At 71.1% G+C, this 57,359-nt stretch carries 46 protein-coding genes and 5 pseudogenes (1 of these 51 running past the window's edge); 15 read left to right on the top strand and 36 right to left on the bottom strand.

The features are described 5' to 3' along the window. The 3 genes from ABZ154_RS10085 to ABZ154_RS10075 form a co-directional block, all read left to right on the top strand. Positions 1-508, top strand: the 3' portion of a protein-coding gene (locus ABZ154_RS10085; RefSeq protein WP_015609174.1) for a GPP34 family phosphoprotein. The gene continues 212 nt to the left of window position 1, outside the view; 508 of the gene's 720 nt are visible here — the last part of the coding sequence; its start codon lies off the left edge, out of view; it ends in the stop codon at positions 506-508. 306 nt (positions 509-814) lie between these two features. Then, positions 815-1,672: a helix-turn-helix transcriptional regulator gene (locus ABZ154_RS10080; protein ID WP_161267557.1), complete on the top strand. Its 858-nt coding sequence runs from the start codon at positions 815-817 to the stop codon at positions 1,670-1,672. A 221-nt stretch (positions 1,673-1,893) separates the two neighbouring features. Further along, positions 1,894-2,100 (top strand): DUF397 domain-containing protein, encoded by a 207-nt coding sequence (locus ABZ154_RS10075; RefSeq protein WP_026242170.1) that lies wholly within the window; start codon positions 1,894-1,896, stop codon positions 2,098-2,100. 115 nt (positions 2,101-2,215) lie between these two features. On the opposite strand, the gene ABZ154_RS10070 is transcribed toward ABZ154_RS10075, so the two are convergent. Continuing rightward, on the bottom strand, positions 2,216-3,061 hold the full coding sequence (locus ABZ154_RS10070; protein ID WP_356830839.1) for a hypothetical protein: 846 nt from the start codon (positions 3,059-3,061) through the stop codon (positions 2,216-2,218). Positions 3,062-3,163: 102 nt separating this feature from the next. Between ABZ154_RS10070 and ABZ154_RS10065 the strand changes: the two genes are divergently transcribed. Next, a complete protein-coding gene (locus tag ABZ154_RS10065; protein WP_356830837.1) occupies positions 3,164-3,946 on the top strand; it encodes an SDR family oxidoreductase in 783 nt (260 codons plus the stop codon). Positions 3,947-3,971: 25 nt separating this feature from the next. Here the strand turns inward: ABZ154_RS10065 and ABZ154_RS10060 are convergent, their stop codons facing one another. Further along, positions 3,972-5,090, bottom strand: coding sequence for an ADP-ribosylglycohydrolase family protein (locus ABZ154_RS10060; RefSeq protein WP_356830835.1), 1,119 nt, complete (start codon positions 5,088-5,090; stop codon positions 3,972-3,974). 260 nt (positions 5,091-5,350) lie between these two features. Next, on the bottom strand, positions 5,351-6,148 hold the full coding sequence (locus ABZ154_RS10055; protein WP_356830833.1) for an SDR family oxidoreductase: 798 nt from the start codon (positions 6,146-6,148) through the stop codon (positions 5,351-5,353). Between the two features lie 58 nt (positions 6,149-6,206). Here ABZ154_RS10055 and ABZ154_RS10050 point away from each other — a divergent pair, with 58 nt between their 5' ends. After that, on the top strand, positions 6,207-6,581 hold the full coding sequence (locus ABZ154_RS10050) for a MerR family transcriptional regulator (protein WP_356830831.1): 375 nt from the start codon (positions 6,207-6,209) through the stop codon (positions 6,579-6,581). A gap of 1 nt (position 6,582) precedes the next feature. On the opposite strand, the gene ABZ154_RS10045 is transcribed toward ABZ154_RS10050, so the two are convergent. Next, positions 6,583-7,131 (bottom strand): MFS transporter, encoded by a 549-nt coding sequence (locus ABZ154_RS10045; protein ID WP_356830829.1) that lies wholly within the window; start codon positions 7,129-7,131, stop codon positions 6,583-6,585. Between ABZ154_RS10045 and ABZ154_RS10040 the strand changes: the two are divergent. Next, positions 7,070-7,973, top strand: a pseudogene (locus ABZ154_RS10040) (helix-turn-helix domain-containing protein). The gene ABZ154_RS10045 and the pseudogene ABZ154_RS10040 sit on opposite strands and share 62 nt — an antisense overlap. 15 nt (positions 7,974-7,988) lie before the next feature. On the opposite strand, the gene ABZ154_RS10035 reads toward ABZ154_RS10040, so the two are convergent. After that, positions 7,989-8,846: an NPP1 family protein gene (locus ABZ154_RS10035; protein WP_356830827.1), complete on the bottom strand. Its 858-nt coding sequence runs from the start codon at positions 8,844-8,846 to the stop codon at positions 7,989-7,991. A 279-nt stretch (positions 8,847-9,125) separates the two neighbouring features. On the opposite strand from ABZ154_RS10035, the gene ABZ154_RS10030 reads away from it, so the two are divergent. The 3 genes and pseudogenes from ABZ154_RS10030 (at position 9,126) to ABZ154_RS10020 (ending at position 10,675) form a co-directional block, all read left to right on the top strand. Then, the gene (locus ABZ154_RS10030) at positions 9,126-9,515 is read left to right on the top strand and encodes a hypothetical protein (protein WP_356831004.1); all 390 of its coding nucleotides are present in this window, start codon (positions 9,126-9,128) and stop codon (positions 9,513-9,515) included. 30 nt (positions 9,516-9,545) lie between these two features. Beyond that, positions 9,546-10,133: pseudogene (locus ABZ154_RS10025) on the top strand (hypothetical protein). 8 nt (positions 10,134-10,141) lie between these two features. Continuing rightward, on the top strand, positions 10,142-10,675 hold the full coding sequence (locus ABZ154_RS10020; protein ID WP_356830825.1) for a hypothetical protein: 534 nt from the start codon (positions 10,142-10,144) through the stop codon (positions 10,673-10,675). 72 nt (positions 10,676-10,747) lie between these two features. On the opposite strand, the gene ABZ154_RS10015 is transcribed toward ABZ154_RS10020, so the two are convergent. Further along, the gene (locus ABZ154_RS10015; protein ID WP_356830823.1) at positions 10,748-13,330 is read right to left on the bottom strand and encodes a bifunctional FO biosynthesis protein CofGH; all 2,583 of its coding nucleotides are present in this window, start codon (positions 13,328-13,330) and stop codon (positions 10,748-10,750) included. Positions 13,331-13,498: 168 nt separating this feature from the next. Here ABZ154_RS10015 and ABZ154_RS10010 point away from each other — a divergent pair, with 168 nt between their 5' ends. After that, entirely contained in the window at positions 13,499-14,218 is a 720-nt protein-coding gene (locus ABZ154_RS10010) for an HAD family hydrolase (protein ID WP_356831002.1), read from the top strand. Between the two features lie 67 nt (positions 14,219-14,285). Here the strand turns inward: ABZ154_RS10010 and ABZ154_RS10005 are convergent, their stop codons facing one another. The 3 genes and pseudogenes from ABZ154_RS10005 to ABZ154_RS09995 form a co-directional block, all read right to left on the bottom strand. Beyond that, positions 14,286-15,407, bottom strand: a complete 1,122-nt coding sequence (locus tag ABZ154_RS10005; RefSeq protein ID WP_356830821.1) for a PQQ-dependent sugar dehydrogenase — start codon at positions 15,405-15,407, stop codon at positions 14,286-14,288. Between the two features lie 186 nt (positions 15,408-15,593). Then, positions 15,594-17,078 (bottom strand): penicillin-binding protein 2, encoded by a 1,485-nt coding sequence (locus ABZ154_RS10000; protein ID WP_356830819.1) that lies wholly within the window; start codon positions 17,076-17,078, stop codon positions 15,594-15,596. A 146-nt stretch (positions 17,079-17,224) separates the two neighbouring features. Continuing rightward, positions 17,225-18,069, bottom strand: a pseudogene (locus ABZ154_RS09995) (LLM class F420-dependent oxidoreductase). A gap of 127 nt (positions 18,070-18,196) precedes the next feature. On the opposite strand from ABZ154_RS09995, the gene ABZ154_RS09990 reads away from it, so the two are divergent. Beyond that, the gene (locus ABZ154_RS09990) at positions 18,197-18,652 is read left to right on the top strand and encodes a tetratricopeptide repeat protein (protein WP_356831000.1); all 456 of its coding nucleotides are present in this window, start codon (positions 18,197-18,199) and stop codon (positions 18,650-18,652) included. Between the two features lie 99 nt (positions 18,653-18,751). Here ABZ154_RS09990 and ABZ154_RS09985 read toward each other — a convergent pair whose 3' ends face one another. From ABZ154_RS09985 to ABZ154_RS09975, 3 genes are all read right to left on the bottom strand, one after another. Next, positions 18,752-19,963 carry a hypothetical protein gene (locus tag ABZ154_RS09985; protein WP_356830817.1) on the bottom strand — a complete coding sequence of 404 codons (1,212 nt, stop codon included), beginning with the start codon at positions 19,961-19,963 and terminating at the stop codon, positions 18,752-18,754. Between the two features lie 178 nt (positions 19,964-20,141). Further along, the gene (locus tag ABZ154_RS09980) at positions 20,142-20,402 is read right to left on the bottom strand and encodes a hypothetical protein (RefSeq protein WP_356830815.1); all 261 of its coding nucleotides are present in this window, start codon (positions 20,400-20,402) and stop codon (positions 20,142-20,144) included. A gap of 147 nt (positions 20,403-20,549) precedes the next feature. Then, the gene (locus tag ABZ154_RS09975) at positions 20,550-23,369 is read right to left on the bottom strand and encodes a GNAT family N-acetyltransferase (RefSeq protein ID WP_356830813.1); all 2,820 of its coding nucleotides are present in this window, start codon (positions 23,367-23,369) and stop codon (positions 20,550-20,552) included. 124 nt (positions 23,370-23,493) lie between these two features. Here ABZ154_RS09975 and ABZ154_RS09970 point away from each other — a divergent pair, with 124 nt between their 5' ends. Then, on the top strand, positions 23,494-24,222 hold the full coding sequence (locus tag ABZ154_RS09970) for a siderophore-interacting protein (RefSeq protein ID WP_356830998.1): 729 nt from the start codon (positions 23,494-23,496) through the stop codon (positions 24,220-24,222). Positions 24,223-24,247: 25 nt separating this feature from the next. Here ABZ154_RS09970 and ABZ154_RS09965 read toward each other — a convergent pair whose 3' ends face one another. The 6 genes from ABZ154_RS09965 to ABZ154_RS09940 all read right to left on the bottom strand — a co-directional run bounded on the left by ABZ154_RS09965 (position 24,248) and on the right by ABZ154_RS09940 (position 32,477). Continuing rightward, positions 24,248-25,828 carry an APC family permease gene (locus ABZ154_RS09965; protein WP_356830811.1) on the bottom strand — a complete coding sequence of 527 codons (1,581 nt, stop codon included), beginning with the start codon at positions 25,826-25,828 and terminating at the stop codon, positions 24,248-24,250. Between the two features lie 227 nt (positions 25,829-26,055). After that, complete coding sequence (locus ABZ154_RS09960) at positions 26,056-27,522, bottom strand: aldehyde dehydrogenase family protein (protein ID WP_356830809.1); 1,467 nt, start codon at positions 27,520-27,522, stop codon at positions 26,056-26,058. Continuing rightward, positions 27,519-29,258, bottom strand: a complete 1,740-nt coding sequence (locus ABZ154_RS09955; protein ID WP_356830807.1) for a D-aminoacylase — start codon at positions 29,256-29,258, stop codon at positions 27,519-27,521. Before ABZ154_RS09955 ends, ABZ154_RS09960 begins: the two co-directional genes overlap by 4 nt. A 221-nt stretch (positions 29,259-29,479) precedes the next feature. Further along, the gene (locus ABZ154_RS09950) at positions 29,480-30,604 is read right to left on the bottom strand and encodes an LLM class flavin-dependent oxidoreductase (protein ID WP_356830805.1); all 1,125 of its coding nucleotides are present in this window, start codon (positions 30,602-30,604) and stop codon (positions 29,480-29,482) included. 134 nt (positions 30,605-30,738) lie between these two features. Continuing rightward, positions 30,739-31,524 carry a glucose 1-dehydrogenase gene (locus tag ABZ154_RS09945; protein WP_356830803.1) on the bottom strand — a complete coding sequence of 262 codons (786 nt, stop codon included), beginning with the start codon at positions 31,522-31,524 and terminating at the stop codon, positions 30,739-30,741. 11 nt (positions 31,525-31,535) lie between these two features. Then, complete coding sequence (locus ABZ154_RS09940; protein WP_356830996.1) at positions 31,536-32,477, bottom strand: TIGR03619 family F420-dependent LLM class oxidoreductase; 942 nt, start codon at positions 32,475-32,477, stop codon at positions 31,536-31,538. A gap of 469 nt (positions 32,478-32,946) precedes the next feature. Here ABZ154_RS09940 and ABZ154_RS09935 point away from each other — a divergent pair, with 469 nt between their 5' ends. Both ABZ154_RS09935 and ABZ154_RS09930 read left to right on the top strand, forming a co-directional pair. Further along, positions 32,947-34,251, top strand: a complete 1,305-nt coding sequence (locus ABZ154_RS09935) for a peptidase (protein WP_356830801.1) — start codon at positions 32,947-32,949, stop codon at positions 34,249-34,251. 238 nt (positions 34,252-34,489) lie between these two features. Further along, complete coding sequence (locus tag ABZ154_RS09930; RefSeq protein ID WP_356830799.1) at positions 34,490-36,049, top strand: pectate lyase; 1,560 nt, start codon at positions 34,490-34,492, stop codon at positions 36,047-36,049. A 78-nt stretch (positions 36,050-36,127) separates the two neighbouring features. Here ABZ154_RS09930 and ABZ154_RS09925 read toward each other — a convergent pair whose 3' ends face one another. The 12 genes from ABZ154_RS09925 to ABZ154_RS09870 form a co-directional block, all read right to left on the bottom strand. Then, positions 36,128-37,222, bottom strand: a complete 1,095-nt coding sequence (locus ABZ154_RS09925; protein WP_356830994.1) for a pectinesterase family protein — start codon at positions 37,220-37,222, stop codon at positions 36,128-36,130. Between the two features lie 143 nt (positions 37,223-37,365). Next, entirely contained in the window at positions 37,366-38,742 is a 1,377-nt protein-coding gene (locus tag ABZ154_RS09920; RefSeq protein WP_356830797.1) for a pectate lyase, read from the bottom strand. 74 nt (positions 38,743-38,816) lie between these two features. Continuing rightward, entirely contained in the window at positions 38,817-39,653 is an 837-nt protein-coding gene (locus ABZ154_RS09915) for a rhamnogalacturonan acetylesterase (RefSeq protein WP_356830795.1), read from the bottom strand. Between the two features lie 140 nt (positions 39,654-39,793). Next, positions 39,794-41,131 carry a sugar ABC transporter substrate-binding protein gene (locus ABZ154_RS09910; protein WP_356830793.1) on the bottom strand — a complete coding sequence of 446 codons (1,338 nt, stop codon included), beginning with the start codon at positions 41,129-41,131 and terminating at the stop codon, positions 39,794-39,796. Further along, positions 41,128-42,630, bottom strand: a complete 1,503-nt coding sequence (locus ABZ154_RS09905; protein ID WP_356830992.1) for a family 43 glycosylhydrolase — start codon at positions 42,628-42,630, stop codon at positions 41,128-41,130. Before ABZ154_RS09905 ends, ABZ154_RS09910 begins: the two co-directional genes overlap by 4 nt. 164 nt (positions 42,631-42,794) lie before the next feature. After that, positions 42,795-43,652 (bottom strand): PmoA family protein, encoded by an 858-nt coding sequence (locus ABZ154_RS09900; protein WP_356830791.1) that lies wholly within the window; start codon positions 43,650-43,652, stop codon positions 42,795-42,797. Then, positions 43,649-44,878, bottom strand: coding sequence for a Gfo/Idh/MocA family oxidoreductase (locus tag ABZ154_RS09895; RefSeq protein ID WP_356830789.1), 1,230 nt, complete (start codon positions 44,876-44,878; stop codon positions 43,649-43,651). The genes ABZ154_RS09900 and ABZ154_RS09895 overlap by 4 nt, the downstream gene beginning before the upstream one ends. Positions 44,879-44,889: 11 nt before the next feature. Continuing rightward, positions 44,890-45,765, bottom strand: a complete 876-nt coding sequence (locus tag ABZ154_RS09890; RefSeq protein WP_356830990.1) for a carbohydrate ABC transporter permease — start codon at positions 45,763-45,765, stop codon at positions 44,890-44,892. A 35-nt stretch (positions 45,766-45,800) separates the two neighbouring features. Next, a complete protein-coding gene (locus tag ABZ154_RS09885) occupies positions 45,801-46,754 on the bottom strand; it encodes a sugar ABC transporter permease (RefSeq protein ID WP_356830787.1) in 954 nt (317 codons plus the stop codon). A gap of 176 nt (positions 46,755-46,930) precedes the next feature. After that, positions 46,931-48,673, bottom strand: coding sequence for an L-arabinonate dehydratase (araD, locus tag ABZ154_RS09880; protein WP_356830785.1), 1,743 nt, complete (start codon positions 48,671-48,673; stop codon positions 46,931-46,933). Between the two features lie 32 nt (positions 48,674-48,705). Next, the gene (locus ABZ154_RS09875; RefSeq protein ID WP_356830988.1) at positions 48,706-49,608 is read right to left on the bottom strand and encodes a dihydrodipicolinate synthase family protein; all 903 of its coding nucleotides are present in this window, start codon (positions 49,606-49,608) and stop codon (positions 48,706-48,708) included. 53 nt (positions 49,609-49,661) lie between these two features. Next, positions 49,662-50,318, bottom strand: a complete 657-nt coding sequence (locus tag ABZ154_RS09870) for a GntR family transcriptional regulator (protein ID WP_356830783.1) — start codon at positions 50,316-50,318, stop codon at positions 49,662-49,664. A gap of 347 nt (positions 50,319-50,665) precedes the next feature. Between ABZ154_RS09870 and ABZ154_RS09865 the strand changes: the two genes are divergently transcribed. Further along, on the top strand, positions 50,666-51,475 hold the full coding sequence (locus ABZ154_RS09865) for an NAD(P)-dependent oxidoreductase (protein WP_356830781.1): 810 nt from the start codon (positions 50,666-50,668) through the stop codon (positions 51,473-51,475). A gap of 396 nt (positions 51,476-51,871) precedes the next feature. Here ABZ154_RS09865 and ABZ154_RS09860 read toward each other — a convergent pair whose 3' ends face one another. The 6 genes and pseudogenes from ABZ154_RS09860 to ABZ154_RS09835 all read right to left on the bottom strand — a co-directional run. Beyond that, a complete protein-coding gene (locus tag ABZ154_RS09860) occupies positions 51,872-52,429 on the bottom strand; it encodes a hypothetical protein (RefSeq protein WP_356830780.1) in 558 nt (185 codons plus the stop codon). After that, positions 52,426-53,529 carry an XRE family transcriptional regulator gene (locus ABZ154_RS09855; RefSeq protein ID WP_356830778.1) on the bottom strand — a complete coding sequence of 368 codons (1,104 nt, stop codon included), beginning with the start codon at positions 53,527-53,529 and terminating at the stop codon, positions 52,426-52,428. The genes ABZ154_RS09860 and ABZ154_RS09855 overlap by 4 nt, the downstream gene beginning before the upstream one ends. 345 nt (positions 53,530-53,874) lie before the next feature. Continuing rightward, positions 53,875-54,720 carry a M23 family metallopeptidase gene (locus ABZ154_RS09850; protein ID WP_356830776.1) on the bottom strand — a complete coding sequence of 282 codons (846 nt, stop codon included), beginning with the start codon at positions 54,718-54,720 and terminating at the stop codon, positions 53,875-53,877. Positions 54,721-54,864: 144 nt separating this feature from the next. Next, positions 54,865-55,371: pseudogene (locus ABZ154_RS09845) on the bottom strand (ATP-dependent endonuclease); the annotation flags it as partial. Between the two features lie 473 nt (positions 55,372-55,844). After that, complete coding sequence (locus ABZ154_RS09840) at positions 55,845-56,915, bottom strand: M20 family metallopeptidase (protein WP_356830986.1); 1,071 nt, start codon at positions 56,913-56,915, stop codon at positions 55,845-55,847. Positions 56,916-57,169: 254 nt separating this feature from the next. Next, positions 57,170-57,359: pseudogene (locus tag ABZ154_RS09835) on the bottom strand (MarR family transcriptional regulator); the annotation flags it as partial.

Genomic DNA, 57,359 nt, shown 5'->3' with positions numbered 1-57,359 from the left:
ACTGGAGCTGCTGCGCCGTCGTGGCAGCCCGGTCCGGGCGGTCCACTGGATCGGCGGACCCCGGCTGGGGCTGCGCCAGATCTATCTCGCCCATCTGGAGCGGTGCGGCATGGTTCATGCCGTGGCGGGCCAGATGTGCGGAGTGCTGCCGACGACTCGCTACCAGGCGACGGAGACAGCCATCAGCCGGGACATCAGAGCCCGGCTGGACAGTGCGATCCGCACCGGCGTACCGCCGGACCCGCGGACCGCGGCGCTCGCCGCACTGGCCCACGCGGTCGGACTCGGCAAGCACCTGTACCCCGGGAACGAGGGGCGTTCATCGCGCTCCCGACTCCGGGACCTGATCAGACACGACCCCATGGGCGGCCTCGTGGCGCACGCCGTGATGGACGTCCAGAACGGGGTGGCGGTCCAGCCACGCCGTACGCAGCAGGCAGCGGGCGTTCCGTTGCAGCCGCAAGCACAGGCACGCCGGGACAGCATGGCGCACACCGCCGCGAGCTGACCCGGAGCCGCCTGAGCAGGGCCCGCGCAGAGGACCGCGCGGACAATCGCACACCGCCGCACCGTCGTCATCGGACCCGGTTCGGGAGCCGCACCACGCACGGGGCAGCCGGTTTCGACCGGCTGCCCCGTGCGCTTGCGCGCCGTATCGCACGCCCTCTACCGCGCCGGCGCGTGCTCCGGTGTGCGGTCGGGGGCTATACCGCACGCACCTGCGTGTGGCCGTTTCCCAGCGCGGCCGGGGCAAGGGGTGGCAATCTGCTGAGCAGTAGATACGCACAGCTACATAGCCGGAGGTGCACTTCCCGTGCCGTCCAACGTCAATCCCACAGTCAGGCGACGCAGGTTGGGCCAGGAACTGCGCCGCCTGCGCGAACTCAAAGGCATGACGGCCGAGGAAGTGGCGGAGCGCCTGCTGGTCTCGCAGTCGAAGATCAGCCGCCTGGAGAACGGCCGCCGTTCCATCAGCCAGCGCGACGTGCGTGACCTGTGCGGGGTGTACGAGGTCGAGGACGTCCGCATCGTCGACTCACTCATGCAGATGGCCAAGGACTCGCGCCAGCAGGGCTGGTGGCACGCATTCGGCGACATCCCGTACAGCGTCTACATCGGTCTGGAGACGGACGCGGAGTCCCTGCGGGTGTACGAGCCCCAGATGGTCCCTGGCCTGCTCCAGACCCGGGCCTACGCCGAGGCGCTGATCAGCGGCGCGCTCCCCGAGGCGCCGCCGTCGGACATCGAGAAGCGCGTCAACGTACGGTCCAGGCGCCAGGACCGGGTCAACGCGCCGGACAACCCGCTGCGGCTGTGGGCCGTGATCGACGAATCGGCGCTGCGCCGGCGGGTCGGTGACAACCAGGTGATGATCGACCAGCTGGAGCACCTCGTCGAGCAGTCGCACCTGCCGCATGTGACCGTGCAGGTGCTGCCGTTCGACATGGGGGCGCACCCCGGGATCAACGGGCAGTACGCGATCCTCGAGTTCCCGGACGCGGCGGACTCCAGCGTCGTCTACATCGAGGGCGTCACGAGCGATCTCTACCTGGAGAAGGCGAACGACGTGCAGCGCTACAGCGTGATGTACGAACACCTGCGGGCGCAGGCGCTGAACGTGGAGCAGACGCGGGAGTTCATCAGCAAGATCGCCAAGTCGTACACCAGCTGAATCAGGACACCGCACCGTCCGACTGGTGGACACCGAAGGTCGTCGAGTGAGCGGCGGCGGCACCTTACACCGCCGCCGACTCACAGCGTAAGAGTTCCTAGCACAATGACACCCGGTCGAGTGAACGGCCATCTCATGGTCGGGGCTTGGCGAGTAGCGTCGATCACGCCAACCGGAATCAGGTTGGTGCGACTCACTCAACTCTCTGAACCGGAGTGAACATGGCAATTCTTCAGGGTGCTACGGACATGTGGACGAAGTCGTCGTACTCCGGGGGCAACGGCGCGTGCGTCGAGGTCAAGTCCCCGGTCGCTCTGTCCATCGCCGTGCGTGACTCGAAGGCCCCCGAGGGCCCCTCGCTCACCTTCGTCCCCGGTGCGTGGAACGCGTTCGTGCGCGATGTCGCCACGGGCCCGGTCGACGCCTGACCGCAGCGCAGGCCGCACCACCGCACCACCTGATGGAGCCCTCTCGACCGGTTCGCCGTCCTGGCCGAGGGGGCTCGGCACGCCCCCGACGCACCCCCGCCCCATCCGGCGGCCGTCACCTCAGCCGGTCGACGTACCGATCGGTCCCCGGCACGGTCGGGATGAACGGCGCGACCAGCTCGACCCGCCCCAGCCCCGTCTCCGCGACCGCCGCGTCGAGCCCCGTGAAGTGCGCCTCCCAGCAGGTACGGGGGTCCTCCTGGAGGAACCACAGCAGCGTCAGCCGGGTCCCCACCCCCTCGACCTGCTTCACGTACGTCATCCGGTCGCCGGGCAGGGGTGTCGGCCGGAAGACGGTCACCAGAGCCGCCGGCGACCCGCTCAGCCGCTTCGGCAGGTGCCGGGACCTCAGCCACTCCAGCAACCCGGCTCGCTGCTCGGGCCCTTCGGCATCGACGACCTGGAGGACGAGACCCGCGTACGGGTGGTCGAGCGCGTGGAAGTCCCGGGGCCCGGCGGCCCCGTCGCGGTAGACGGTGGCCTCGTGGTCCTGGAAGGCCGTGAAGACGTGGGTCCGCTCCTGGTAGACCCGGCCGTCCCGGTTGAGCCGCTTGTTGATGGCGACGGTCCACTTCATGTGCTCGTCGTAGCGGCCCTCGGTCACCCAGTACGTCGACAGGTAGCACCCCGCGCCGACGGGCCGGGCGACCGCCGACTCCTGCGGATAGCGCAGCTCCTGGAGGTCCTTGGTGGCCACCCAGCGCCGCCCTGCGAACATCCACGGCATGGCCGTCGCCCCGGCGTAGTAGTGGTCGTCCTCGTACCAGCGGTTGTACGCGTGTTCATGGCCCGGATGCGGCTCGACCATGGTGATCAGGGCGTGCCCCGGGCGCACCCCGTACGGCCCCACCCCCGCCAGCTCGGCATAGCGCCCACTTTGCGTCCCGGCATCGTCCACCATGTCGCCCCTGCCCCTCTCCCTCTCGCCCGCCCCTTCCGTCGGGGCCCGCAGCCACCTACTCTGACGCCCCGTCAGTTGAACTTCCAGGGCCGGGAGGCACCGATGTTGCTCGCGGGGAAGACGGTCATCGTGTCGGGCGTCGGCACGGGGCTCGGACACCGGATCGCGGAGACCGTCGTACGGGACGGAGGGCGCGCGGTGCTCGGGGCGCGCACGGCGGCGAACCTGGCGAAGGCCGCGGCGGAGATCGACCCGGAGGGCCGGCACACCGCCCACCTGCCGACCGACATCACGGACGAGGCGCAGTGCGAGGCACTGGCGGCTCTGGCGGTCGACCGGTTCGGCGGGGTCGACGCGGTGGTCCATGTGGCCGCCTGGGACAGCTACTTCGGTGGTCTCCAGGACGCGGACTTCGCCACCTGGCAGTCGGTCATCGACGTGAACCTGCTCGGTACGCTCCGGATGACGCGGGCCTGCCTGCCCGCCCTCAAGGAGCGCGGCGGCTCGGTGGTGGTGATCGGTACGCAGTCCGCGGTGGCCGCGCCCTCCCAGGTGTGGCAGGCGGCGTACGCGGCGTCCAAGGGGGCGCTCACCTCGGCGATGTACTCCCTGGCGCGGGAGCTGGGGCCGCACCGGATCCGGGTCAACACGGTGCTGCCGGGGTGGATGTGGGGCCCACCGGTGCAGGCGTACGTCCAGTTCACCGCCGGCTCCGAGGGGGTACCGGAGTCCGAGGTGCTGGCCCGGCTCACCGAGCGGATGGCACTGCCGGAGCTGGCCACGGACGGGGATGTGGCGGAGGCCGTCGCCTTCCTCGCCTCCGACCGGGCACGGGCGATCACCGGCCAGTCGCTGCTGGTCAACGCGGGCGAGCTGATGCGCTGACGGACCGCACGTGAACAGCCCCGCTTCACGTCCCGCGCGGGTAGCGGGCCAGCCACCCCGCGGCGGCGGCCGTCGGGCTGTGCAGGGCCGGGCCCTGGGTCATCTCCATCGCGAAGTCGTCGGCCAGTTCGAGGAGCGTGGGGCGCCCCTCCAGCTCGGCGAGCCAGGCCGGCGGCAGCGCGGTCTCGCCGTGCAGCACGCCGAGCAGCGCACCGCAGACGGACCCGGTGGCGCGGGAGGGCCCGCCGTGGTTCACGGCCAGCCGCAGCCCGTGCCGTACGTCCTCGCTGACCAAGGCGCAGTACACGGCGACGGCGAGCACCTCTTCGGCGGCGTCGGTCGGCCCCAGCGCCTCGATGAGGGCCGGGCCGGGGATGCCCTGCCGTACGGACCCGAGGGCCTGCTGCAGGGCCTCGGTCACCGGCTCGTGGCCCGGGCGCTCGTCGAGCAGCGCCATCGTGTGCTGCACGGAGCCGTCCAGGCTCTCCCCGCGCGCCAGCCCGTGCACGAGTACGGCGAAGGCTCCGGCGGCCAGCTGGGCGGCAGGATGCCCGTGGGTCTGGGCCGCGCACTCGACGGCCAGCTGGAGCACGAGCTGCGGCTCCCACCCCACGAGCAGCCCGAACGGTGCGGACCGGGTCAGCGCGCCCGCGTCCCGGGCGGCGGGGTTCTTGGGCCGCTCCAGCGTCCCCATGACGGTGTCGCCGAAGCCGCCCAGGCACTCCCGGCTGGGCCCGCGGCGGGCGTAGAGCCACTCCTCCGCGGCCAGCCACCCGTTGTCCTTGCGCCGCTCGTCGGGCCCCCAGTCGTGCTGGGTGGCGGCCCAGCGCAGGTGGGCCCGGTGCACATCGGTCGGTGGGTGCCAGGCGCCGGTGTCGCGGCGGACCTGGGCGCGGATCAGCCCGTCCACGGTGAAGAGGGTGAGCTGGGTGAGGGCGGTGACGGCCCCGCGTCTGCCGTGCGCGGGGACGTAGTCGGTGACCCCTTCGGCCCCATGGGCCTCCCGGATCTCCTCCAGCGCGAGCCCGCTGACCCCGGCCCCCAGCGCGTCCCCGACGGCCCCGCCGAGCAGCGCCCCGCGCACCCGGCTGCGGAAGTCCTGCTGCTCGGCCCGTCCCCAGACCGCCGTGGTCCCTGTGCTCACCCCGCCCCCTCCCCGTCACCACGTCCTCGCCGGCGCGGCCCTCTGCGGGCGACCGCGCAAGCACTGTAATCGAACGGGAACGGGCGGTAGAGGGGGCGACCGTCCGGACGACCGGGGTACGTACGGGTATGTCGACGGACGTCCCGCAGGTCGCTTTTGGGCCGGTGGGGCGGACGGCCGCACCCCCGGGCGCCTCCCCTGCGCCGAGCCCCGCAGGCGGTACTCGAAGCCGAGCCGGTCCACCTGCCGGCCCGGGGCGGTCAAACGCCGAGCCCCTGGCCGAACCCGCCGTCCACGGGCAGTTCCAGGCCCGTGGTGAAGGTGGCCTCGACGGCCAGGTACAGCGCGGCGGCGGCGACCTCGTCCACGGTGCCACCCCGGCCCATCGGCGTGGAGGCGTTGCCCTGTTCGATGAACTCGGCGCGCTGCTCCTCGGTCAGTTCGGCGACGCCCATCGTCGGGGTGAGGATGAATCCGGGGGCGATCGCGTTGACGCGGATCCCGCGGGGGAGCAGCTCGGCGGCGAGCACCTTCGCGAAGGCCGCGACGGCTTCCTTCGCCGCGGAGTAGGCGCTGAGACCGGGGAAGATCTGGTCGTTGGAGACGGTGGTGAACACGATCGAACCGCCCTCGGACATCAGCGGCGCCAGTCGCTGGACGGTGAAGAAGGCCCCCTTGGCGTTCACGTCGAAGATGCGGTCCCACGATTCCTCCGTGGCCTCTTCGAGCGTCTGGAACTCGGCGATGCCCTGGTTGATGAACAGGTGGTCGATGCCGCCGAGGCGGTCCGCGACCTGGTCGTGGAGGGCGGCGACGGCGTCGGCGTCCGTGGCATCGGAGCGCACCGGGTGCGCCAGCGGGGTGCCGAGCGCCGCCTGGGCCTCGGCGAGCCGCTCGTCGCTGCGCCCGGTGTACATCACTTCGGCGCCGCGTTCGGTCAGCGCTCGGACGATGGCCCGTCCCATGCCGATGGTGCCACCGGTGACGACGGCCTTCTTCCCTGCCAGGGCCTTCGGATCGATGGTCGAGCGGTGCTGGGTGCTGCGGTTCGTTGTCATGTCGGCCAAGCTAAACTTTGACGTCAATGTGAGAGTCAATGCCCGTGACGGGGGTCACATGTTCATCGGTGAGCTGGCCAGCCGGACCGGCGTCAGCACCAGGAGCCTGCGGTACTACGAGGAGCAAGGGCTCCTGCGGCCGCAGCGGCGGGCGAGCGGCTACCGCGAGTTCGCCGAACCCGACGTGGCCGCCGTGCGCAGGATCCGGATCCTGCTCGCGGCCGGGCTGAACACCGACCTGATCCGCGAAGTGCTGCCCTGCATGGCCGACGAGGGAGCCATCCTGGCGCCGACCTGCGAGGAAATGGCCCAGGACCTCAGACACGAACGCGAGCGCATGAGCAGCGCCATCCAAGAACTCCAGGCCGCCCACGCCATGCTCAGCTCGATCATCCACGCGGGCGAAGCGATCACCGGCGGCCGGGCCGCCTGAGTCACCCGTTCCGGAACGGCCCGGAGGCCGCCCGCCGGGCTGGGGCGAAGGCCGACAGGGCGGCGACCAGCGGGAAGAGTGCCACCATGCCCAGGGCGGTGGAGAGCGGCATCGCCTTCGCCAGCGCGCCCGCGGTGGCGCTGCCCACGCCGCCGCCGACGAAGAACGTGAGGTTGAGCAGCCCCATGGCACCGCCGCGCCGGGCCGGTTCGATGTGTCCCGGCATCAGGGCCGTGGTGAAGACCTGGGTGACGGAGAACGCGGCGAAGCCGAGGGAGGCGCCGAGGATCAGCAGCAGGACGTCCGACCCGGTCAGCGCCCCGGCGAGGGCCACCGCGAAGGCGAGGGAGACCACGCCCAGGAGCCGATTGCCGTGGCCGCCCGCGGTGAGCCTGCCGGCCAGCCGGGAGAGCACCGCACCGGCGACCGCGCCGGGCAGCAGCCAGAGACCGACGGACAGGACACTCCAGCCGTGGTCGCGGACGAGGGTGTTCGGGAAGCCGCAGCCCGACCTGGCGGAGCCGTGGTACGACCTGCGGCTGTGCGGCACACGCGCGTGGCGACCCGGAGGGGGCGGCGCACGGTGCAGGGCTGCCCCTGCGCACCTGTTACGGGCTCGCCGATCTCGCCGGCGCCGACACGGTCATCGTGCCCTCGGTGCCCGACGCCTGCGTCGACGAGGGCCGGCCGCTGCCGCCGGAGCTGATCACGGCCCTGCGCCTCGCCTACGACTCCGGCGCCCGCATGGTCTCCCTGTGCACGGGCGCCTTCGCCCTCGCCGAGGCGGGCATCCTCGACGGCCGCCGCGCCACCGCCCACTGGATGCACACGACCCAACTGGCCGCGCGTTACCCGAAGGTGGAGGTCGATGACTCGGTGCTGTACGTGGACGACGGCGACGTCCTCACCAGCGCCGGGCTGACCGCCGGGCTCGACCTCTGCCTCCACCTCGTACGCCGCGACCTCGGCGCGCACGTGGCCAACCAGCTGGCCCGCCGCATGGTGGTACCGGCCCACCGCCCGGGCGGGCAGGCGCAGTTCATCGATCAGCCCATGCCCGCCACCGACGACCGGGGCCTGGCGCCCGTACTGGACTGGGCCCGGGAACGCCTCGACGAGCCGCTGACGGTCGAGGACCTGGCCCGGCAGGCCGCGACGAGCCCGCGCACCCTCTACCGGCGGCTCCAGGCCGCCACCGGGGTGACCCCGCTGCAGTGGCTGCTCGACCAGCGGCTGCGGCTCGCCCAGAGCCTGCTGGAATCGACGGACCTGCCGATCTCCAGGATCGGGGAGCTGAGCGGCCTCGGCACCGCGAACAACCTCCGCCACCACTTCCTCAAGCAGATCGGGGTGTCGCCGAGCGACTACCGGCGCGCCTTCCCCCTGGCGTGAAGGCCTGGGAGCCCTTCAGGCCCAGGGGTCGAAGGGGATGCCGGCGGGCTTGGAGTTGTTGAGCAGGTTGCGGAAGCGGTCGTCCTTGTCGGTGACCTTGATGGTCGCGGAGCCGAAGTCGGCGTTCATCAGCCGGTCACGCAGCTCCGTACCGGGGAAGCCGTTCCAGTCGACGATCGGCGGGTAGCGCCAGTTGCCGTAGTGGTTCTCGGGCGGCTCGTCGTTGTTGTTGGCGAGGCGGAAGAAGTGGGTGCTCGGGCCGTCCTTGTGGTAGACGGCCTTGGGGTGCGACCCGTCGAACCGCACCTGGGAGCGGGGGTAGGTCTTGACGGTGCTGTGCTGGGTGGTCGAGACGTAATCCACCTGGTTCGACGCCTGGTTGACCCAGGAGATGACGTGCTCGAAGTCGTGGCGGTGCCCGCCGAGCCCGCTGCCGTGGACGGCCTGGTCCTTCTCGAAGTAGCTCGCGTAGACGATGCCGCACCACCCGTTGTTGCACTTGGAGCGAGCGTAGGTCTGGGAGTTGTCCAGGTCCCACTTGTCCCGGCAGCTCCCGTTGATGGCGCCGGACGTCTTCAGGCCGGGGGCGAGGGTGCCGTCCGGGCCGATGGCGGGGGTGGCGTAGCAGCCGTCACCGTCGTAGTCGTAGGCGGGCGAGAAGGTCTGCTCGTAGCCCCCGGCGTTCTGGGGCAGATGCTGTGGCGGATCGGCGTGGGCGGCCGTCGCGGTGCCGAGCACGAGGAGGCCGGCGGCGGCCAGGACGGCGGCGACGCGGGGGGCGCGACGGTTGCGTATGGAAAGGGAGGTGCCCGGGTCCGAGGGCGCCTCACGGCGGACTTTGCGGGCGGATACCGGCATCAGCGGGGTTCGCATGATTTCTCGCTCCTGACTCACCAGCACGTGACGGAAGGGGTGACTCCCGCAAGAGTTGCCCGGGTCATGACAGAAAGAAACCGAAGGCCATCTCTCAGGCCTCCGCCTCCGCACAGGCCCGGCACCCGTTCAGCAAACGATCAAGGAGCGAAGATAGCGTGGGGGAAGAGACAGCCTCATGGCGGAAGAACAATCGGCTTACGGCTTCACGGAGGACCTATGGCGTGGGACGAGTGGGAGCAGGCGAAGGCCAGGGCGCAGCAGGACGCGTCCACGTAGCTGAACCAGGTCGCACCCGAACGCGGCGGCGGGAGCGGCGACAACGGGGACCTGGTCGTCCACAACGACGTCCTGGGGGCGCTGGGAAACGTGGCGTACGGTCTGCGGCAGCAGTTCTCGACCGCGTCCGACCACGCCAGGCAGAACACCTTCGACGCGTCCATCCAGCTCTTCAACGACGGACTGGACACGGGCTCCGCCCTGACCGAACTGCATGACGCCTGGAACACGAAGTCGGGAACGCTCAAGCAGGCCTGTGCGCACATCTCCAACCATCTCGACTACTCGCGCGCCGAGCACGCGAAGGACGAGGTCAAGATCGTCACGGACATGCGCACCGCCGGCGGGGACGACCTCTCCGTCTCGCGTATTCGCGACTACTACACGTAACCAGTCCGGCGAACCACGGGGGCGAATTTCATGGTCACCTTCCAAGAGCTCAACGATCTGCGCCTGGGCAAGCTCCAGGCGCCGGTGACGGACTGGCAGGCGATGATCGACAAGTTGGTCAAGGTGGCCGACGGCGGTGGCGGCGCGGTCAGCGCGGCGGACATGGACCGCAAGGCCAAAGCGGCTGACTGGAAGGGGAAGGACCCAAAGGAGACGCCGCTGCGAGGGGGCGCCACCGTCGGCTCCCTGGAACAGGCCCGCTACCAGGCCCTGGTGACCGACAAGGACGATCCCACTTGGGATGCGAAGTGGCTTAACCACGGATTCGGCAGCATCGCGAGCGAACTTCGTACCGGGGGTCGGCGACATCGCCCAGCGCGGGATCGACGCGGTGGCCTACGAATGGCAGACGCAGGAACAGAAGCGGATCGACACCATTCACGTGCAGGACAACAAGGATGTCTTCAAGGGCAGGGAGCAGCAATTGCAGGCACTCGCCGACGAATGGGCCAAGGCGAACCCCAGCCACTCCAACACTCGCTACACCATCACGACCGAAATCAACGGTGCGGCGTACGCGGGAACAACCGCGCCAGCGGGTTGGCGGGCGGAGGGTGATGAGGTCTATGAGGAAGAACGTCCTGCGGCCGGTGGGCGGCGCTGTGCTGCTCGTCGCGCTGTTCGTCGGGGCCGCCGGCTGCGGCGAACCCGAGGCCTTCAAGGTCTCGGAGGCCTGCGGCACAAAGTTCGACCCCGAACTGGTCGGTCGGCTGCTGCCCAGGGGCGATGACCTGAAGTCCGATGACACTTTCTCGGAACCGAGGCAGTTCCGCTGCGAGTTCGCGGTCGACGGGCAGGAACAGGTCGGCTTGCGAGGTGACGTCGTCGAGCCGTTCGTCAAGCCCTTGGAAGTCAAGAAGTCGGTCATGCTGCGGCTGGGCAATCCGGCACCGGCCGACATCGGCGGCGGTGCCACCATCGCGGACCACGGGGCGATGGCCCTGCAGGCGTGCACGTACAAGGGCGAGAAGATGCAGTACGTACTATCCATCGACGGCGTGGAGGACCCCAAGGACACCGCAGAACGCCGGCGCCTACTCGAAAAGTTTCTGCGCTCCCAACTACCGATCACCATGGAGGCCGAGGGCTGCCGTCCGTAGCCCTCAAGCCGGGGGGCGCGAGGGGGCAGGGACGGCGCGCCCCTGCCCCCCGCTCCCCCCGGCCCCCACCCCTCAGCCCGGCACCACCGGCAGCAGTTCCGGCAGGTGGCCGTCCGAGGCCGTGGCCGCCGCGATGCGTTCCGCCGGGACCTCGCCGTACAGCGTCGTGCGGGGGCGGGACGGGCGGCCGGCCAGGGCGGCGATTTCCTGCAAGCCCTGGATCGAGCGGTACGAGCCGTAACTCGATCCCGCCATACGGGAGATGGTCTCCTCCATCAGCGTGCCGCCCAGGTCGTTCGCGCCCGAGCGGAGCATTTCCGCCGCGCCCTCCGTGCCCAGCTTCACCCAGCTCGTCTGGATGTTGGTGATGTGGGGGTGGAGGAGCAGTCGTGCCATGGCCGTGACCGCGCGGTTGTCGCGGTCCGTGGGGCCCGGGCGGGCGATGCCGGCCAGGTAGACCGGGGCGTTGGTGTGGATGAAGGGGAGGGTGACGAACTCCGTCAAGCCTCCTGTTTCCTGCTGGAGTTGAGCCAACGTGCGGAAGTGGCCCAGCCAGTGGCGGGGCTGGTCCACGTGCCCGTACATCATCGTCGAGGACGAGCGCAGGCCCACCTCGTGCGCCGTCCTGATGACCTCCAGCCAGGTGGCCGTGGGCAGCTTTCCCTTCGTGAGGACCCAGCGGACCTCGTCGTCCAGGATCTCCGCCGCCGTGCCGGGGATCGAGTCGAGCCCGGCCTCCTTGGCGGCCGTCAGCCAGTCGCGGATCGACATGCCCGTGCGGGTCGCGCCGTTGACGACCTCCATGGGCGAGAACGCGTGGACGTGCATGCCGGGGACTCGCTCCTTCACCGCCCGGGCGATGTCGAAGTACGCCGTCCCGGGCAGGTCCGGGTGGATGCCGCCCTGCATGCAGACCTCGACCGCGCCCACGTCCCACGCCTGGGCCGCCCGGTCCGCCACCTGGTCCAGGGAGAGCGTGTACGCGTCGGCGTCCGTGCGGCGCTGGGCAAAGGCGCAGAAGCGGCAGCCGGTGTAGCAGACGTTGGTGAAGTTGATGTTCCGCGTGACGATGTACGTGACCTCGTCGCCGACCACGTCCCGGCGCAGCGCGTCCGCGATCCGGCACAGCTCGTCCAGTGCCGGGCCGTCCGCGTGGAGCAGCGCGAGGGCCTGGTCGTCGGTGAGCTTCGTCGGGTCGTCGGCGGCCTGGCTCAGAGCCTGGCGTACGTCGGCGTCGATGCGGGACGGGACCATGCCGGGGGCCGCCGCCTCCCGGAGCGCCTCCCAGTCCCCGTACACCTCGTCGAAGTCGTTACGGCGGTCGCCGGTGCGGCCCTCGGTGTCGATCGTGGCGTGCAGGTCGGTGCGGCCGGAGGAGGTGAACCCCTCGTCCGGCTCCTGCCAGGGCAGGCCGACGGGCAGCGCGTCCTCGCGGGCCAGGCCCGTCTCCGGGTCGGCCAGGGCGCGGACGTGAGGGAGGAGGCGGGGGTCGAGCCAGGGCTCGCCGCGCTGGATGAACTCCGGGTAGATGGTGAGGCGTTCGCGGAGCCGGAAGCCCGATTCGGCGGTACGCGAAGCCAGTTCGTCGATGTGCGGCCAGGGGCGTTCCGGGTTCACGTGGTCGGGGGTCAGCGGCGAGACCCCGCCCCAGTCGTCGATGCCCGCGCCGATGAGGAGCGCGTACTCGGCGTCCACCAGGTTCGGCGGGGCCTGGATACGGGCCGAGGGGCCGAGGATGTGCCGGGCCACCGCGATGGCGGCGGCCAGCTCCTCCAGCTCCGCGTCGGGCATCCCGCGCATCGCCGTGTCCGGCTTGGCGCGGAAGTTCTGGACGATGACTTCCTGGACGCCGTGGTAGGCGCGGGCCGTCTTGCGCAGCTCGAAGAGGGAGTCGGCGCGCTCCTCGTACGACTCGCCGATGCCGATCAGGATGCCGGTGGTGAAGGGGACGTTGGAGCGGCCCGCGTCCTCAAGGACGCGCAGCCGTACGGCCGGTTCCTTGTCCGGGGAGCCGTGGTGCGGGCCGCCCGGCTCGGACCACAGGCGGGTCGCCGTCGTCTCCAGCATCATCCCCATGGACGGTGCCACGGGCTTGAGGCGCTGGAGGTCGGTCCAGGTCATCACGCCCGGGTTGAGGTGGGGCAGCAGGCCCGTCTCCTCCAGGACCCGGATCGCCATCGCCCGTACGTACGCGAGGGTGTCGTCGTACCCCTCCGCCTCCAGCCACTCCCGCGCCTCGGGCCAGCGGTCCTCCGGGCGGTCGCCGAGGGTGAACAGCGCTTCCTTGCAGCCCATCGCCGCGCCGTCGCGGGCGATCTTCAGCACCTCGTCGGGGGACAGGAACATCCCGTGCCCGGCCCGGCGGAGCTTGCCGGGGACGGTGACGAAGGTGCAGTAGTGGCACTTGTCACGGCAGAGGCGGGTGAGCGGGATGAAGACCTTGCGCGAGTACGTGATCACGCCCGGCCGGCCCGCCGCCGCCAGGCCCGCGTCCCGGACCCGGGCGGCGGACGCCGCGAGGTCCGTCAGATCGTCGCCGCGCGCCTGGAGCAGGACGGCGGCCTCGGTGACGTCGAGGGCGACACCGTCCCGGGCACGTCTGAGCGCGCGCCGCATGGCGTTGGAGGTGGGACGTCCGCTCTGAGGATCGGTCATGAACCGAGCATACGAGCGAGGCATGCGCGCCGGACCAGGGCCTCGGGGTCGGATCGGCGGACCCGGGGCCGGTGGGGGCGTGTGCCCGCTGCTCCCTTCACTCGTGCGGGCCGACTCACGGAATGAGCGCCCTGCCACGGCGTCCTCACGCCTAGTGTCGGCACGGTGATGGAAACGATCGTCCTCGGCATCGGCGAAACCCTCGTACGCGACGACCGCCACTGGGCCTCCTGGGCCAACTGGCTCGGCGTGCCCGCGCACACCCTCAGCGCGCTGGTGGGCGCGGCAGTCGCCCAGGGCCGCGACGCCACGGACGCGCTGCGGGTGCTGCGGCCGGACATGGACGTCGACGAGGCGTACCTCGCCCGGGCCGCCGCCGGGCGCGGGGAGCACCTCGACGAGTCGGACCTCTACCCGGACGTACGGCCGGCGCTCGCGGAGCTGCGGGCGGCGGGGGTGCGGGTGGTCGTGGCGGGGAACGGGACGGTGCGGGCCGGGGAGCTGCTGCGGGCGCTGGACCTGCCCGCGGATCTGGTGGTGACCTCGGCCGAGTGGGGCGTACGGAAGCCGGACCCGGCCTTCTTCGCGCGGGTGGTGGAGGTGGCGGAGGCGGAGCCGTCCGCGACGCTGTACGTGGGCGATCATCCGGCGGACGACCTGTTTCCCGCCGCCGCGGCGGGGCTGCGGACGGCGCATCTGCGGCGGGGGGCGTACGGGCACTGGTGGGCGGAGCACCCGGATGTGGTGGGGGCGGCGGACTTCCGGGTCAACGCGTTGACGGAGCTGGTGGGGGTGGTGGGGGCCGAGGAGGGCCCTCACCCGGAGGGCATGAGCGGGGCGGTGGGGGGCGGGCGCCCTGCGAGGGTCTCGTACCTCAGGGGCCTCTGAGCGCCGGGCCCACCCCAGCAAGGGTTCCGTCCTCAAACGCCGGACGGGCCGGGGTGGGCCCGGGTTCCTACGCCGGGTCCAGGCGCGAAACCGCACCACCTATCGCCAGCACGTACAGCTCCCCGTCACCCGCCTCCACGAACGAGATCACCTCGCCGCCCTGGACCCCCAGGTCGCCCTCGCCCGTCACCTCGCCGTTCTCGATCTTCAGCGTGCGCAGCGTGCCGTCGCAGTAGTCGCTGTAGACGTAGCTCCCCGCCAGGTCCGCGATCGCCTCGCCCCGGTAGACGAAGCCGCCCGTCACCGAGCAGCCCAGGCCGCTGCGGTCGTACTCGTGGACCGGGGGCACATGGTTCGCCGGCTCCGTGCCGCCGCGGAACGGGTGGTTGCCCTCCATCGAGGACCAGCCGTAGTTCTCACCGCCCTTGCTGCTCGCGGGGGCCCGGTCGATCTCCTCCCACTCGCTCTGGCCGACGTCGCCGATGAGGAGGTCGCCCGTGCCCGCGTCGAACGAGAACCGCCACGGGTTGCGGAGCCCGTACGCCCATATCTCGTCCTTCGCGCCTTCCTCCGCCACGAACGGGTTGTCCGCCGGGATCGCGTACGGCTCCCCGCCGGTCGGGTCGATACGGAGGATCTTGCCGAGCAGCGTGTCCAGGTTCTGGCCGTTGCCGTGCGGGTCGCCGCCCGAGCCGCCGTCGCCGAACGCGATGTAGAGGTAGCCGTCGGGGCCGAACTTGATGTCGCCGCCGTTGTGGTTCGGGTACGGCTGATCCTGGGTGAGGACCGTGCGCCGGGTGTCCGGCTGGAGTTCACCGTCCGCCACCGCGAACTCGTCGATGACGCTGGTGCCTTCGAGGTCCGTGTACGAGATGTACAAGTGCGCGAACTCCGGGTCGAACGCCACGCCCAGCAGGCCGCGTTCGCCATCGGTGGTGGTCTCGTCGGTGATGTCGAGGACCGGGTCGCTCAGCCCGTAGTCACCCAGGATCCTCACGGTTCCGGCCCGTTCGGCTATCCAGACCGTGCCGTCCGGCCCGGCCGCGCCGGCCGACGGGCCCTGCGCGCGGGCCACTTCCGTCAGCACGACCTGTGCCGAGGGCTCTTCTGCCGATGCCGTGGTCAGCGTCAGGGTCACTGCGAGGAAGAGTGCGCCGATGATCGCCGAGCTTCTGGTGCGAACTGTCACCGTGGCCTCCTGGAGGCGGCGAGTGGGGGAGTTCACCCTGGCTGCTCGGGGCAGAGTTCGGTGGGGGTGCCCGCGCCAGCATGCAACCGGGGTGGGGGGCGTGTGCCACTGGCTACGGATGAGAGTACGGGGGCCGGTGCGACTTGGCCTAGGCCAATGCACCGGTCAATCCCCCTCGGCCCGGCGCTACTTGCCCAGCGCCGCCTCCATCACCTTCTTCGCGATCGGGGCGCCGAGGCGGCCACCGGAGATGTCGGAGCGGGAGATGTCCATGTCCGTCGGGTCGATGAAGACGGCGACGGCGACCGAACGCCCGTCGTCCGTCTTGCCGTAGCTGACGAACCAGCCGTACGGGACCTCGTCGCGCACGTTCACGCCGCGCTGGGCGGTGCCCGTCTTGCCGCCGACCGTCACGCCGTCGATCAGGGCGCGCTGCGCGCTGCCCTCCTTCGCGGTGTGCTCCATCATCTCCTGGACCTTCTTCGCCGTCTCGGGCGAGACGGCCTGGCTCATCTCCGCCGGTTCGTTCGTCTCCAGCGTGGACAGGTCCGGGCCCTTCAGCTCCTCCACGATGTACGGCTGCATCAGCTTGCCGTCGTTGGCGAGAGCCGCGGTCACCATCGCCATCTGCATCGGGGTGCTCGTCAGGCTGCCCTGCCCCATGCCGGTGAGGGCCGTGCCGGGCTTGTCGAGCTCGGCCGGGTAGAGGCTCTTCGTGGCGAGCATGTCGCCGAACTCCTCCGCGTACACGTCCTCGTTGAAGCCGAACTTCTCCGCGGTCTCCCGCATCCGGTCCTCGCCCAGCTCGGCGGCCGCGTCGAGGAAGACGTTGTTGCAGGAGAACTGCATGGCCGTCTTCATGGACGCCTTGTCGCAGACGGCGTCCCCCGCCTCGCTGCCGATCTTGTTGCGGGAGAGCGGCAGCGGATACGGCGAGACCGCCTTCGTCGGGGCGTCCACGTCCGAGACCACGCCGTGCTCCAGCGCCGCAGCGGCCGTGAGGATCTTGAAGGTCGAGCCGGGCGGGAAGGTCTCGCGCAGCGGGCGGTTGGCCAGCGGCTTGCTCTTGTCGTCGAGGAGGGCCTTGAAGCGGTCGCTCTCCTTGAACGAGATCCCGGCGAAGGCCTCCGGGTCGTACGAGGGCGTCGAGACCAGGGCCAGCACCTTGCCGGTGCGCGGGTCCAGGGCGACGACCGCACCCCGGGCGCCCAGGTCGGTCAGCGCCTTGTAGCCCGCCTTCTGCGCCTTGGGGTCGATCGTGGTGATCACGCTGCCGCCGCGCCTCGGCTGCCCGGTGAGGACGTCCTTGGCGTGCCGGAAGGCGAAGCGGTCGTCCTGGCCGCTGAGGACGCTGTCGTACGTCCGCTCCAGCAGCGTGGTGCCCTGGGCCTGGGAGGCGTAACCGGTGACGGGCGCGTACATCGGGCCTTCCTTCCAGGTGCGCCGGAAGGTGTAGTCCCTGCTCTCCGTCTCCTTCGAGCCGGTGATCGCCTTGCCGCCGACGATGATGTCGCCGCGCGGGGTGGAGAACCGCTCGAACCGGACGCGGGCGTTCCGCTCGTGCTGGGACAGCTCCACGCGGTCGACCTGCTGCAGCCAGTTCGCCCGCAGCATCAGCCCCAGCATCAGGAGCCCGCAGAAGATGGCTATGTGCCGCAACGGCCTGTTCATTCCACTCCCCACCCAGGCGGGCCCACGGCCCGCACGCACGAAAGCGCGTGCGGGCCGCGCCCACGTATGCGATCCCCCAGGGGTAAGGATGCCTTGTCGGCGCCCCCGGTTGCACAGGGCAGGGCGGGCGGCGGCCCCAAGGGGGCTCAGAGGTGTGCCGCGTACCCGTCCAGGGTCCGCAGCACCTCCGGCTCGGCGGCCGGGGGCAGCTGGAGCACGACCTCCTCGATGCCCAGATCCGCGTAGTGCGCGAGCTTCCCCGGGTCGGGGAGGACGGCGTACGGCACCACCTGGAGGTCCTTCGGGTCGCGCCCCGCCTCCTCCCAGGCCGCCCGCAGCTTCGGGACGGACTCCCTCAGGCCCCGGCCGCCGATGGGCAGCCAGCCGTCCGCGTGCTCCGCGATCGCCGCGAACAGCTTCGGGCCCGCCCCGCCGCCGATCAGTGTGCGCGGGCCGACGACCGGCCCGCGCGGCGCCTGCACCGGTTTCGGGAACGCGAAGCTCGCCTGGACCGACCCGAACTCCCCCTTGTACGCCGTCGGTCCGGCCGACCACAGCGCCCGCATCAGCGCCATCCGGTCGCGCGCGAGCTCCCGGCGCGTGGACCACTCGACCCCGTGGTCGGCGGCCTCCTCCACGTTCCAGCCGTAGCCGACACCGAGCGTGAACCGGCCGCCGGAGAGGTGGTCCAGGGTCGCCACCTGCTTGGCCAGGTCGACCGGGTCGTGCTGGGCGACCAGCGTGATCCCGGTGCCGAGCGTGATCCGTCGGTGACGGCCGCCGCCTGGCCGAGCGCCACGAAGGGGTCCAGGGTGCGGCCGTACTCGCGGGGCAGGTCACCGCCGGCCGGGTACGGGGTGCGGCGGCTCACCGGGATGTGGGTGTGCTCGGGCAGATAGAGCCCGGCGAACCCGCGCTGCTCCAGCTCGCGCGCCAGCCGCACGGGTGTCACCGTCTCATCGGTGAGGAAGATGGTTGTGGCGATCCGCATCGAACACCTCCGTCGTCTGTACGGGGGGCCAAGGTATGCCGTGCGCGGGTGAGATCCGAGACCATGTCAGCCATGAGCAGGACCACAGGCAGGGCCGCAGGGCTGCGGGAAAGGACGTGGGATGGGAATGGGACTGGGCTTCTTCCTGCTGCCCGCAGGCGGTGTGCTGAGCCTGACCGGCGTGTTCCTGGGCAGCGGCACGCTGATCGGGCTGAGCTGGATCATGTGGGCGGCCGGGGTCCTGCTGCTGATCGCCCAGCGCTACCGCCGCCCGCCGGACCCGGCGCAGCTGGCCCTCGCCGCTGCCGCCGGGGACGCCCGTGCGGTACGGGGGCTGCGCACGCTCGCCCTGGACGCGCGGAGCCAGGGGCGGCCGGACGCCGCCGAGCGGATGCTGCGGCAGGCGGTGAAGGCCGGGGACGTGGAATCGATGTGGGAGCTGGGCCGGCTGGTCCAGGAGCGCGAAGGGCTGGCGGCGGCGGAACCGTGGTTCCGGATGGCGGCCGGGCGGGGCCACGTCGTCGCCCGGCGGCTGTTCCGGGCGGGCGGCGAGCTGAACCCGGACGGGACGAGCCCCCTGTAGCCGCGCGTGTACGCGGACGGGACGAGCCCCCTTCAGCCGCGTGCGTGTGCGTACGTGCGACGGCAGGGGACTCACTCCCGGGACCAGAGGTTCCGAAGGTCAGAACGTGCCGTAGCGGCCCGTAAGGTCGGCCTCCGTGCACAGGGCCGAGCCGATCAGGCAGGGCAGGCCCACGTACGTGCGGGTGTAGACGTTGGTGACCTTGCCGCCGTTGTAGATGTAGATGTGGTGGTTCGGCATCAGGCGGTGCTTGCCCGAGCGGATGGTCCAGTTGCCGCTCTTGGTCATGTTGATGGTGGCGGCGCCGCTGATGGCCCCCTTGACCCCGCCAAGACCCTTGCAGAACGGGTTGGCGGCGTGCATGACGAACCGGATGTCCACGGAGTTCTTGCCCGACCCCAGTTTCTTGGCGGTCATGTGCTTGTCCGTGGCCGTCTTCGTGGCGACCTTCTTGCCGGTCGACTTCTTGTAGACGTGCGTGGGCTTGACGGACTTGTTGCCCACCACCTTCTTGTTGCTCCAGGTGACGGTGGCGTGCAGGGCCGCGCGGTACTTGTCCGACTTCCAGTCGAACTTGGAGCGGCCGTCGCCGCCATACTGGTAGCCCTTGGTGTAGTCGCAGCCGGCCGGCGGGGCGTCCACCTTCTTGAACGGCAGGAACGCCACCCAGCTGATGGTGGTGGTCTTGGCGGCGGCCGCCGCCTCGGCCTGCTGGACCGCCTCACCGCGCAGCCCGGCGAGGGAGCCGGTGGCGGGGACGAAGACGTTCATGCCCCAGCTCCTGGCCCCGGGGTGGCCGCCCTCGGGAAGGAGCGGGACCACCTGGTAGTCGTACTGGGCGCCCGCCTTGACCGCGGTGTCCCGGAAGGACTGCACGCCCGCCGCCGGCCGGGCGATCTCCTTGCCGTCGCGGGTGATGACGTAGCGGGCGTTCTCGGCGTAGGCCTTCCAGGACAGCTCCACGAAGCCCTGGCCGGCCGCGGAGGTGATGCCCTCGCCGGCCGACGAGGTGTCGACGACCGCGGTCTCGCCGGAGGCGGCCCGCACGACGCCGAGGCCCTGGGCCTCAAGGGTCTTGCCCTGGGCGCTGTCCGCGCTGAAGCCGGTCACGTCCTCCAGCCCGCCGTACGGCTCGGCGGAGAGCTGCGACACGGCGAACGCCGGTGGGGTCCGGTCGGAGGAGGCCGTGGCGGCGGAGGCCGGTCCGGAGGTGGAGCCCGAGGCGAGAGCGGTCGCCTGAAATCCGCCCGCGACGAGCGCGAGCGGCGTCACGGAAAGGGCGGTCACCTTGGCGAAACGCGAGAACTGCATGTATTCCCCTTCATCCCCGTCGACGCCGTGGACGAGCCATGGCATCGGGTGCCCTGATGTCAGGCACCTGACAGAGACCCTAGGGAGGGGGGTGAAAGGCCGCAATTGACCATTGAGGCATTGCCCTTAAGGGCAATGCCTCAATGGAGGAAAGGCCCGAGAACGCTCCGGTCGGAAATCAGAAGCCGCCGGTGTAGACGAAAAGGAAGGAGACCGGAAGGACCACACCCACGACACCGGCGGCGAGGCCGATGCAGCACTGGACCCGGTTGACCTCGACCTTGCTGATCAGGCCGAGGACCCCGAAGGTGATCGCGAGGGCGCCGGCCAGAATGGCGAAGATACCGAGGAAGAACGTGGTGATCAGCGCGATGACGCCCAGCCCGAGCGAGACGGGCGCATAGAGGGTTGCAGGGCTTTCGGTGGTTCCGGTCGCCATGTCGCGTCCCTTGTCGTGAGGTGTCGGTCGGCATCGTCCGAGGTGCGGGGGAAGGGAACACCTTCCCGTCGGTCCCTCCCATGATGGCATTCGCCGTCAGCACGCCCGGAACGGCCCCTGAGCGGTTCGGGACCGAGGGAACACCGCTCAGGCCAGGCCCAGCGCCACCGCCCTGGACAGGAACGCCAGCCGGGCCGTCTTCTCCGGCTTCTCGATCTCCGGGCCCAGCTCGAACCCGATCCGCGCCATCCGGGCGATCGCCTTCTCGTTGCGGGCGTCGGGCTCCACGACGACCCGCAGGTGGGCCGGGTCGCTGAAGATGTAACCGATGAACGCGGTCAGGAGGGCGTCCGTGTACCCCTTCACCGCCCCCTCGGCCTCGGCGGGCGCGACCAGCAGGTGGATACCGAAGTCCCCGGGCCGGACGTCGTAGCACTCGCCCACCGGGTCGGCGTCCGGCTCGTACGTCTGGAACAGCGCGGCCGGGACGCCGTCGCGCAGCGCCAGGTAGGCGTGGTGGGTGGGGAGCGAGTCGACGAACTCGTAGATCTCCTGGACCTGTTCACGGGTGTGGTCGGCCATGCCCCAGAACCGGGCGCGCTCCTCGGTGACCCAGCCGTGCAGCAGCCCGGCATCGGCCGCCGGGTCGACCGGGACCAGGCGGACCACGCCGAAGCCCTCGACCTTCTGCTCGTGGACGGCGGGGCGCAGGGCGGGGACGGTGGTGGCGGTCATGGTGGTGCTCTCCTCGGTGCGGTGCAGCAGGTTCCAGTCGGTGGCCACGGGGGCCAGCCGGCCGCTCGCCCACAGCTCCGTCTGGTCACGGTGGTGGGCGGAGCCCGGCACTCCGGACGCGCCGAAGGGCACCACCCAGAGGCTGTCCTCGCGGCGGGCCAGGTCCCAGACGTAACGGGCGGCGGGGCCGCGGGCGAAGAGGTCGGTGATGCCGGGGACGCTGGAGGTGGAGAGCACGCAGTCGTGGTCGCCCGCGAGTCCCGGCCAGACCTCCTCGGGGGTCGCACCCGGCAGCGCCTGCCAGGGGGCGGCCCGGTGGACCTCGCCCCATGCGCTCGGGCCGGGGCCCTCCGCGTGCGTCGCGGCGACCGCTTCGGCCGAGGCCGCGACGACCGCCAGCCGGTCCTCGTACGGGAGGAGTCCGACGGTGAGCAGGGTCTCCAGGGCGTAACCGATCCGGGGTACGGCGGCGAGCCAGGGGCGGAAGAGCGGCGGGTAGGCGGCGGAGCGCCAGGGGTCGGCGTCGCCCGTGACGGGCCGCAGGGCGGGGTGGGCGGCCAGCCGGTGGACGACGTCCGCGCGCAGCCGGGAGTAGAGGGTGGCGTCGGTGCTGTCCGCGTCCATGTGGCGGTCCCAGCGCAGCAGCCGGTCCCGCAGGCGTTCGGCGTCGGGGCCGAGGCCGGGTGCGCAGGCCAGCAGGGAGAGGAGCTGTCGGGAGGAGGCGAGGCGGGTGTCGGTGTGGACGGCGGCCATGTCGGCGGACGACCAGGGCCGGCCGGCGAGCCCCCTCTCGCCCTCGCCCGGGGGCGTGCCCAGCAGCTCCCGTATGCGGTGGGCCCGGTGCGGCGGTGCGAACTCGATGCCGAGGGGGGCGGCGAGGCCGCGCTCGTTGGCCATCACGGCGGTACCGGTGGCGCGGTCGACCTCGGTACGGGGCAGGGGCTCGCCGCCCTCGCGCCAGGCGTACGCGGGGTCGTGGGCCGGGACGACCCGCAGCCGGTTCTCGTGCGGGCGTACGGGGACGTGTCCGGCGACCCGGTGCAGGGTGGCCCCGGTGGTGTCGGCGGCCAGGACCACGTTGACGGGTTCGGCCCAGCCGTCGAGGGCGATGTCGAGGTCGGCGACCGTACGGGCCCGGAGGAGCGCGGGCAGCACGTCGAAGCCGAGGTCACCGGTGACGCGGGGCGGGTAGCGGAGGCTGATGACGGGCGCGTCCGAAGCATCGCCCCCTGCCGCATCCCCGATGATCACCGGCCCCCTGTCCGTCTCCACGACCTCGACGCTCTCCGGCTCTCCCCCGGCGACCTCGACGGTCTCCGTGTGGGCATGGACCGCGTACCAGCCGTCCGGGCCGAGCGCCTCCACGTCCCCGTCCGCCGTGCGGCGCAGCTGCTCCCGGTAGAGGTCCTGGTAGTCGGCCATCGCGTTGGTGATCGCCCAGGCGACGCCGCCCGTGTGCCCGAAGTGGGCGATGCCCGGGACGCCGGGGACGGCGAGGCCCACCACGTCGTACTCGGGGCAGGCGAGGCGGAGTTGCTGGTAGACGCCGGGGTCCTCGATGAAGCGGTGCGGGTCGCCCGCGATGACCGCGGCTCCGGTGGTGGTGCGGGCGCCGGTGAGCAGCCATCCGTTGGAGCCGGAGGTGCCGGGGCCGTCGGTGGCGAAGAGGGTCGCGCGGTCGTCGCCGAGCCTGCGGGCGACCTCTTCGCGCCAGAGTTTGGCGGGGAACCCGGCAAAGAGGATGTGGGTGGAAAGCCAGACGCCGAGCGGGGTCCAGGGCTCCCAGCGGCCGGGGGCGAGCCCGGCGGCGGCGAACTCCGGTGCGCGGGCGGCTCCTTCGGCCAGCCCCGCGTTGACCCCGTCGACGTACGCGCCCACCCAGGCGGCGGTCTCCGGCGCGAGGCGGCCGAAGCAGCGGCGGGCGGTGTCGGCCAGCCGGGCCCGCCGGGCGAACCGGTCCCAGTCGACGGCCTCCGCTCCGAGGTGCGCGGCCGTCGTGCCGAGGACCCGGTGGCGCTCGGTCTCCAGCTGCCAGGCGCGGTCCAGGGCGGCGTTGTGGCCCTGCGCCCGGGCGAGCGCGAGCGCGCTGCCGGCCTTCAGATGGGGTATGCCCCAGTCGTCCCGGAAGACCTCGAAGCCCTCGAAGCCCTCGAAACGCTCATGGTGTTCGACGCGCTCGAAGTCGCCCTCGGCGCCCTTACCCGGCCTCTCGCTGTCGACGTCAGCCGTCATCGCTCTGCCCATCCCCTGCTCCCGGTGGTTTTCAGCCACTCCCCAGCCCCCGGAATTTAGGCTAGCCTAACCTAAAGTGACCTTGGGCAGTGGGCCGGGGCGCCAGGAGAAGGTGGGAAGCACCGTGGGGCATGGCTGGGAAGGCGTCGTTCTCAAACTGTTCCGGGGGCGGGATTTCACCTTCACCGTGACCGGTGCGGAGCAAGTCACCGACCGGTTCCGCCGGGTGCACGTGACCGACGGAGGGCTGCTCGCGGCGACCGGCGGGGCGCACCCCACGATGTGGGTGCGGCTCTGGTTCGAGAAGGACGGCAAACCGCACCAGCGCGCCTACACCCTGGTCGACCCGGACCCCGAGGCCGGGACCTTCAGTCTGGAATTCGCCCTCCACGAGGGCCCCGCCTGCGACTGGGCGAAAGCGGCCGAGCCCGGCGACACGATCGACGCGACGCTCCAGGGCACCGGCTTCACCCTGCCCGACCCGGCGCCCGCGCGGCTCTTCGTGATCGGTGACCCGGCCGCGCTCCCCGCGATCAACTCCCTGCTGGACGCGGTCCCGGACACGCCGGCGACGATCTGGTTCGAGTCCGCCGACGAGGGCGACCGGAAACTGCCGTTCCGCCTCGACGAGACCCATCACACCCTGCACCACGTGGAGCGCCGCGAGGGCGGTGCGCACCTGGTCGCCGAGGTGAAGGCGGCCCTGCCGGGGCTGCTGGGCGAGGACCACGCGGACGCGTACGTCTGGGTCGCCTGCGACACGTCGACCACCCGGACCCTGTCGGCCTACCTCCGCAAGGAGCTGGGCCTGCCCAAGGACCGGGTGAACGCGCTGGGTTACTGGCGCCCGTAACGGTCGGCCCGCGCTGCCGGAGACCTCAGTCCTCGACCACGAGGGCCGGGGTCTCCTTCGTCAGCACCTGGCCCCGGAAGAACGCCGGGCTGCGGCGCTCCATCGCGACCATCAGCACCACTCCGACGAGCAGCAGCCCCACCCCGATGACGAAGACCGAGCCGACGCCGAACACCGACGAGCCGGAGCCGTACGCCGGGTCCCACATGTCGTAGAGGGTCTTGGCGAAGACGGCGGCGAGCAGCAGTCCGCCGACGGCCGGGAAGAGGCCCTTGAAAACCAGGTCCCGGGCGGAGCGGCCCAGTTCGGCGCGGAAGTACCAGGCACAGGCGAAGGCGGTCAGCGCGTAGTAGAAGCAGATCATGAGGCCGAGCGCGTAGATGGTGTCGATCAGCACGTGCTCGCTGACCAGGGTCATCACGGTGTAGAAGACGCCGGTCCCGATGCCTGCCACGACCGTCGCCCGGCCGGGCGTCTTGAAGCGGGGGTGGACCTTCGCGTACGAGGCCGGCATCGCCTCGTACGCCGACATCGCGAGGACCGTGCGGGCCACCGGGATGAACGTGGTCTGGAGGCTGGCGGCGGCCGAGGCGAGGACGGCGACGAAGAGCAGCACGCCGAGCCCGGAGCCCATGATCGGCCCGGCCAGGACGGCGAAGACGTTCTCGCCGGTGTCCGGGTTGGCGAGGCCGAGCCCGGTGGTGCCGGAGCCGACGGCCATCTGGGCGGCGACGGCGGTGGCCAGGTAGGCGCCGACCAGGACGACCATGGCGATGAGGGCGGCGCGGCCGGGGGTCTTGTCGCTGCCGGTGGTCTCCTCGTTGGTGGTCAGGCAGGCGTCCCAGCCCCAGAACATGAAGATGGAGAGGGAGAGGCCGGCCGTGAAGGCGGCGAAGGACTGGACGGCGAACGGGTTCAGCCAGGACCAGGAGAAGTCGAGCGAGGTGGCGAAGTCCGCGCCGCCGCTGCCCGCCTTGTTCAGGGCCATCGTCACGAAGAGCGCCAGCACGGCGAGCTGCAGGCCGACCAGGGCGTACTGGATGCCCTTGGTGGCAGTCATCCCCCGGTAGCTGATCGCGGTGGCGGCGGCGATGAGGACGAGGCAGGTGCCGATGTGGACCAGCTTGTTGTCGTCCAGGGCGGCGACCGACGGACTGCCCGTGACCTCACCCGCCAGCAGCCAGAAGAACGAGGTGGCGACACCCGCCAGGTTGGACAGGACGATGATCGTCGCGATGACCAGGCCCCAGCCGCACATCCAGCCAACGCGCGGGCCGAACGCCTTCACCGTCCAGGTGAAGGAGGTGCCGCAGTCCGGCATGACCTTGTTGAGCTCGCGGTAGGCGAAGGCGACCAGCAGCATGGGCAGGAACCCGGCCAGGAAGACGGCGGGCATCTGCACGCCGACCTCACCGGCGGTGGAGCCGAGGGTCGAGGTCAGGCAGTAGACGGGGGCGACGGTGGAGACACCGATGACCGCGCTGCCCATCAGCCCGACGGAGTTCCCGCCGAGGCCCTTGCCGCGTACGCCCCCGTCACCGCCGTCGGACGGGGCGCTTCGCCGTACCGTGTCTCCGGCCCGTGGCCGCGCGTCCAGCTGAGTCATGAGGAGGACGCTATGCGCTGCGATATCCACATCCGGAGGGTGAGACTCCAGCGTCTCACCCTTGATTACACCGGCCGCTTACCGATGAACGCTGCACCAATTCAAGGCCACGCGCGCGTGACGCCTTGCAATGCATGCCGGTGACGCGAGGGTGGCCACGTACGGTAATCGCAGCACTGTCCGTTTTGTGCCGTTTCAAAATTTTCCCGCGCTCCCTGGGAACGCGTTCAGCCGGGCCACACGATCGCCTGCGTCTCGCTGTAGGCGTGCAGCGCGTAGGAGCCCACGTCCCGTCCCACACCGCTCTTCTTGAACCCCCCGAACGGGGCCTCCATGTTCCGCCCGACCGTGTTGACGCCCACCCCGCCCGCGCGCAGGCGCCGGGCGATGCGGAAGGCGCGGGCCACATCGCCCGACCAGACGTAGTCGATGAGGCCGTAGTCGCTGTCGTTGGCGAGCGCGACGCCCTCCTCCTCGTCGTCGAAGGGGACGACCACGACGACCGGGCCGAAGATCTCCTCGCGGACGACCCGCATGCCGGAGGTGCAGTCGGCGAGGAGGGTGGGCGCCACGTAGAAGCCCCGGTCCAGGTGGGCGGGCCGGGCGCCGCCGGTGACGACCCGCGCGCCTTCCTTCCGGCCCAGCTCCACGTACGCCTCCACGCGGTCGCGGTGGGCGGCGGAGATGACCGGGCCGACGACGGTGGACCGGTCGGCCGGGTCACCGACGGTGAGCGCGTCGGCGTACGCGGCCAGCATGGCGATCAGCTCGTCCTGGCGGGACCGGTGGACCAGGACGCGGGTCGGAGCCGTACAGATCTGTCCGCTGTAGAAGGAGAAGGCCGTGCCGATGCCCGCGGCCGCGGAGCCGAGATCCGCGTCTTCGAGGACGAGCGCGGCGCCCTTGCCGCCCAGCTCCATCAGCTGCCGCTTCATGCCGCGCCCGCACACCTCCGCGATGCGCTGCCCGACGGCGGTGGAGCCGGTGAAGCTGACCATGTCGACGTCCGGGGAGTCGACGGCGGCCTCACCGGCTGGTGCGCCCGAGCCGGTGACCACGTTCACCACGCCCGGCGGAACGCCTGCCTCCGCGAGGGCGGCGGCCATCCGGTAGACCGAGAGCGGGTCCTGCGGGGCGGGCTTCACGAGGACCGTGTTGCCCATCGCGAGGGCGGGCGCGATCTTGCCCGCCGGGTTGGCCCAGGGGTTGTTGTACGAGGTGATGCAGGTGACCACGCCGACCGGCTGCCGGACGGCCAGCGCCCCGAAGACCCCGGCCCGCCCCATCGGACCGGCCTCGTTGATCTGGGGTGTGATGGCCTCCTCCACGGGCTCCAGGGCACCGCGCGCGTACCGGCGGAAGCGGGCCGCGCCGACGGCGACCTGCATGCCCCGGGCGGTGGAGGCGGTGGCCCCGCTCTCCGCTCGGGCGATGTCGGCGTGGGCGGGGAGATCGCGCTGGATGAGGTCGGCGGCCCGCTCCAGGATCGCGGCGCGCTTCTCCGGGCGGGTGCGCGACCAGGGACCGAAGGCCTCTTTGGCGGCTGCGGCGGCCTCGTACACCTGGGCGCGGCTCGCCTCGGGGGCTAGGCCGACGACCTCCTCGGTGGCGGGGTCGATGACCTCGTAGTGGCCGTCGGCGGGTTCGGTCCACGCGCCGCCGATGAAGAGCTTCTGCGGTCCGGCGGGGCTCACGCCGTACTCACCGTCCGGGTGTCGCGGCCCGAGCGCAGCACCGCCCCCGGCACCGCCCCCGTCACCTTGTCGTCGCGCAGGGTCTCGACCCCGTTGACGCGTACGGACACGATCCCGATGGCCTTGGCGTCCAGGCGCGGGCTGTCCCCGGGCAGGTCGTGGACGAGGGTGGCCGGTCCGGCGTCGATCCGCTCGGGGTCGAAGAGGACGAGGTCGGCGTGGAAGCCCTCCTCGATCCGGCCGCGTTCGCGCAGGCCGAAGAGGCGGGCCGGGTCGTCGGTGAGCATCTTGACGGCGCTGGTCAGCGGGACGAGTTTCCGCCCGCGCAGACAGTCGCCGAGGAAGCGGGTGGTGTACGGGGCCCCGCACATCCGGTCCAGGTGCGCGCCCGCGTCGGAGCCGCCGAGCATGACGTCCTCGTGCTCCCAGGTGCGCCGGCGCAGGGCCCAGGAGTCCGGGTCGTTGTCGGTGGGCATCGGCCACAGGACCGTACGCAGGCCGTCGGCGGCACAGATCTCGACCAGGCAGTGGAAGGGGTCCTGGCCGCGCTCGGCCGCGATGTCGTCGACGACGCGCCCACTGAGCCCTTCGTTGGCGGGACTGTACGTGTCTCCGATGACGTACCGGCCGAAGTCGGCGAGGCGCCGGAAGACCCCGGCCTCCTTGCTGTCGGCGCGGCGCAGCATCTCGGCGCGGGTGCCGGCGTCCCGGAGGCGTTCGATGCGCTCGGGGACGGGGAGGGCGAGGACCTCGCCCCAGCCGGGGATGAGGTTGAGGGCGCAGAAGGTGCCGAGCGACATGTTCATGGGGGTGAGGATCGGCATGGTGAGGGCGACGATCCGGCCGCCGGCCGCGCGGGCGCGTTCGCTGGGGATGAGCTGGCGCGGTACGCGTTCGGGGACGGCGGCGTCGATGGTGAGCACGTTCCAGTTGAGCGGGCGCCCGGCGGCGGCGCTCATGTCGACGAAGAGGTCGATCTCCTCGTCCGAGAACTGGTCCAGGCACCCGGCGACGATCGCCTCCAGCTGCGTCCCCTCGTGCTCCCCGACCGCGCGGGACAGGGCGAGCAGCTCCTCGGGGAGGGCGTGCCGGGAGGCGACGGGCTCGCCGTCGCCGTCGGCGTGGGTGGAGGACTGGGTGGTGGAGAGCCCCCAGGCGCCCGCGTCCATCGCGTCGTGGAAGAGGGCGAGCATGGCGTCCATCTGCGCGGGCGTGGGCTGCCCCCCGACCGCGTCCGCGCCCATGACGTGCCGACGGAGGGCGCAGTGGCCGACCATGAACCCGGCGTTGACGGCGATACGGCCTTCGAGGGCGTCGAGGTATTCGCGGAAGGTGGACCAGGTCCAGTCGACGCCTTCCTCCAGGGCCGCGAGCGCCATGCCCTCGACCCTCGACATCATCCGGCGGGTGTAGTCGGCGTCCTCGGGGCGGTCGGGGTGGAGGGGCGCGAGCGTGAAGCCGCAGTTGCCGCCGGCGACGGTGGTGACGCCGTGGTTCATGGAGGGGGTGGCGTAGGGGTCCCAGAAGAGCTGGGCGTCGTAGTGCGTGTGCGGGTCGACGAAGCCGGGGGCGAGGACGAGGCCGTCGGCGTCCTCGCTGGTGACGGCCTCCTCGGCGACGGTCCCCGGCTCGGCGATGACGGCGATCCTGCCGCCGCGGAGGCCGACGTCGGCGGTGTAGGCGGGGCCGCCGGTGCCGTCCACGACTCTCGCGCGGCGGATGAGGTGGTCGAGCATGACGGTTCCCTTCCGGTGGGTTCCTTGCTTCGGCTCGGGTGGGGCGGCCGGGGTGCGCACGCTTGGGCCGCGGTACGCACCCCGGCTCACAGGGCGACGGTCCGGGAAGACGCCGCCCAGTCCCGGACCCGCCGGCGCTACGGCACCCCAGCCCCGCCGGCGTTCGAGGCGCGGGGCTCGGGGCGGAGCCCCGACGTGGGCCCGAGGCAGCGCGGAGGGCCTCAGCCCGCCGCCGCCCGGAACCGCGAGGTCCGATGCACCGGATCCGTGTCGATCTTCGGAATCACGTGCTCCCCGATCAACCGGATCGTGGTCATCGTGTCCTGCGGACTGATCCCGATCGGCAGCCCGAAGCTCAGCTGGTCCGCCCCCGCCTGATCCCACCGCCGGCACTGCTTCAGCACCTCGTCGGGATCGCCGCAGATCATCAGCTCCTCCGCGATGAGCAGCTCCACGATCTCCTCGGTGTACTCCGGCAGCAGCTGCGGCCACTCCGGAATCCCCTCCGGCCGCGGAAACGTGTCGTGGTAGCGGAACAGCAGCGACTGGAGGTAGTTCAGTCCCCCGCCCACCGCGATCTCCACCGCCTTGGCGTGCGTCTCGGCACAGATCGCCGTGGACGTCACCATCACGTTGTCGTTGACGAACGCCCCCACCGGCTCGGCGTCCCTGACCGCGTTCTTGTAGGACTCGACGACCCACTCCATGTCGGAGACCTTCTGCACGCTGAAGCCCAGCACCCCGAGCCCCTTCTTCCCCGCCATGGCGTACGAGGACGGCGACCCGGCCGCGTACCACATGGCCGGGTGCCCGGCCCCGTACGGCTTGGGCAGGATCTTGCGCGGGGGGAGCGACCAGTGCTTGCCCTGGAAGCCGACGTACTCGTCCTGGAGCCACATCTTGGGGAACTCGGCGATCGTCTCCTCCCACAGCTCCTTGGTGTGGTTCATGTCGGTGATGCCCGGCATGAACCCGAGGATCTCGTGGCTGCCCGCCCCCCGCCCGGTGCCGAACTCGAAGCGCCCCTCGGAGAGATGGTCGAGCATGGCGACCTTCTCCGCGACCTTCACCGGGTGGTTGACGGGCGCGAGCGGGTTGAAGATGCCCGAGCCGAGGTGGATGCGGTCGGTGGCGTGCGCGAGATAGCCGAGGTACACGTCGTTGGCGGAGAGGTGCGAGTACTCCTCCAGGAAGTGGTGCTCGGAGGCCCAGGCGTACTTGAAGCCGGACCTGTCCGCCTGGATGACGTACTCGGTCTCCTCGATCAGTGCCTTGTGCTCTGCCTCGGGGTCCACCTTGGCGCGCGCGGCGGGCACGTACCCCTGAACAAAGAGCCCGAATTCCACGGAGGTTCACCGTCCTCAAGTCCTCCTGACGGTTTTTCTGACACACCGTCAGATTGTGATGCGACCGACTGTTCCACCGCAGCCGCACCCCGTCAATAGCTGACGAATCGTCAGGTCATGCGCCCGGGGCGCGGTCAGAGGAGGCTGACCCCCGCCAGCCACCCCCCGTCGATGACGAACGGCTGCCCGGTGATGTACGAGGAGTCCTCGGCGGTCAGGAAGAGGGCCAGCGCGGCCACCTCCTCGGGCCGGCCGATCCGCCCCATCGGCACGAGCTTGCGGTAGTACGCGTCCAGCGCCGCGTCCGACCGGCTCAGGTCGGCGCCCGGGTCCAGCAGGGCCGGGTTGCTCATCGCCGTGTCGACGGCCCCCGGGCAGATGGCGTTGACCCGGATGCCCTTGCCCGCCAGCTCCACGGCGGCGACCCTCGTGAGGCCGAGGACGGCGTGTTTGGTCGCGGCGTACGCACCCACCAGCGCCATGCCCGTCAGACCGGTGTACGAGGAGGTGTTGACGATCGTCCCGCCGCCCGCCGCCTCGATCTCCGGCGCCACCGCCCGGATCCCGAGGAACGCCCCCGTCAGGTTGACCTGGACCACCTGCTGGAACTCCTCCAGCGGGGTGTCGACCAGCTCGTTGAAGCGGAGGATGCCCGCGTTGTTGATGAGCCCGTCGATCTTCCCGAAGGCGTCCCGGGCCACGGCCACCGCCTCGGTCCACTCCTCCTCCCGCCCCACGTCCAGCCGCACGAACCGGGCGGCCTTCGCCCCCAACTCCTTCGCCAGTGCCTCCCCTTGCTCGACCAGCACGTCGGCGATGACGACCCGCGCCCCCTCCGCCGCGAAGAGCCGCGCCTCCTGCTCGCCCTGCCCGCGCGCCGCTCCGGTGACCAGGACGACCCGCCCGTCCAGCTTGCCCATGACGACTCTCCCTACACGCTGAGACGAGGGGCCACGTCCGCACCGAACGCCGCCATCTGATCGGTCAGTTCGTCGACGCTCCGGCTCCGGAACCGGACCTGGATCTGGTGCACGCCGATCGCCGCGTACTCCCGCAGCGACTCCGCCAGCTCCTCCGGCTTTCCGGCGAGGGTCCGCCGCCCGACGGACCACCCGGGCTCACCGACGTACAGCGGTTCGGTGATCGCACCGATGACGATCGGCGCGCCCACCCCCGCCTCCTCCCGCAGGGCGTGCACCCGGGCGATCTGCGCGGGCAGCCGGTCCCGGGCATCGCCCTGCGGGAGCCAGCCGTCACCTCTGACGGCCGCCCGGCGCACGGCGGCGGGCGAGGAGCCGCCCACCCAGATCGGCACCCTCTCCCGGGCGGGGCGCGGGAGCTGCCCGAGGCCGCCGAAGGAGAACCGTTCCCCCGCGAACTCCGGGTACTCCTCCGGCCCGAGCGCCGCCCGCAGCGCGTCGATGGTCTCGTCCAGCACACCGCCCCGCCCGTCGAAGTCCGCCCCGACCGCCTCGAATTCCTCCCGCACGTGCCCGGCCCCGACGCCCAGGATCAGCCGGCCGCCGCTGAGGTGGTCGAGGGTGGCGTACTGCTTGGCGGTGATGAGGGGGTGGCGCAGCCCGACGACGGCGACATGGCTCATCAGGAGCACGCGCTCGGTGACCCCGGCGAGGAACGCGAGCGTGGCGACGGGGTCGTACCAGACCGTGCTCATCCCCTCCGCGAGCCGGCGCGGGATGGCGATGTGGTCGCAGCTCGCGAGGTAGGCGAAGCCGCCGCGGTCGGCGGCCCGGGCGATGCGGACGAGGTCGGCGGGGGTCGCCGCCGCCTCCCAGGGCTCGGCGTAGATGACGCTCTGCGACTGGACCGGGAGCTGCATCCCGTACGTCAGTGGCCCGTCGGGTGACGGCAACGGCGGCAGCGACGGCAACGGCGGTGGCGGTATCGGCACGGCGGCCTCCTTCCCCTTGCGCCCCGGGGCGCTCCCCGCTCCGGGTGACGGCCGCCATCGTCGTACCTGACGGGTCATCAGACAAGGGGAGGGCGAAGGGGAGAGGACACGGACGCCCCCTGCGCGGACCCCCGGAAAATGTGAATGCAGGACTCCGGTTGAATGGGCGGGAATTGCGGGCGCACCGCCGCCACCGGTCCCCGCGTCCCTTTTCCATGGCGTTGATCACAGGAAAAGCACAGACTCGGAGAGCAACTGCCCCTTTTCGCTCTCTCTGTCTGCCGGGGACAGCACCTTTCGGCCCGCCGCGGCCGGGAAATTCCCCCCGTACGTTCGTACGTCCGCCCTACCATCACCACAGGCCACCCGTGTGATCCCTACCGCGGGACGGCCGCTCCCATTCTGCGTGCCGGACCAAAAAAGGGCTCAAGTGAAGATTCGCCGCATTCTCGCCACGGCCGTCGCCGTCGCCGTGACGACGCCTGCCGTCATGCTCTCCGTAACCCCCGCGTTCGCCGACACCAAGCCCCCCGCACAGACGCCGGCCAAGCCGACCCTCAAGGAGCTCGAAAAGGCGGCGGCCGAGGCGGAGAAGGCGTACGACGCGGCTGTCCTGGCCGAGAGGGCCGCGAACGACGCGGTGGAGGCGGCGGTATCCGACACCGCGCCCCTCACCGTGGCGGCCAAGGCCGCCCGGAAGGCCGCGGACGACGCCGCCGCCGCGAAGACCACCGCCGACAAGGCGGTCACGGACGCGCAGGCCGCGCTCGACGCCCTGACCGAGGACAAGGACGCCACCGACGAGGACAAGGCCGCCGCCGAGAAGGCTCTGGCCGACGCCAAGACGGCCGCCGAGGCGGCGGCGACGGCCAAGACCACCGCCGACACCGAGGCCGCGACCGCCGCCGAGCTCGCGGACGACGCGAAGGTCGAGGCGTTCAGGGCCCTCAGCAAGGCGCGGGACGCCACCAAGAAGGCGCTCGCCGCCAAGGACGCAGCCGACGCGGCCCTGGAGCGCGCCAAGCAGGAGGAAGAGGAGAACCCGGGCGACGGGGAGTGCGTGGACGAGCCCGGCCTCACCACGGTCGTGAAGGGCTTCCCCTCCACGGTCACCGCCGGTACCGCCACCAGCTTCTCGGTCCGGGTGACCAACGGCACCGCCAAGAACATGGAGAAGGTCCTCACCTACGCGAGCGTCCACGCGACCGACAAGAGCGGCGCCAAGGACATCGCCAAGTACCTGAAGCTGAAGTGGTCCACGGCCGAGTCCCCGAAGTGGCAGGCCGTCGACGGCGACCGCTACATCGACGCCATCGGCGCGCTGGAGCCCGGCAAGCAGGCGGACATCAAGCTGCGCCTGGACGTCGACGCCAAGGCTCCGGCCGGGCAGGGCCTCACCTTCATCGCGGGCGACTACTTCAACAAGGACGGCTCCTGCGGCCTGACGCCCGACGCCGCCGTCAACCAGTTCGACATCAAGGCAGCGGCCGGCAGGCCCGTCACCAAGCCGGCCCCCAAGCCCAGCACCAGCACCACCGCCCCGGCCGCGGGCTCCGGGGTCACCCCGCAGGGGTCGGGTTCGAGCGTCCCGGTGAACACCACGAACGGCACCCTCGCCGCGACCGGCTCGTCCGACGCCACCACGCAGCTCGCGCTCGCGAGCGGCGCGGCCGTGGCACTCGGCGCCGGCGCGATGTTCCTCGTGCGCCGCCGCAAGGCGGGCGCCGACGCCTGAGGCGTGCGAGCGTGACCAGGAGGGGCTCCACCGCTCGCCGCGGTGGGGCCCTTCCTCGTGCGCGGTTCAGACGCTGCACGCCCCTTGCCAGAGCGGCTCGCCCCTCTCTATCTTCACCAGTGGTAAGCGCTTTCTATCCTCTTCACGGGAACACCTCCCTCACGCGAAGGCGTTCGGGAGCGCTCCCACCTGTCATGAACGCAACAACCGTCCATCCGAAGACGCATGGGGAGACAACATGAGACGACCAGTCGCACGGCGGCTGCAGGCCGCCGTGGCCACCCTGGCCCTCGCGGCCGCCACCGGCGTGGTGCTGACGTCGGCGCCCGCCGCCTCGGCGGCGACCGGCAGCGCCACCGGGTACGCGACCCAGAACGGCGGGACCACCGGCGGCGCGGGCGGACAGACCGTACGGGCCACCACCGGGACCCAGATCCACGCGGCCCTGTGCGGACGGGCCAGCAGCAGCACCCCGATCGTCATCGAGGTCGAGGGCACCATCAACCACGGCAACACCACCAAGGTCTCCGGCAGCAGCTGCGACACCGCGGCGGGCGTGATCGAGATCAAGCAGGTCAGCAACGTCACGATCGTCGGCGTCGGCAGCGGGGCCGTCTTCGACCAGCTGGGCATCCACCTGCGCGAGGCCCGCAACATCATCATCCAGAACGTGACCGTCCGGAACGTCAAGAAGTCCGGCTCGCCCACCTCCAACGGCGGTGACGCCATCGGCATGGAGAGGGACGTCCGCAACGTCTGGGTGGATCACACGACCCTGGAGGCGTCGGGCGGGGAGTCGCAGGGGTACGACGGCCTCTTCGACATGAAGGACAACACCCAGTACGTGACCCTCTCGTACAGCATCCTGCGCAACTCCGGCCGCGGCGGGCTCGTCGGATCCAGCGAGACCGAACTCTCCAACGGCTTCGTCACCTACCACCACAACCTGTACGAGAACATCGACTCCCGCGCTCCCCTGCTGCGCGGCGGCATCGCCCACATCTACAACAACCACTACGTGCGGCTCAACGACTCAGGCATCAACTCCCGGGCCGGGGCACGCGCCAAGGTGGAGAACAACTACTTCAAGAACTCCAAGGACGTCCTCGGCACCTTCTACACCGACGCGGCCGGCTACTGGCAGGTCAGCGGCAACACGCTCGACAACGTGACCTGGTCCAGCCCCGACAGCAAGACCAACCCCGCCGGGCCCGACATGAAGTCCACCACCACGGTCGCCATCCCCTACACCTACCGTGCCGACGCGGCCAGTTGCGTCCCGGACGTCGTGAGCCGGACGGCGGGCGCCAACAAGGGCAACAGGGTCTCGGACGGCAACTGCTCCCCGCAGACGCCGACCGACCCGACTCCGAAGCCCACCGACCCCACCCCCGGCCCGACCGACCCCACCCCCGGCCCCACCCCGCCCACCGGGACCAACCTCAGCATCGGGGCCGGCTCCGACGGCTCCAGCAAGGCCGCCGGTACGAGCTACGGCGACCTCCGCGACGGGAGCCTGACCACGTACTGGTCGCCCGTCGGCACCACCGGCTCGGCCTCGATCAAGTGGTCCTCCGACACCGCCGTCTCCTCGGTCCACATCCGCGAGGCAGCCGGCGCCACGGGCAGCATCAAGGCCTGGCGGCTCCTGAACGGTGACACCGGCGCCGTCCTGACCTCCGGCAACGGGGCAGGGCCCATCACCTTCCCCCGCACCTCCCTGCGCAAGATCACCTTCGAGATCACCAGCTCGTCCGGCACCCCGAGGATCGCCGAGTACGAGACGTACGCGGGTTAGCGGCGAAGGCCCCGCCCACCCTCCTCGACCCGCATCCCCCACGTACGTATCCGGGAGGTGCGGGTCGAGGCCGTCCGGTCAGCGGGCCTCGGACAGCCAGCGGGCCGGAGTGTGGGCGCGGGCCTCGGCGGCGGTGAGCTGCGGGCGGTTCGCGGGAACCGTGACGCGGGCGCCGGGGCCGGTGTTGCGGTGCTCGGCGAAGCGCTGGTCCTGCCACGGGAAGCCCGCGGACATGGTGGCGTACGGCGTCACGGCGTCGATCCCCGGGCCGAGGTGGCTGTCCCGCACCGTCAGCATCGGGCGTGCGGTGAGGTCCGACGACGGCACCCAGGGGCGGGCCAGCTTGTAGTACGCGTCCGGGGCGGCGCTCGTGACCCGGGAGCGCAGGACCAGGAAGCCGTACGGATTGGCCCCGGCGGTGCTCGGCGCGAAGACGAAGCCGTACGGGGCCGAGGCCAGGTCGGCGCGGGTGAGCGTACGGAAGTGACAGCGGTCGAAGACGGCGCTCGCGCGGCCGAAGACGAAGTCGACGTCCCCCTCCACGTAGCAGTCGCGGTAGTAGTGGCGGGCGAACGAGGTGAGGGCGGGGGAGTCGGCGTACAGGGTGTCCTGGTGGCCGAGGAACCGGCAGCCGTAGAACGCCGAGCGGTCACCCTGGACCTTGATGGCGACGGCCTGCGTGCCGGTGTACTCGGGGTTGTCGGAGCGCAGCCAGTCATTGGCGAAGGTCAGGTCACGGGCGGTGAACCCCGCCGCCTGGACGGTGACGGAGGCCGATCCGCTGGTGCCCAGGCTCCCGGTCCCGTCGGGCTCCGGCGTGCCCGCCGCGTTGCCGTACACGAGCACGGTGTCCCGGGCGTCGCCGCTCGCGCCGATCAGCGTGAGCCCTTCGCGGGCGGCCCCGACGAGGACCGTCGCCCGGTACACCCCGGGGGCGATCACGAGGGTGCGCCCGGTGCCGGTCGCCGCGTCGACGGCGGACTGTACGTCGGTGTGGTCGCCTTGGCCGTACGGGTCGACGTACAGCGTGCGGGGGTCCCGGCGCCGGGCGGGTGAGCCGTGGCGGCCGAAGGGGCGGGGGTGCGCGGCGCGGGCCCGGGCGGCGGGCGCGCCGAGGGTGAGGGCGGCGGTGGTTCCGGCGAACAGCGCGAGAGCGGTGCGCCTGCTGGGCATGGGCATGGGCACGAGGCCTCCTCGGGGTGAGCGGCGAAAGGCCGGAGCGGCGCTCTCCGGGGTGCTGGAAAGCATGCGGTGCCGCTCCGGCCGGTTCAGGGACGTACGGGTTCAGGGACGTACGTGGAGGGTTTAGCGCTCCTTCAGTGGCCGGCCGTCGCCTCGCCCGCCCCGGCCTTGAGCGCCACGAGCACCGGCACGGCCAGCGGGTGGTGGACAGCCGTCCGCAGCTGGGGCGTCCAGCCGGCGCCCTCCGTGAGCTGCTCGCCGGGAACTCCCGCGTTGTGTACGGCGATCAGGTCGGTCTTCCGCCCGTTGACGTAGTTGTTCCCGGCCGTCAGCGAGGACTCCGACCACTTCTTCAGGATCGTCGCCCGGTCGACCTCCCGCGTGAGCGTGAAGGCGTTGTGCTCGGCCACCAGTCGGGACTCGGCGCCGATGCCGTACGTGTAGCCGTAGGCGCTTGTCTTCGTCGCGACGAAGTGGTTGTTGTACGAGTCGACCTGGCCGAACCGCACGCGCGGCGCCCGCTCGTTGACGTCCTTGAAGAGGTTGTGGTGGAGCGTGACGCGGAGCTTGCCCCGGTCGCTGGCGCCCGCACCGTCGCTGTTGCCGATGAGCATGGTCTTGTCGTGGTCCTTGAGGACGTTCCACGAGACGGTGACCAGGTCGGCGCCGCGCACGATGTCGAAGAGCCCGTCGTGCTGCTGGTACACCTGGCCGAAGTAGTGGGGCTGGTCGGCGTCGGGCCGGCCGCCGTCGCTGAAGGTGTTGTGGTCGACCCAGACGTGGCGGGAGCCGTACACGACGAGGTTGTCGTACTCCGCGTTCCAGGCGCCTCCCGCCCCGTCAGTGGGGTCCCACTGGGGGAAGCAGTCGTAGGTGTCCTCGAAGGTGATGTTGCGGATGATGACGTTGGAGACGTCTCTCACCTGGAGCCCGGCCCCGATGACCTTCGGGTTCTTCCCCACGCCGACCAGCGTGGTGTTGGAGGGCACCTTGATGTTGACGGCGGCCGCCTGCTTCTTCGCGGAGGCGACGCGGGCGTCCTCCAGCGGGCCCGAGGGGACCGCGTCCCGGCCCCAGACCTCGGGGTCGTAGGCGGCGAGGTACTTCTCCAGCGTGTAGCCGCCGGTCTGGTACTGCTCGCAGCCGATCGGTGTGCCGGCGGCGTCGGAGTTGCCGTGCACGGTCCCGGAGATCCTCACGATCTTCGGCGCGTCGCCCGCCGCTGCGAAGGCGGCCATGAGTTCGGCCCGGTTGGTCACCGTGTAGACGTGCTCGGGGGCGGCGTTCGCGCCGCCCGTGGTGGAGCCCTCGGCGGCGGCCCAGCCGTCCCCGGCGGGCAGAACGGCGCGCTCGACGCCGGTGCTGTGGTGGGTTGCCTGCTGGTTTCCCCGGTGGAGCGGGTGGGGGGTGGCCTGGGCCGGGGTGCTCATGGCGAGGGCCAGCGAGGCGCAGCCCAGGACCACGGCGATGGCGCGGGTGCGGGTGCGGGTGTGGCGCGTGCGTGCGGGCATGGCGAATCCTTCTCTTGGCGTCGAGGAGAGGAAGCGGAAAGGAAGCGGAGGCGAATGAGGGGGCCGGGCAGCCGTCAGGCCGTCCCGGACCAGCTGATCCACTCCGCCGGGACCGGCTCGTCCAGGCGGCGGAGATCGCGGGCGGCGAGCACGCCCCCCTCCAGCAGGGCGCGGGCCGTCATCCGGGCCACCTCCACGGCTCCCACCGGCCTGAAGTGGGTGTTGTCCTGGGCGCCGTCGGGGTGGTTGGGCGATTCGCCCGGCTCCAGCCACAGGAAGTACGGCTCGGTGCCGTCGGGGCCGAGCTCCTGCCAGCGGGCGAGGGAGAGCGCCTGGAGGTCGAGCAGCGGGACGTCCTCCTCCGCCGCCAGGGCGCGCATCGCCGCAGGGTACGCGCCGAGGCTGGGCCGGGCGGTGCCGTCGGCGGCGAACCGGCGGCGCTCGACCGAGGTGACCAGCACCGGCCGCGCCCGTCGCGCGCGAGCGCCCTTCACGTACTGGCGCAGGTACTCCTGATAGGTGGTGTACGGGTCCGTCCCGCGGGCCGGGTCCTCCGTCTTCTGGTCGTTGTGGCCGAACTGGACGAGGACGAGATCACCGGGGCGGACGTCGGCGAGGAGCGCCACCAGTCGGCCCTCCTCGATGAAGCTCTTCGAACTGCGGCCGTTCACCGCGTGGTTGGCCACCCGGAGACGCGGGGCGAGGAAGAACGGGAGCGCCATGCCCCAGCCCGTCTCGGGTGCGGCGGAAGCGGGTTTCGGGGCGGCCGTGGAGTCGCCGGCGATGTGGACCGTACGGGGGCGGGGCCCGCCTCCCCCTCCCCCGCCGCCCTGGGCGAGCGCGGGGGTGGAGGCGAGGGCGAGGGGCAGGGTGAGCAGGGAGGTGGCGGTCTGTCGGCGGGTGAGTGACACGGGGAGGGCTTCCTCTCTCGGGGAGGTGCACACGTGCTCGGGAGAGGGACCGGCGGCGGAGCGCGACCCGGACCGCCGCCGGTCCCCCGTCATCGGGAGCGCGACCAGCGGGACACGGAGGACGACGGACTGCGGCCGGGTCACCCGTTGCCGATCTCCTTCCACTCCTTGTTGGCGGCGTTCAGCTCCTCGGCCATGTCGTCCAGGAACGCCTTGGCCGTGATCTTGCCGAGCAGCACCTTCTGGAACTCCGGCTCGTTGTCGGCCTTGCTGATGTTGTTCCAGTCGGGCAGGTAGTACGGCAGGTCGACGATCTTCGTGGAGCCGTCGGTCAGGGTCTTCGCGGCCAGCGCGGTCGACTCGGTCTCGTTGATCCACGGGTCCTTCGCCGCTTCGGTGTTGGCCGGGATGGCACCGGCCGACTCGTTCCACTTGCTGTTGGACTCGTGGGAGGCGGCGAACTCGATGAACTTCCAGGCCGCGGTCTTGTTCCGGCTCGACCGGAAGAGGCCGAGGCCGTCGACGGGGTTGGAGACCTGCACGCGGGTGCCGCCGTCCCCGATGGGGGCCGGTATGCCCGCGAACTTGTCCTCGCCGAGGGCCTTGAGGTGGTCCTGGTAGGAGCCGAGGTTGTGGCTGAGCATGCCGATCGTGCCGGTGTCCCACTGGGCCACCATCTTGGTGAAGTCGTTGTTGACGTCTGCCGCGGGCGTGGTCTTCTTGAAGAGACCGGCGTACTTCTCCAACGCGACGACGTTCTTGGGGTCGTTGAGCGTGGTCTTGTCGCCGTCCCAGAACTCGGTGATGCCGGACTGGCCGTAGATCGCGTCCAGCGCCTGGGCGATGGAACCGGCGCCGCCGCGGATCGTGTAGCCGAACTTGTTGTTCCTGGCGTCGGTGAGCTTGTCGGCCGCCGTGTAGAACTTCGCCCAGGTGTCGGGGGCTTCGAGCCCGGCCCGGTCGAACAGGTCGGTGCGGTACCAGAGCACACCGTTGTTCGCGGACGTCGGTACGGAGTAGATGTCGTCACCCCGGCCGGCCGCCGCGCGGACGCTCTCGACCATGGACTCGACGAGCTTGCCCTTGAGCGCCGAGCCCTCCAGCCGCTCGTTGACCGGCTCCAGGGCTTCCTGCGACACGATGTTGGCGAGGTAGGCCGTGCCGACCCCGCCCACGTCGGGCAGCCCGCCGCCCGCGATGGCTGTGTCGTACTTGGACTGGACGTCGGCGATCGGAACCGGGACGTACTTGACCTTGATGTCCGGGTTCTGCTTCTCGAAGTCCTTGATGATCTCGGTCCAGATGGCGGTGCGCGGACCGCCGTTGTTGTCCCAGAAGGTGATCTCGCCCTTTCCGCTGCCTTCCGTGCCGGAACCGCTGCCGCCGTCGCCGCACGCGGTGGCCGTCAGCGCGAGCACTGCGGTGAGGGAGACCGCTGCGGCCGCGCCGCGCCCCCGCTGTGTCTTCGAGATGTTCATCGTCGGCTCTTCTCTGTCTGTAGGTGTCTGGTGCGGAATGAGGTGAAGCGGGCCGTTCCGGCGGGGCCCGTCCCGGCCGGTGCGGTGGCGAACAGGCCGAGGAGGGCCCCGACCCAGCGCCAGGGGGTGGCGGCGAAGACCGGGCCGGAGGGCCGGAACCCGTCGCCGGTGTCGGCGGAGAACCGGCAGCGCGCACCCGCCGTGACCTCGACGCGCAGCAGGGCCCGTCCGCCGGGGGACGCGCGGGGCTCGGCCGCGTCCCGTTCGCGTACGGCGACGCCCTCGGCGAAGCGGTGCACGAGACGGGGCGTCCCGTCCGCCCCGGCCTCCAGACCGATCCAGCTGAAGGCGTCCCCCAGCACGGCGAGTCCGGCCTTGGCGCCCGGCTCGTCGCTGTCCAGCGCGAGGTCCACCTCGACGGCGAACTCCTCGGCGGGCAGCCGCTGGACCAGGACGTTGGGCAGCAGCCGCAGGTCGTGCGCGTACGCCGTCCGTACGCAGGTGAGCCGCAGCCCGTCTTCCATGGGCGCCGCTCCGACCCAGCCGGGGCCGGGGTTGGCCGTCCACTGCCACTGCCTGCCGGGCCGGCCGCCGGGGAAGTCGTCGTCGACGGCGGGTGCCGTCACCGGCTGCTCGGGGGCATCCGGCTTGGTGTGTACGGAGACGGGTTCGCCCGCGTCGCCGATGACGGGCCAGCCCTCGGCGTCCCAGCGCATCGGCTGGAGGTGGACGACCCGCCCGTACGCTCCTCGCGCCTGGAAGTGCAGGAACCAGTCCTCGCCCGTGGCGGTCCGCACCCAGCCGCCCTGGTGGGGGCCGTTGACGTCGGTACGGCCCTGGGCGAGGACGACGCGTTCCTCGTACGGGCCGGAGAACTCGCGCGACCGGAAGGCGCCCTGCCAGCCGGTCTCCACTCCCCCGGCCGGGGCGAGGATCCAGAAGTAGCCGTCGTGGCGGTAGAGCTTGGGGCCTTCGAGGGTGAACCAGCCGGGGAGCTGGTCACCGTCCACCAACGTGGTCCCCCCGTCGAGGAGTTCGCGGCCGTCCGGGCTCATCCGGTGGCCGGTGAGGCGGTTCTTGATGCCGGAGCGGGACTTGGCCCAGGCGTGTACGAGGTAGGCCTCGCCGGTCTCCTCGTCCCACAGGGGGCAGGCGTCGATGAGCCCCTGGCCCGCCTTGACCAGGTGCGGAGTGCTCCAAGGACCTTCGATATTCCGGGAGTTGATCTGCTGGATGCCGTGGTCGGGGTCACCCCAGAAGATCCAGAACCGCCCGCCGTGGTGGCGCAGGGAGGGCGCCCAGACCCCGCGGTCGTGGCGGGGGACGGCGAAGTCGGCGGCGGGTTCGAGGCGTTCCAGCGCATGCCCGACGAGGGTCCAGTTGACCAGGTCGCGGGAGTGCAGGAGGGGCAGGCCGGGGGCGCGGCCGAAGCTGGACGCGGTGAGGTAGTGGTCGTCGCCGACGCGGACGACATCGGGGTCGGACCAGTCGGCGTTCAGGACGGGGTTGCGGTAGGTGCCGTCACCGAGGTCGGCGGTCCAGGGGCGGCCGGCGGGGCCGGTGGCCCGGGGGCGGCCCGCCTCTGCACCCCGCCCGACCTCTCTCGCCGGGCCACCGGCCTGTCCGCGCCCACTCACCGGGCCACCGGCCTCTCCTCGCCCACTCACCGGGCCACCGCCCCGCGCGCGTACCCGGCCGCCGTCTCCCGGTCCAGCCGGCCGTCCGCGACGACGGTGATGATCCGGCGTACGACGGAGGCCCCCGCCGGTACCGGCAGCCGCTCCTGCGCCGCGAGGGAGGAGCCGACGCCCGGGTACTCGGCGGTCCGCACGAACCACGGATCACGCCGGGTCTCCTCCGTCGCCCCCGCGAACACGAGGGTCCAGCCGGCCCCGGCGAGGGCCAGCCAGTCGGCCGTACGGCCATGCACGTCCCCCTCGCCCTCGCCCGTGGCGGTGAACACGGCGGGCGGGGCGGCCTCCTTGGGGGCGCGCCAGAAGAATCCGCCGTACCCGGCTCCCGGACGCCCGTTGGTGGCGGGGCTGCCGATGGAGAGGTCCGTGCCCCCGTGGTTGGTGAGCACGAAGGAGAGGTCCAGCTCCCAAGCGCCGTCGTCGATCCGGGTCGCGGTGACCGTGCGGTGCTCGCGGAGGATTTCACCGCCCGCCGCCTCCCAGCCCAGCTCCTGCGTGAAGCCGTCCGGACTGCGGTGCGGGCGGGCGAGGTGGCGCTGGACGCCGTGGTTGTCCAGTGCGGTGGGGCCCCGGCCCCGTACGAAGGTGCGGCCGCCCCAGAAGTTGTACCCGGCCACATCGGGGACGGCGACGGAGACGCCCAGGTGGTGGAGGTGGTCGGCCGGGCGCTCCTCGGTGACCGTGATCCCGCCGAGGGTGGTGACGGGGTGGAGGCGGGGGCGGTCGTCCGCGCCGGGCCCGTAGCCGTAGTGGGCGACGGTGGTGGTACCGCAGGTGAGGGTGGCGGGGAGGTCGGGGAACGGGGCCGGGGCGTGGCGGTCGGTCATGGGGTGGCCCCCTCGCTCGCCCGGGCCCAGGGGGCGCCCAGCTCGGAGAAGAGGCTGAGGGATTCGGCCCCGGCGGCGACCAGGGCATCGATGCCGGGCACGACCCGCCGGGCCCCACCGCCGCTCGGCCCGCTGCCGACCGCCCCTCCGCCGGGCCCCTCGTGCCGGGTCTCCCAGGCGCCGGCGGGCAGCGGTACGGGTTCGGGGGCCGTACGCACGGCTTCGACGACGCGCATGAACGCCCCCGTGCGCGCGGGCGGCACCAGGAGCGGCGTGCCGTGCTCCAGGTGGTCGGCGAGGTTCTCCAGGAGGTCACTCCGGCCGTGGACGATCTCCTCGGGGCCGTATCCGGCGCGCTGGAGGAGGACGCGGTCCTGCTTGTACCAGAAGGTGATCCGGCCGCGCTCGCCGTGCACGAGGACGTACGGCTCCCCCGCCTGCTCGGCGCAGAGGGTGACGGCGACGGTGACGGGCAGTCCCCCGGCGGTGGTGATCCGTACGCTGCTGGTGTCGTCCGCCTCGATGTCGTTGGCCCGGAACAGTTCGGCCTCGATGGACGTGACGTCCTCCGCCCTCCCCGAGCAGGCGAGTTCGAGCGCGGTGGCCACGGCGTGCGCCAGCGGGTTGGTGAGGACGCCGTCGACCACGTCCGTGGCCCCGAGCCTGCGCCGCCCGGCCCAGGGCGCCCGCCGGTAGTAGGCCTCGTCGCGGACCCATGCCCCGGCGGCCCCGATGCCGGTGACGTTGCCGATGGCTCCGTCCCGTACCAGTTCGCGGATGGCGGGCAGGGCGTGCGACCCGAACGACTGGAACCCCACCTGGCAGGCGACGCCGGCCTGCCGGACGCCTTCGGTCATCCGCGCGTAGTCGGCCCAGGTCGCGGCGGGCGGCTTCTCCAGCAGGAGGTGGACGCCGCGGGCGGCTGCGGTCAGGGCCAGGTCGGTGTGGGTCTGGATGGGGGTGCAGATGATGGCGGCCCGGGCTCCGGTGGAGTCGAGGAGCGCGGCGAGGTCGTCGGACTGCTCGGGCGGCTCGTGACCACCGAGGCCGGAGTCGCATCCGCCGTCGAAGCCGGACTCGGCGAGCTCTTGGGCGGTCAGCGGCTCCAGCTCGCAGATCCCGGCCAGCCTGACCCGGCCCAGGCCCTGGAGCCGGCGCAGGTTGGCGAGGTGCCAGCGTCCGTGCCCCCGGGCACCGGCCAGGACGACGGGAAGGGGAAGAGGCATGGACGTCGTCGTCATCCCTTCACCGCCCCGGCGCTGAAGCCCGTGATCAGCCACTTCTGGATGAAGGCGAAGACGATCACCACGGGCACCGCCGCGATGACCCCGCCCGCCGCGAGCGCTCCCAGGTCGACGCTGTCGGCGCCGATCAGGGTGTTGAGGCCGACCGGGATCGTCTGCTTGTCCTGCTCGCTCAGGAACATCAGCGCGAACAGGAAGTGGTTCCAGCTGTGGACGAAGGCGAAGGAGCCGACCGCGATCAGCCCGGGCCGCAGCAGCGGCAGCACCACCGTGCGGAACGCGGTGAAGCGCGAGCAGCCGTCGACCCAGGCGGCCTCCTCCAGGGAGACCGGGACGTTCTTGATGAAGCCGCTGATCAGGATGATCGACAGCGGGAGCTGGAAGACCGTCTCCGCGATGACGACGCTTCCCAGCGAGTTGATCATCTGGAGGTTCCGGAAGATCTCGAAGAGCGGTACGAGCATCAACGCGCCCGGGATGAACTGCGAGCAGAGCAGCGCCAGCATGAACGCGCCCTTGATCTTGAAGTCGAACCGGGCCAGCGCGTAGCCGCCCGCCAGGGCGACCAGCGTCGTGGCGACGAGGGTGGCGACGCCGACGATCATGCTGTTCTGGAAGAAGACGGCGAAGCTGCGCTCGTTCCAGACCTTGGAGAAGTGCACGCCGGTCATCGGCCAGGGCACCAGCGAGGTGGAGCCGGCGGGCCGTACGGCGAAGAGCAGCATCCAGTAGAACGGGATGAGCGTGAACAGCAGGTAGAGGCCGAGCGGCAGATAGATCTGCCAGCGCGGTACGTCGTCGAAGGTGCGCTCCCGCCCGGCGCGGCGGCGCGAGGAGGGCGGAGGGGGCGTGCCGGGGGACGCGGTCAGCCGGCCGGTGCCGTGCTTCTCCGTGAGTACGACGCTCACTTGTGGTCGCCTCCGAACTTGCTCAGGCGCAGATACGCGATCGAACAGAAGAGGAGGATCACGAAGGCGACGGTGGTGAGCGCGGAGGCGTACCCGAAGTCGTGGCCCTCGATGCCGGTGTTGGCGACGTAGAGCGGCAGGGTGGTGGTCACCCCGGCGGGTCCGCCCCCGGTGAGGGTGTAGAGGAGGTCGACGTTGTTGAACTCCCAGACGCCGCGCAGCAGGGTGGCGAGGATGATCGCGTCCCGCAGGTGCGGCAGCGTGATGTGGAAGAACTGCCGCAGCCGGCCCGCCCCGTCGACTGATGCCGCCTCGTACAGCTCCTTGGAGACGGACTGGAGGTCGGCGAGGATGAGGATCGCGAAGAAGGGGACCCCGCGCCAGAGTTCGGTGACGGTGGCCGCCCAGAAGACGGTCCCGGTGTCCGAGAGCACGGAGGTGCCGTACTCGCCGATCCCGGCGTCCGCGAGGTAACGGCTGAAGCCGGTCGAGGAGTTGTAGAGCAGGATCCAGATGGTGCTGGTCAGCACACCGGAGACGGCCCACGGCGAGAAGACCATGGCGCGGGAGATGCCGCGCCCGATGAAGGTCTGGTTGACGATCAGGGCGAGCGCGAGGCCGAGCAGGAGTTGCAGCGTGACCTGGGTGAAGACCCACTGGGCGCTGAAGCCCAGCGTCGGCCAGAACTGGTCGTCCTCGGTGAAGATCCGCCGGAAGTTGTCGAGTCCGGCGAAGCCGTTCCGCCACGGCTTGGTGACGTTGTAGTTCTGCAGGCTGTAGTAGAAGACGCTGATCACCGGGTAGGCGATGAAGCCCAGCATCAGCAGGCCCGCGGGCGCGATCAGCAGATACGGCAGGCGGCGGGGGCTCGCCGCCCGGCGCCGGGACGCCTTGGGCGCCTTGGGCGGCGGGGGCTGCGGCGGTGTGGCCACGGCTGCGGATGGGGCCATGACGCGTCTCCGATCTCTGGGAAGTGCTGGGTGCGCTTCTCTGCGAAGTGCTGGGTGCGCTGGATGTGCGGTGCCCGCGCCCGTCGGCCTCGCAAGGATGAAAGCGCTTGCTACGAGTCAGTGAGCGGCCCGGGGCCGGGGGTCCGGGCACTGCGGGGTGCGGCCTACGGGCGAGTTCAGCCCGCGTACGGGTCGGGCACGTCCCCCTCCCGGGCCAGGAACGCGAAGTCGCATCCGGTGTCGGCCTGGGTGATCTGCTCCTGGTACAGCGCCCCGTACCCGCGCCCGTAGCGGGCGGGCGGCGGGGACCAGGCGGCCCTGCGCCGCTCCAGCTCCTTTTCGTCCACGTCGAGCCGCAGGAGCCGGGCCTCGACGTCGAGGGTGATGAGGTCGCCGGTGCGGACCAGAGCGAGGGGCCCGCCGACGAAGGACTCGGGCGCGATGTGCAGGACACAGGCCCCGTAACTGGTGCCGCTCATCCGGGCGTCGGAGATCCGCACCATGTCCCGTACACCCTGCTTCAGCAGGTAGTCCGGGATTGGCAGCATGCCGTACTCGGGCATGCCCGGCCCGCCCTGGGGCCCCGCGTTGCGCAGCACCAGCACATGGTCCGGGGTGAGGGCCAGGGCTGGATCGTTGATCGTGCGCTGGAGCTCCTTGTAGTCGTCGAAGACGACGGCGGGCCCCGTGTGCCGCAGCAGGTGCGGCTCGGCGGCGATGTGCTTGATGACGGCGCCGTCGGGGCAGAGGTTGCCGCGCAGGACAGCCACTCCGCCCTCCTCGGCCAGGGGGTCGGAACGTTCCCGGATGACGTCGGCGTTGTGGACGGTCGCCCCGTGAAGCTGTTCACGCAGGGTGGCGTGCGCGACGGTGGGCCGGTCCAGGTGGAGTACGTCGGTGAGCCGGCCGAGGAAGCCGGGCAGGCCGCCCGCGAAGTGGAAGTCCTCCATCAAGTACCGCCCGCCGGGGCGGAGGTCGGCGAGGACGGGCACCGTACGGGCGATCCGGTCGAAGTCGTCGAGCGTGAGCTTCACGCCGGACCGGCCCGCCATGGCGATCAGGTGGATCACGGCGTTGGTGGAGCCGCCGAGCGCGAGGACGGTGGCGACGGCGTCCTCGTACGCCTCGGCGGTGAGGATCTGTGACAACGTGCGCTGCTGCCAGACGAGTTCGACGATCCGCAGCCCCGAGGCAGCCGCCATCCGCTCGTGCCCCGAGTCGACGGCCGGGATGGACGAGGCCCCCGGCATCGTGACGCCCAGCACCTCGGCGGCGGCCGTCAGGGTGGAGGCGGTACCCATCGTCATGCAGTGGCCGGCGGAGCGGGCGAGGCCGTTCTCCAGCTCACCCATCTCGCAGTCGCCGATGAGCCCGGCGCGCCGCTCGTCCCAGTACTTCCACATGTCCGTGCCGGAGCCCAGGACCTCGTTGCGCCAGTGCCCCGGCAGCATCGGCCCGGCGGGCACGAAGACGGTCGGCAGGTCCACCGAGGCGGCGCCCATCAGCAGCGCGGGCGTCGACTTGTCACAGCCGCCCAGCAGCACGGCCCCGTCGACCGGGTAGGAGCGCAGCAGCTCCTCGGTCTCCATCGCCAGCAGGTTGCGGTAGAGCATCGGGGTCGGCTTCTGGAAGGTCTCCGAGAGCGTGGAGACCGGGAACTCCAGCGGGAACCCGCCCGCCTGCCAGACCCCCCGCTTGACCGCCTGGGCACGTTCGCGCAGGTGGGAGTGGCAGGGGTTGATGTCGGACCAGGTGTTGAGGACGGCGATGACCGGCTTGCCGAGGTGCTCCTCGGGGAGGTAGCCGAGCTGGCGGGTGCGGGCGCGGTGGCTGAAGGAGCGCAGGCCGTCGGTGCCGTACCACTGGTGGCTGCGCAGTTCCTCGGCCGCGATGGGTCCGGGTGCGGGCGAGCCTGCCACGCGCCCCCCGCCGCTCCCCTTCCTGTCGTCTGTCACAGCGACCACCCGGCTATCTGCTCGGCGACCTCGGCGCGCCGTTCCTCGGGCAGGACCCGGCTCGGTGCGCGGACGTCGCGCCGGCAGAGGCCCAGGGCGGAGAGGGCCTCCTTGACGACGGTGACGTTGTTGGCGGACTGCTCCTCTGCACGGAGCTCCTCGAAGCGGCGGATGCGCTCCCACACCTTCATGGCCGCCACGTAGTCCCCGGCGCGCAGCGCTTCCAGCATGTCGAGGGAGACGGCCGGGGCGACGTTGACGAGCCCGGAGGTGAAACCGGTGGCGCCGGTGGCGAAGTAGGAGGGGGCGTACAGCTCGGCGAGGCCGGCGACCCAGACGAACCTTTCCAGTCCGGCGTCCCGGGCGAAGGCGCCGAAGCGGGCCGCGTCGGGGACGGCGTACTTCACGCCGATGACGTTGGGGCAGCTGTCGGCCAGCTCCCCCAGCCGCTCGCCCGCGAGCTGCGGGTTGCGGATGTACGGGACGACACCCAGCCCCGGAACGGCCTCGGCGATGGCCCGGTGGTAGTCGACCCATCCCTCCTGGGCGACGTACGGGTGGACCGGCTGGTGGACCATCACCATCGCCGCGCCGGCTTCGGCGGCGTGCTCGGCGGCGGCCACGGCGGTCGGCACGTCGTGGCCGACGCCCACCAGGACGGTGGCGCGCCCGGCGGCCTCCTCGGCGGTCAGCTCGGTGACCAGGCGCCGCTCGTCGGGGGTGAGCGCGTAGAACTCCCCGGTGTTGCCGTTCGGGGTGACGATGCGGACGCCGCCGTCCAGCAGCCTGCGCGTGAGGGAGCGGTGGCTCGCGGTGTCGATGGTGCCGTCCTCGGCGAACGGGGTCACCGGGATCGCCACAACGTCTGCGAGGGCCGCCTTCAGCTCGGAGAAGTCCATGCGGACCGGCCTTTCGTCGGGGTGCTGGTGGTGGTGTGTGTCCAGCAGACGGTTCACGCCGTGCCACCCCCGTCTTCGTCGTCGGGGAAGGCACGGCGTACGAACGATGCGATGTGGTGGTGCAGAGCGCCCGCGGCGGCCTCCGCGTCATCGGCCAGCGCGAGCCGCAGGATCTCCCGGTGCTCGGCCGCCTCGCGTTCCCAGGACGGCACCGCCGACCAGGCCACGGTGGACACGAGGGCCGCCTGGTCGCGGACCTCGTCGAGCATCCGGGAGAGCAGGGGGTTGCCGCAGGGCAGGTACAGGGCGCGGTGGAAGTCCCGGTTGGCCAGCGACCGATCGGCTGTGTCCTCCGCCAGGTCGGCGCGCTCCAGGGCCTCCTGGGCCGCCTCCAGTGAGGCCTTCCGGTTGACGGCCCGGCGCAGCGCCTCGGGTTCGAGCAGAAGGCGTACGTCGTACACCTCCCGGGCCATGGTCGCGTCGACGAGCCGTACGGTGACGCCCTTGTACTGGCTCATCACCACGAGCCCCGTCCCGGCGAGGGTCTTGAGCGCCTCACGGACAGGAGTCTTCGACACTCCGAACTGTGCGGCGAGTTCCGTCTCCACCAGCGCCTGTCCCGGACTCAGCTGCGCGGTGAGGATGGCGTGCTTGATGGCCTCCAGCACGTACTGGGTCCGGGATGGGATCGGGGCGGGGGCGAAGGTCATGGGTGACGGGCTCTCACATCTCGCGTATCGCGTCTCATATATGACGTACGAAGTACGACGCGATGAAGCTAGAGCGCACCGGAATGTTTCGTCAACGCTTCGGACCGAAGAACTTTCCGGACTCCCGAAGCCCTTGACGCGGCCGCGCGGGCTCCTTAACTTGTCCACGCATGTGAATGTGATCCAAGAATTTGAAGCACGGGTGGCCACGGGCAGCTCTCGCCCACCCGGCCGACGCCCGCCTGAACGCCGCCCCGGAGCGCCCGGAAACGCCGGCGCCCCGCCCCGACCGTCCCTTCCGCCCCACCAGCCCCGTCCCCGGCACTCCGCATCGAGGAGATCCCCCTATGCCCGCCCCCCGCACCATCCTGCTGACCGGCGCCGCCGGCGGCCTGGGCACCCTGATGCGGGGCCTGCTCCCCGCCTACGGATACGAGCTCCGGCTCCTCGACCTGGTACCGATCGAGGGCGAACCGGACGCGGTCACGGCCGACTTGGCGGACCGCAGGGCGCTGCGCGAGGCGGTACGCGGGGTGGACGCGGTGATCCACCTGGCAGGCATCTCCCTGGAATCAACCTTCGACAAGATCCTGCGCGCGAACATCGAGGGCACGTACAACCTCTACGAGGCCGCGCGCGAGGAGGGCGTCGCCCGCATCGTCTCCGCATCCTCGAACCACGCGATCGGCTACACCCCGCGCCCGGAACCCGGCGGCCCGCTCATCCCGATCGACACCCCGCGCCGCCCGGACACCTTCTACGGCCTGTCGAAGTCCTTCGGTGAGGACCTGGCCCAGCTCTACTGGGACAAGCACGCCCTGGAGACGGTGTCGGTCCGGATCGGCTCCTGCTTCCCGGAGCCGACCTCCGTACGGATGCTGTCGGTCTGGATGAGCCCGGCCGACGGAGCGCGCCTCTTCCACGCGAGCCTGACCGCCGAGTCGGTCGGCCACACGGTGGTCTACGGCTCCTCCGCCAACACCCGCATGTGGTGGGACCTGACGACGGCACGCGCGCTGGGCTACGACCCGCAGGACGACTCGGAGCCGTACGCGGCGAAGCTGGTGGCCGAACAGGGCGAACTGGACCCGGCGAACCCGGCGCACGCGGGGGTGGGCGGCCACTTCGTCACGGACCCGCCGATCTGGCCGCACTGAGGCCGCGGCGCACAACTGGCTCTGCGCGGCCCGTTGACACCCCCACAGCCCGACGGGATGCTGCGCGAAACGGCTGCCTGATCGGCTCCAACCGGTCAACCATGATGCCGGGTCAAGACCCAGCGAGGAGCTGTCCGTCGTCCTGGACAACTTCTCACCGCACAAGTACCCGACCGTGCGCGCCTGGGAGTGCGGCCGTCGACGTCGATCTGATCTTCCTGTCGACCTACGGACCGTGGCTGACCTGGATTGAGTCCGAGTTCGCCGCGCTGCGCAGTCCGAGTTCGCCGCGCTGCGCTACCTCGCCCCCCACGGCAGCGACCACCGAAGCCACGGCGAGCGACGGCGCCTCCGGCACCACCCGCCGGAAAACCCGAAATCAATCCCGCATGGCCGCTACAATAAACAGTTCCGCTTAGCCCAGCTGACGAATTGACCGCGAGCGCAAGGATAACGCGCACCGGTATCGATCAATGCGTCGACCAGGGAGCTTCCGACGTATTCCGTCGCGTGTCCCTCGCTGACAGCAGTCGCTATCACGCGAAGAGATCCCCAGACGGGAAGGCAGTATCTGCGGGCGATTCTCCGAGCGTCTCCGTCATCGATCACAGCAATCGCACCGTTGACCTCGGCCCACGCAAGGACAGTAGCTTCACCTTCGTTCGAGTTGCTGCCCGAAACCAGATCCATCCACTTCACGAGCGCCGTGAGCTCATTCAGGTGATCGACATGCACGATCTCCAGCCAATCAGCAGCCGCCAGACTCAGCCCGTACGTACTGAGCTCATCCACTACAGTCTGGGTGGTTACATTCCGCCGCCTCACACCTTGCCAGGTCCGGGCGATATCGCCGAGGACATCGAGTCTTCCAGCTTTGATTGCATGAAAGAGAGGAGACGCATCCCAGGCAAGTAAGGTGGCGGGCAGGCTTGCAGCGGTAGAGGCGGCGCTCACGGCAGTGGCTCCTCCAGGGCGCGCGTGGGCAGTTCATCCATCGTTAGCGCCCCATAGAGAAGCTCGATGGCACGTGGCGCTGTGATGGCGCCTGTTTCCCAGGCACTCAGCGCCGCCTTGCGCCACAACTTGCCAGTTGCACCTGTTTCGAGATCAGGGATCGGCTGTTCGCCGAGTACGGCAAGAAAGTCTCCACGCGTGGGCGAGTTCGCCTTCTGCCGCCTGGCTTCCCCGCTGTCGATCAGCCCCAGGTTGCGCACGCGATTCACGACTGCGCTCCAGGACGCCCTGTAGCCAGCCGCCAAGGCAAGCATGGCGGGCCTGACTTTCCTGGCCTCTGTGACTTCCTGCCAAGCCCTCTCTACATCCTGGGCGGGAAGGATGAAGCATTCGACAAACCGGTCAATCTGTCGCTCACGCTCATCGCGGCCCGCTGCCACACCGGTATCACTGTGGTACTCGTCCTGCAGAAGGTGATGACCGAGCTCGTGGGCAGCCGTCCAGCGCCGCCTTCCGGGCTGCGCTTCTCCGCTAATGACAGCTACGCCATACCCGTCCTGCAGGAGTGAAGCTCCCTCGGCCGACTCGTCCACGACCGTCAGGAAGAGGCCCAGCTGCTCCACGACGTCCGCCATCGGCCCAAGCGGGCCCGATGGTCTGTCCAGGGCGCTACGGGCTGCTGCGGCCAGCGCAACCGGGTCGACCTGGCCTTCCGGCCGCTGCACAGAAGGAGCCAACCGCGGAGGGGTGAGAAAACCCTCTGCGATCAGCCAATGAGCATTGCGAGCGTGCTGCTCGAGCCAGGCGTCAAGCCGGTAGCTGGCACGAGTTGCCGCGTCCGACACGTCCTCGAGTGCGGCTCGGCGGGACACGAGAGGGGCCGGCGGACGAGAGAGGAAGTGCGCTAGAGGGACACCCAGCGCTCGGGCCAGACGAGAGAGTTCGAGAGCGGAAACACGGCGGTCCCCGGCTTCGATGCGCACCACGGCCGTGCGATCGAGACCTACCTCGGAGGCCAGGCTGCCCTGACTCATATCGGCAGCTAGGCGTGCCTCAGCGATCCGCTCGCCCACTTCGTCCCAGCCCTGCACTGCTTCCATGTGTGCGATTTTTGCACACATGCGGCTGACCGGCATCTACGGAGGGCTGCGCTCTCGGCCAAACGCCTACATCCGGCCAGGCGTGTAGCGGACGCGTGGCGAACTGAGGCATGAGAAATGGCTCAGGTGCAGGCAGCGGCTCGTGATCGCTGCGCAGGGGTCTGCAGGGAGAACTTGTCCACTGCCCAGCGCCGGAGCCATCTCGGCAAGAAGGCCACTCGGCTTGGGTATGCGGCGGGGCACCGCGGTTCTCAAGCCCGTAGAGGTGCACCCGCACTCCGCAGGCCGTGCACGGGAAGGAAGCCGCCGCGGCCCTCCCGTGCACGGGGTCATGAGGAGGTGCGGTCAGCAGTTCGGGATCACGGTGCCGTTGTTGTCGCGGGCCTCGTCGTTGCCCCAGCGGGAGAGGTAGTACGCGGAGACGTAGGCGTTGCGGCCGTTCTTTCCCGCGTACACGGAGTCCAGGTCGGTGCGCAGCCACCAGTGGTTGAACTGGGTCGCCGTACCGACGCGGGCTCCCCACACCTTGCAGTAGACGTAGTTCGTCCCGGCGTTCAGGATGCCTTGCGCGTCAGCGGTGTTGGGGGCCGCGTAGCCGGTGGCGTCGGCGAAGGTATCGACCCAGTACCTACCGCCTCCGCCACCGCAACCGTTGTCGCTGGTCAGGTACTTGGCGTAGTACGAGCCCGGATAGGGACTCAGCGAGCGGCCGTTGACGACGATGTTCTGGCCGACTCCGTTGAGGAGCTGCTCGTAGTGAATGTGGGCGCCGGAGCTGTTGCCGGTGGATCCGGTGGTGCCGATCTGCTGGCCCTGGCCGACCTGCGCCCCGTTGGCGACGGAGAAGGCGTTGAGGTGGAAGTAGTAGGTCTGCCAGCCGCCGCCGTGGTCGATGGAGATGTAGTTGCCCGCACCACTGGGCTGGGAGTGGCGGTAGGCCGTGCCGGGGGCGGAGGCGAGGACCGGGGAGCCGGCGGTGGCGCCGCCGTCGGTGCGGACGAAGTCGAGAGCCCGTCTGACCTCGGCGGAATGGTGGCTGTAGGTCCACTGCTGGCCGCAGGCGTAGGGCGCCTTGAAGTTGGGCGCGGCTGCGGCGGGGGACGCGGTGGCGGTGACGGTGAGCAGCCCGCCGAGGAGTGCCAGCAGGGCGAGGAGGCTCGTACGCGTACGTATTCGGGGAGAGTGGCGCATGGGTGGGGGAGCCCTCCGGGTCGACAACCGTGCAGTGGGGTGCGTGGCGCGCGAAGTGCGGTGAAATATAAGCGAGTTGAGGGGACTCCAGAGTGCCGCAATGTGGGCCGGGTGGACAGACCCCGTCTCCTGGGAGCCTCAGGCTCAGAGGTGGGCGAGCAGGTCTCCGAGCGGGGCGGGGACCTGGCCGGCGTCGAGGGCTTCGACAAGGACGCGGCCGTAGTGAATCCTGCGCCCCTTCTTCGTACCGAGAAAGCGCCTCAACTGCTGCTGCGTGGAACGGCCCTGTTGGCCGGGCTGGCGCAGGAAGCTCTGGAGCGCGCGCAGGTCGCCCTCCGCCTGGACGAGCTCCTCCACGCGTGTCGCGCCGAGGGCACGGATCAGCTCCTCCTCCAGGCCGGCCGCGCAGACGAAGAACTCCTGCTCCGCCCCCGCGCCGGCCCGCTCCCACCCCCGCTCGTAGAAGCCGCGCTCCCGCTCGCCGCAGAGGCCCGTGAGGCGGATTCCCAGGCCGGAGGGCCCGAGGAGACCGGCGAAGCGGGCGACGCTCATCGCGCCGCCCATGGAGGACGCAGACCCCCTCGGCCGCGAGGTCCCGGCCACGGCTCTCGGCCAGCGCGTTGACGGCGGCGGCGTCGCTCCCCGTGGACCAACAGCGAGAAGATCCTCACTCTCCCGCCGCGCATCCACCCCGACCGCACCCAGGGCGTGGTCGGTCAGACCACGGGCGCCAGGGTCTCCGGCTCCCTCACCATCCGCTGGGAGATCCTACCGACGGCTCGCTGCACCTCTACGATCCGCGCGGTCTCACCGGCTGGGTCGGACTCGACGCCGGTTACTTCACCAGCTGAGCGTTTCGGGCGAGCAGGTCCTCATCGAGGCCCGCTGAACCACGGCGCCGATTCCGCCCGCCGGTCGCACTCCTGCTGCCCGTGGAAGGCCTCTCCGAGAACAGCAGGAGTGACCCGAATGGCCCCGAAGACCGGGCCCCGGCTCCTGTCCGGGTTCCTGGGTGGGGCGACCCGGGCTTCGGCGAGGGAGCGCCCCGGTCGGGGGCAGGTCGACCACAGCCGTAACGATGAGCGATCGCGCTTCGGGCTGACCAAGGGGGAGCGCGCCCTTACTCACGCGCGCGACGAGCGCTGAATGGAGCGCACCAGCCCGGCCGCCAGGCGGGCGCGCTCGGCCATGGCGTCGATGACGACGTACTCATGGTCGGCGTGGGCGCCGCCGCCGACCGCTCCCAGGCCGTCCAGCGTCGGCACGCCCACGGCGGCGGTGAAATTGCCGTCGCTGCCGCCGCCGACCGCCACCGCCTCGATTCCTGGCATCAACTGTTGCGCGAGCGCGAGGAGTTCATCCGCCGCCGACGCGGGCATGGGCGGCCGGGCGATGGACCCCTCGACCGTGATCCGTGCCCCGTCGACATGGGGGGTCAGGGCGGCGAAGGCGGCTTCCACGCGTTCCTTCTCCTCGGCCGACTCGATCCGGACGTCGACGACGACGGTGGCCTCGGCGGGTACGACGTTCTCCAGGGTCCCGGCGGACGCGACGGTCGGGGTGACCGTCGTACCGAGCTCGGGCCGGCTGATTGCGGCGATGTGCAGCACCTGGTGCGCGGCTTCGACGAGGGCGTTGACCCCGGCTTCCGGCTCCAGCCCGGCATGCGAGGCCCGGCCCGCGATGGAGACCTGGAACGCGCCGCAGCCCTTGCGCGCGTTCTTCAGGGCTCCCCCGTCGGCGGCCCCCTCGAAGACGAGCACGGCACCGCAGGCGCGGGCCCGCTCCTCGATGAGAGCCCTGGAGGAGACGGAGCCCACCTCTTCGTCGGCGGTCACGAGGATCTCCACGCCGGACCGGTCGTCGAGCGCCGCCAGCGCGTGCACGGCCTGCACGAGACCGCCGAGCATGTCGAAGACACCGGGCCCGGTCGCGCGCCCGTCCGCGACGGCGAACGGCCGGCGGGCGAGGGTGCCGAGCGGGAACACCGTGTCGTGGTGGCCGAGGATCAGGACGCGGGGCTCACCACCGGCCACCCAGTGCACGTGGGTGCCGCCCTCGTCCACGATGAGCACGGCCTGCCCGCCGAGGCGGTTCTCGATGACGGTGGCGACGGCTTCGGCGGAGGCGGCCAGGGCGTCGAGATCGCGCGACGGGGACTCGATCTCGACGAGCGTGCGGAGGTCTTCGAGCATCGCGTCGGTGCTGACGTCGAAGGCGGTGGCGTTGGCGTCGTTACGGGCGCTGGCGCCGGCGTGGCTGGTCACGCGGCCAGCGTAGTGGTCACAGAGGCCGGGACGGCTGGGATGCGTACCAGCCGAGAGCTCCGGCAGCATGCATGCGGGGCCCCGTTCCCAGGGAAGGGCGGTGCAGGTTGCCGTGCCAGCCGGCTCTCGGTGCACGCACTCCGCTAGGCACTGCCGACCAGGGGATTCCGGAGCCATCGGCCTCAGACGGTTTTGAGCAGGCCGCGGAGGTTGGTCATGCGCGCCTTGATGTCGGCGGCCTCAGCGGGTGGGAGCGGCGCGTGGTCGGCGTTGGGTTGGTGGGTTGTGCGGCAGGTGTGGCAGAGGCCGTCGGGGAGGGCTTGTGGCGGGCCGGGGCGTCCGCAGTCGGTGCATTCCATGAGGATGCGGCGG

Origin of the sequence: Streptomyces sp. NPDC006261 (genome assembly GCF_040613515.1) — a bacterium.
In the GTDB taxonomy this organism is placed as follows: domain Bacteria; phylum Actinomycetota; class Actinomycetes; order Streptomycetales; family Streptomycetaceae; genus Streptomyces.
The sequence above is the reverse complement of the archived record's forward strand: the minus strand, read 5'-3'. Positions and strand labels throughout refer to the sequence as shown.

Coding starts and splice junctions, on each gene's coding strand:
- ABZ154_RS10075 (WP_026242170.1), top strand. CDS start 1,894: ATGGCAATTCTTCAGGGTGCTACGGACATGTGGACGAAGTCGTCGTAC.
- ABZ154_RS10050 (WP_356830831.1), top strand. CDS start 6,207: ATGTTCATCGGTGAGCTGGCCAGCCGGACCGGCGTCAGCACCAGGAGC.
- ABZ154_RS09985 (WP_356830817.1), bottom strand. CDS start 19,963: ATGCAGTTCTCGCGTTTCGCCAAGGTGACCGCCCTTTCCGTGACGCCG.
- ABZ154_RS09975 (WP_356830813.1), bottom strand. CDS start 23,369: ATGACGGCTGACGTCGACAGCGAGAGGCCGGGTAAGGGCGCCGAGGGC.
- ABZ154_RS09925 (WP_356830994.1), bottom strand. CDS start 37,222: ATGCCCAGCAGGCGCACCGCTCTCGCGCTGTTCGCCGGAACCACCGCC.
- ABZ154_RS09980 (WP_356830815.1), bottom strand. CDS start 20,402: ATGGCGACCGGAACCACCGAAAGCCCTGCAACCCTCTATGCGCCCGTC.
- ABZ154_RS09840 (WP_356830986.1), bottom strand. CDS start 56,915: ATGCTCGAAGACCTCCGCACGCTCGTCGAGATCGAGTCCCCGTCGCGC.
- ABZ154_RS10020 (WP_356830825.1), top strand. CDS start 10,142: ATGAGGAAGAACGTCCTGCGGCCGGTGGGCGGCGCTGTGCTGCTCGTC.
- ABZ154_RS09990 (WP_356831000.1), top strand. CDS start 18,197: ATGGGACTGGGCTTCTTCCTGCTGCCCGCAGGCGGTGTGCTGAGCCTG.
- ABZ154_RS09910 (WP_356830793.1), bottom strand. CDS start 41,131: ATGAACATCTCGAAGACACAGCGGGGGCGCGGCGCGGCCGCAGCGGTC.
- ABZ154_RS10015 (WP_356830823.1), bottom strand. CDS start 13,330: ATGACCGATCCTCAGAGCGGACGTCCCACCTCCAACGCCATGCGGCGC.
- ABZ154_RS10010 (WP_356831002.1), top strand. CDS start 13,499: ATGGAAACGATCGTCCTCGGCATCGGCGAAACCCTCGTACGCGACGAC.
- ABZ154_RS09865 (WP_356830781.1), top strand. CDS start 50,666: ATGCCCGCCCCCCGCACCATCCTGCTGACCGGCGCCGCCGGCGGCCTG.
- ABZ154_RS09885 (WP_356830787.1), bottom strand. CDS start 46,754: ATGGCCCCATCCGCAGCCGTGGCCACACCGCCGCAGCCCCCGCCGCCC.
- ABZ154_RS09955 (WP_356830807.1), bottom strand. CDS start 29,258: ATGCTCGACCACCTCATCCGCCGCGCGAGAGTCGTGGACGGCACCGGC.
- ABZ154_RS10070 (WP_356830839.1), bottom strand. CDS start 3,061: ATGGTGGACGATGCCGGGACGCAAAGTGGGCGCTATGCCGAGCTGGCG.
- ABZ154_RS10065 (WP_356830837.1), top strand. CDS start 3,164: ATGTTGCTCGCGGGGAAGACGGTCATCGTGTCGGGCGTCGGCACGGGG.
- ABZ154_RS09920 (WP_356830797.1), bottom strand. CDS start 38,742: ATGCCCGCACGCACGCGCCACACCCGCACCCGCACCCGCGCCATCGCC.
- ABZ154_RS09855 (WP_356830778.1), bottom strand. CDS start 53,529: ATGGAAGCAGTGCAGGGCTGGGACGAAGTGGGCGAGCGGATCGCTGAG.
- ABZ154_RS09900 (WP_356830791.1), bottom strand. CDS start 43,652: ATGACCGACCGCCACGCCCCGGCCCCGTTCCCCGACCTCCCCGCCACC.
- ABZ154_RS10055 (WP_356830833.1), bottom strand. CDS start 6,148: ATGACAACGAACCGCAGCACCCAGCACCGCTCGACCATCGATCCGAAG.
- ABZ154_RS10035 (WP_356830827.1), bottom strand. CDS start 8,846: ATGCGAACCCCGCTGATGCCGGTATCCGCCCGCAAAGTCCGCCGTGAG.
- ABZ154_RS09965 (WP_356830811.1), bottom strand. CDS start 25,828: ATGACTCAGCTGGACGCGCGGCCACGGGCCGGAGACACGGTACGGCGA.
- ABZ154_RS09945 (WP_356830803.1), bottom strand. CDS start 31,524: ATGGGCAAGCTGGACGGGCGGGTCGTCCTGGTCACCGGAGCGGCGCGC.
- ABZ154_RS09895 (WP_356830789.1), bottom strand. CDS start 44,878: ATGCCTCTTCCCCTTCCCGTCGTCCTGGCCGGTGCCCGGGGGCACGGA.
- ABZ154_RS09870 (WP_356830783.1), bottom strand. CDS start 50,318: ATGACCTTCGCCCCCGCCCCGATCCCATCCCGGACCCAGTACGTGCTG.
- ABZ154_RS10000 (WP_356830819.1), bottom strand. CDS start 17,078: ATGAACAGGCCGTTGCGGCACATAGCCATCTTCTGCGGGCTCCTGATG.
- ABZ154_RS09850 (WP_356830776.1), bottom strand. CDS start 54,720: ATGCGCCACTCTCCCCGAATACGTACGCGTACGAGCCTCCTCGCCCTG.
- ABZ154_RS09930 (WP_356830799.1), top strand. CDS start 34,490: ATGAGACGACCAGTCGCACGGCGGCTGCAGGCCGCCGTGGCCACCCTG.
- ABZ154_RS09875 (WP_356830988.1), bottom strand. CDS start 49,608: ATGGACTTCTCCGAGCTGAAGGCGGCCCTCGCAGACGTTGTGGCGATC.